Genomic DNA, 56,170 nt, shown 5'->3' on the forward strand with positions numbered 1-56,170 from the left:
CGTCGTCGTAGCGGCGGAAGCAGACGCCGACCAGCGGGGTGACGTCGAGGCAGCCCGCCGTGCCGAACCCCAGCCATCCGGACACGCCCTCGCCGGGGCGGCGGCGGGGGCCACGTTGTTGATGTTCGTGGATCCGAACAAGCCCGGGAACCTGTTGCCGAAGTGCCCGTTCAACTGGTTGACGGGGTTGAACTGCCCGGCGTGCGGGGTTACGCGGATGGTGCACGCGTTGCTGCACGGGGATGTGGTGGCGGCGTTCCACTTCAACGCGGTCATGTTGGTGCTTGGGGTGCCGTTGGCCGTGTGGCTGTTTTCGCGGTGGACGCGGGACAAGTGGACAGGCCAGCGGCGAACCGTGCCGAAGCCGGTCGGCGTCGCCGTCATCGCCGTTGCGGCTGTTTGGGGCGTGGCCCGCAATCTCGCCGGGATCTAGGCTCTGGCCATGCCCGGCCTGCAGCACACCGTCGTCATCGCGGCCCCGCCCGAACGCGTCTGGGAACTGATCGTCGACGTCGAGCGCTGGCCGGAGCGGATTCCGACGGTCGACTCCGTGGAACGGCTCGACGACGGACCGCTGGCACTCGGTTCGCGCACGAAGTTGTCGCAGCCGAAGCTGTCCCCGGCGGTGTGGACGGTGACCGAGCTGACCGGCGGAACTTCGTACACCTGGGAGTCGAAGACGGCCGGTGTCACCGTCGTCGCCTCGCACGACGTGGAACCGCACCCCGACGGGAGCCGGCTCACCCTCGCCCTGACCGTGTCCGGTGCGCTCGCCGGGATCGGCTGGCTGATGTCGAAGTCGCTGACCAGGCGGTACGTGGAGACGGAGGCCGCCTCGATCAAGGCGGCCGCCGAGTCACCTAGTCCCTGAGCTGGCGCCCTTCGGCGTCGGTGCCGCCGTTGACCAGGATCATGATCCCGTCGATCAACGCCCAGATCCCGCAACCACCGCAGGTCAGCAGCTGCGCGACCCCGATCCCGGTGTCTCCCATGTAGAAGCGGCCGACGCCGAAGTGGCCGAGGAACAGCTGCAGCACGCCCGCGGCGACCTTCGACTTGTCCGAGTACGGGATCCCGGTGACCGGGTGGTAGCCGTACGGCGCGGACGGGTTCGGGTAGCCCATGCCCGGCGGCATCATGCCGGGAGGCGGCGGGGGAACGGCGTACTGCTGGCCCGTGGGCGGCGGGTAGTACGCCTGCGTGGGCTGCGGCTGGGGCGGGGGCGGGAAGCCCGGAGGCGGCGGGGGCACGGCGGCGAACGGCGCGGACGGCGGCGCGAGGAACGGCGGGTGCGGCTGCGGCAGGTCGCGGAACAGTTCTGCCAGCTCGAAGTAGGACTGCGCGGCGGACGCGCGGTTCACCCGTGCCTGGTACTCGCCGATGTCGAGCCGCGCCAGCGCGAAGTGGTCGTTGAGCGCGGTGATCGCCTCTTCGCGCTGCTGGTTGCCGATGCGCTGCTGCTCTGGCCCGAATGCTTCTGACACGGCTGAGCACGTTATCCGATGCAGGAGATCGATATCGGGAATACGCTGCGACGATGCTGGTCGGTGTCCCAAAGGAGATCAAGAACCACGAGTACCGCGTCGCCATCACCCCTGCGGGCGTGGTCGAGCTGGTGCGCCGCGGGCACGAGGTCGTCATCGAGCACGACGCCGGTGCGGGCTCGTCTTTTCCGGACCACGAGTACATCTCCGCGGGCGCGCGCATCGCCGCCACCGCCGACGAGGTGTGGGGTCTCGCCGACCTGGTGCTGAAGGTCAAGGAGCCGATCGAGCCCGAGTACCACCGGATGCGCCGTGATCAGGTGCTCTTCACGTACCTGCACCTCGCGGCGAGCGCGGAGTGCACCAAGGCGATCGTCAACGCCGGTATCACCGCCATCGCCTACGAGACGGTGCAGCTGCCGGACGGGTCGCTGCCGTTGCTCGCGCCGATGAGCGAGATCGCCGGGCGGATGGCGGCTCAGGTCGGCGCGCACTGCCTGGAGCGGGCCCAAGGCGGGCGGGGTGTGCTGCTCGGCGGCGCTCCTGGCGTGGCGGCGGGCAAGGTCGCGGTGATCGGCGCGGGGGTGGCGGGGATGAACGCGGCGACGATGGCGGTCGGCATGCAGGCCGAGGTCATCGTGCTGGACAACAACGTCAACCGGTTGCGGCAGATCGACTTCACCTACCGCGGGCACCTGCAGACGATCGCGTCGAACGTCTACGAGGTCGAGAAGGCCTGCCGGTGGGCGGATCTGGTGGTCGGCGCGGTGCTGGTGCCGGGGGCGAAGGCGCCGAAGCTCGTCAGCAACGAGCTGGTGGCCAGGATGCGTCCCGGCAGCGTGCTCGTGGACATCGCGGTCGACCAGGGCGGCTGTTTCGAGGACACCAGGCCGACGACGCACGACGACCCGACCTATCGCGTGCACGACTCCGTGTTCTACTGCGTCGCGAACATGCCCGGCGCGGTGCCGAACACGTCGACGTACGCGCTGACGAACGTGACGCTGCCGTATGTGCTCGCGTTGGCGGACAAGGGTTTTGAACGAGCTGTGGCGGACGATCCGGCGCTGGCGAAGGGTGTCAACGCGCGCGATGGCGAGATAGTTCTGGAAGGGCTGGCGTGATCGTTGATCTGGTGGCGAGCTATCTCGACCACCTCGCCGTCGAACGCGGCACGGCACGCAACACGCTCGACTCCTACACACGCGATCTGCGCCGGTACACCGAGCACCTGGAAGGTCTAGGTGTCACGGATCTGGGCGCGGTGACCGAGATCCAGGTGAGCGAGTTCCTGGCGGCGTTGCGCGAGAGTGGCCTTGCGGCGTCGTCGGCGGCTCGCACGTTGGTTGCCGTGCGCGGGTTGCACCGCTTCGCGCACAGGGAAGGCGTTGTGCCGCATGACGCCGCACGGGCCGTGCACCCGCCGTCGCCTCCTAAGCGGCTGCCGAAAGCATTACCGGTCAACGATGTCCTTACGCTGCTCGACACCGTGGGGAACCTGCGGGACAAGGCGTTGCTGGAGTTGCTGTACTCGACGGGCGCGCGGATCTCCGAGGTCGTCGGGCTCGATGTGGACGACATCGACGCTTCCGAACGGACAGTGCTGCTGGACGGAAAAGGCGGGAAACAGCGGCTGGTTCCGGTGGGACGACCGGCACTGGCCGCAGTGGACGCCTATTTGGTGCGCGCTCGGCCGGCGTTGGCGGCGAAGGGTCGTGGGACGCCTGCGTTGTTCTTGAACGCACGCGGTGGACGGCTCTCGCGGCAGAGCGCGTGGACGGTGCTGAAGACCGCCGCGGAGGATGCCGGAATCACCGCCGCGGTGTCACCGCACACGTTGCGGCATTCGTTCGCCACCCATCTGTTGGAAGGGGGTGCGGACGTTCGGGTGGTGCAGGAACTTCTCGGGCATGCATCGGTTACGACCACTCAGGTGTACACACTGGTAACCGTTACGACTTTGAGGGAGGTCTACGCAACTGCACACCCTCGGGCCACTGGAACATGAGGCTTCCACGGGTACGGTGGACGAGTGCCGAACTTGGACGAGCCGTCCCCACAGGCCATCGATCTAGCCGCCGTGCTGCACGCGCTGAGCGACCCGACCCGGCTCGCGGTCGTGCGCCAGATCCAGTTGAGCGGGGAACGGCTGTGCGGGGCCTTCGAGGTTGACGTGGCGAAGTCGACCCTTTCCCAGCACTTGCGCGTGTTGCGCGAAGCTGGCATCACCCGAACACGTTGCCGCGGCAACCAGCGGTGGGTGTCGCTGCGCCGGGACGACCTGGATCTTCTCTTCCCGGGCCTGCTCGACGTGGTGCTTTCCGCGGCCGACAGGCGTACACGAGCGGATGTTCCGGCGTAACAAAGTCTTGACAAAGCTCGGCGAGGCGCGTTGCCGCTCGCACGGGTGCGGCCTAGGCTGCGCCCGGAGAGACGACTACGACCAGTGAGGGAACGCCAGCCATGTCGACACCGGAGCACGCTTTCGCGCCCCGTGCCGATCTGAACCTGGCTCCGCACGCCGCGCCGGTGGACGACGTCGCTCAGGAACAGCGCGATGGAATCGGCCCGACGGGCAGACCACGCCGCTACATCCCGGATCCGCCGCCGCTGCTGCACCACGGCCCGGCGAAGATCCTCGCGGTGTGCAACCAGAAGGGCGGCGTCGGCAAGACGACGTCGACCATCAACCTGGGCGCGGCCCTCGCTGAGTACGGCAGACGCGTGCTCCTGGTGGACTTCGACCCCCAGGGCGCGCTGTCGGTCGGTCTCGGCGTGCACCCGCACCAGCTGGAGACCACGATCTACAACGTGATCATGGAAGGTGACACCGCCGTCGGCGACGTCATCCGCAAGACCATGGTCGACGACATGGACCTGCTGCCGAGCAACATCGACCTCTCGGCGGCGGAGATCCAGCTCGTGTCCGAGGTGGGGCGTGAGCACACGCTGGTGCGCACGTTGCGCCCCGTCATCGACCACTACGACTACGTGCTGGTCGACTGCCAGCCCTCGCTCGGCCTGCTCACGGTGAACGCCCTCGCGGCCGCGGACGGAGTGCTGATCCCGCTGGAGTGCGAGTTCTTCTCGCTGCGCGGGGTGGCGCTGCTCATCGACACCATCGAGAAGGTCAAGGAACGGTTGAACCCCAAGCTCAACATCACCGGCATCCTCGCCACGATGTACGACCCGCGCACGCTGCACTCGCGCGAGGTCATGGCCCGCGTCGTGGAGGCGTTCGGCGACATCGTGTTCGACGCGGTCATCAACCGCACGGTCCGCTTCCCGGAGACGACCGTCGCGGGTGAGCCGATCACGCGGTGGGCCCCTCGTTCTTCCGGTGCCAACGCGTACCGCGCTTTGGCCCGCGAGGTGATCGCCCGGTGAGCCGTCGCCCTTCACTGCCGGGGGCGGCTGAGCTCTTCCGGCTGACCTCTTCTCCTGCGCCTTCCGATGTTTCTGACTCGGTTGAGCCGCCGCAGCAGCGTCGTGGCTCGGGACGCACGAAGCACACCACGAAGATCACGGTGTACGTGTCCGACGAGGAGCTGATGGCGCTGGAGCAGGCGCGGCTCTTGCTGCGCGGCTCGCACGGCCTGGGCGTCGATCGCGGGCGTGTCGTGCGCGAGGCGATCGCGATCGTGCTGGACGACCTCGAGACGCACGGTGACGCGTCGTTGCTGGTACGCAGGTTGCGCGAGCAGTGACAGAGGAAGTTCCTGACGCTCCGGTCGACGACGGCAAGTTCAAGGTTCGGCTCACGAACTTCGAGGGCCCGTTCGACCTGCTGCTGCAGCTGATCTCGCAGCACACCCTGGACGTCACCGAGGTGGCGCTGCACACGGTCACCGACGACTTCATCGCGCACATCCGCGCGATGGGCTCCGACTGGGACCTCGACGAGACCACCGAGTTCCTGGTGATCGCGGCGACGTTGCTGGACCTGAAGGCCGCCCGTCTGCTGCCTGCCGGTGATGTCGAGGACGAGGACGACCTCGCGTTGCTGGAGGCGCGTGACCTGCTGTTCGCGCGGTTGCTGCAGTACCGGGCGTACAAGCAGGTGGCGGCCCTTTTCGCCGAGCTGGAGCAGGGTGCTTTCCGGCGGTATCCGCGGTCGGTGTCGCTGGAGCCCCGGTTCGAGGGCCTGCTGCCCGAGGTGATGCTCGGGGTGACGCCGGACAAGTTCGCCCTGATCGCGGCGGCCGCGTTCCGGCCGAAGCAGAAGCGGACCCTGTCGGTCGATCACATCCACCAGCACCGGGTGTCGATCCGCGAGACCGCGGATGCTTTGCGTGCGTTGCTGATCGAGCGTGGCACGACGTCGTTCTCGGAGATCGTGGCGGACTGCACCGAGACGATGGAGGTCGTGGCGCGGTTCCTGGCGCTGCTGGAGCTGTACCGGGAGAAGTCGCTGGCCTTCGAGCAGGAGGACCCGCTCGGGCCGCTGCAGGTGACGTGGGTCGGTGGGACGTTGGAGGAAGCGCAGGCACAGGTGCACGCCGGCGACGAGGACGAGGACTACGGCTGATGAGCGAGCCACTGGTGGGACCGGACGCGGCAGAGGTCGAGAACCCCGGCCCGGCGTACGACCACGAAGGCGAAGGCGGCACCGCTGCTGCGCCGGAAGCGGGCGAGCCGGAAGCCGCCGCGTCCGAGGCGGAGGTCGAGCCTGAAGCTGTTGAGCCCGAGGAGCTTGCGCAGGCCGTCGGGGCCGAAGTTGCTGAGCACGAGGCTGCGGGGGTCCCCCCGGTTTCCAGTCTATCGGGCGGCACCGACGAAAACGCCACGTCAGAGGCCGAGCCTGTGGACAACTCGGACGCCGCCGAGCCCGCCGCCGCCGAGCCAGTCGAGGCAGAGCTGGAGCCCGTGGCCGACCCCGAGGACGCCGCCGAGGACGCCGCCGAGCCCGCCGAGGCAGAGCCGGAACCCGTGGCCGACCCCGAGGACGCCGCCGACGCCGCCGAGCTCGAAGCCCAGCTGCTCGCGGCCGCCCCCGAAGAAGCGATCGAGGACTCAGGCCTGCCGGACCTCGCCGACGACGCCGAGTTCGAGGCCGCGCTCGAGTCCGTGCTGCTCGTCGTGGACAGCCCGATCGCCGAAGACCAGCTCAGCAGTGCCCTTGAGCAGCCGGTTAAGCGAATCAAGGAGGCACTCCGTAGACTCTCCACCCGGTACACCGAGTCCGGCAGTGGCATCGACCTGCGCAGGGCGGGGGACGGCTGGCGGTTCTACACGCGAGACCGGTACGCCCCGTTCGTGGAGAAGCTGCTGCTCGACGGCCAGCGCGCGAAACTCACCCGCGCGGCCCTGGAGACGCTCGCGGTGATCGCCTACCGGCAGCCTGTTACGAGGGCGCGGATCGCGGCGGTTCGCGGCGTCAACGTGGACGGTGTGATCCGGACCCTGGTCGCGCGGGGGCTCATCGAGGAGACGGGCACGGACAGCGACACGGGTGGGATCCTGTACCGCACGACCGAACTGTTCCTGGAGCGGTTGGGGCTCTCGTCACTGCGAGACCTGCCTCCAATCGCGCCGCTGCTGCCCGAAGTGGATGCGATCGACGATGTCTGAGAACGAGGGCGTGCGCCTGCAGAAGGTGCTCGCACAGGCGGGGATCGCCTCGCGCCGCGCTTCTGAGGAGCTGATCGACCAGGGCCGCGTCCAGGTCGACGGCAAGGTCGTGCGCGAGCAGGGGCGCCGGATCGACCCCGAGACGGCGGTCGTGCACGTCGACGGCGTGCGGGTGCAGATCCGCGAGGACGTCGTGACGATCGCGCTGAACAAGCCGTTCGGCATGCTGTCGACGATGGAGGACGACCTGGGCCGCCCGTGCGTGGGCGACCTGGTCCGCAACCGCGCGGAGCGGCTGTTCCACGTCGGGCGGCTCGACGCCGAGACCGAGGGCCTGCTGCTGCTCACCAACGACGGCGAGCTCGCGCACCGGTTGATGCACCCGAGTTACAACGTCAAGAAGACCTACCTCGCCGAGGTGCCCGGCCCGGTCGAGAAGGGTCTCAACAAGAAGCTGAAGGCGGGCGTCGAGCTCGACGACGGCCCGGTCAAGGTCGACTCCTTCAAGCTCATCAGCGCCGTCCCCGGCAAGGCGCTCGTCGAGATCGTGCTGCACGAGGGTCGCAAGCACATCGTGCGCCGCCTGATGGAGCACGTCGGCTACCCGGTGCAGTCGCTGGTGCGCGTCGCGGTCGGTGACGTCTCCCTCGGCAACCAGCGCCCCGGCTCGATGCGCGTGCTGAACCGCCAGGAAGTCGGCGGCCTTTACAAGCTCGTCGGTCTCTGATCACACTCTGAGTCAATCCCCGTGCCCCTCCGGTCCCCCAAGAACCGGAGGGGCGCTTGCGATCCCCCGATCACCACCTGCAGCGAAAACGCTACGAGCGAACACGTTGTAAGGGGTCGGCCATGCGCTTTGAACAACAGGGTGTGGACAAGCGGTCACATGGGGAGACCGACATGCCACGCACCGAACGCCCGCTGGACAGCGAAGAGACCGAGCTCGGCAGCTTTGCCGCCGATCTCCGCAAGCTCCGCGACAAGGCGGGCAAACCGTCGTACCGAGCCCTCGCTGCACGCGCGCACTACTCGGTGGCGACGCTCTCCGACGCCGCCAGCGGCAAGAAGCTGCTGACGCTCGCCGCCACGCTGGCCCACGTCAGGGTCTGCGACGGCGACGACCAGGAGCGGGAACGACGCCGGCGTGCCATCGCCGCCCCGCCCGAGCCGACCGGCGACTGACGTGGACCGCACGATCCGCGACCTCTGCGACGGCGACCCGGAGCTGTCCGACGCGGCCTGGGCGAAGTACCTCTCGGACGTCGAGCGCGTGCCGGTGTGCTGAGATCAGGAGCCGGAAGGGAGACCGAGGTCCCGTGCGTGCATCTGCGTGGGCCTCGGGTCGTCCGGGAGCCGGCCGCGGTACCAGCCCTCGCCGACCCACTCCTCGACCATGAACTTCGTGCCGGCCGGGATGCGCTTGGGCGGTTCGCCCGGCCAGTTCAGCAGGACGCCGCGCACCATCTCGCAGACCATCCGGGCGGTTGTGGCCGGAGGATCAGTGACTGAGTCAACGGACATCGCGAGCGTCCCCTCGTCATCGGTACCACCGAATTTAGGGACGACCTCGTTGTCCGCGGTCGGTGTCCGGAGGTTGACAACAACTGCGGACATGGGTGCCGGCGGGAAGCTGAGCCGTGGGTGGCAGCAACGCGAGGCCACCCACGGCCACTCCGGCGCCGGTTCGGGGCGAAAGCACCGGGCTTTTCCCCAACCTCCGACGTTAGGGCGAACGGGTTGTTCACGGTCACGCGTTGGCCGCTGAACAAAGTTCTCTGAACAATGACGGGATGCCGAGACGGGAACGCCCTCTCGACCAGGGCGAGAGCGGTCTGCTGCAGTTCGCCGCGGATCTGCGCCGGCTGCGGGAGCGGGCGGGCAGCCCCACCTACCGGGAGCTGAGCCGGCGGGCGCACTACTCGGCGGCCGCGTTGTCCGAGGCGGCCGGCGGGCGGAAGCTGCCGAGCCTCGCGGTGACGAAGGCGTACGTCAAAGCGTGCGACGCCGACCCGGAGGAATGGGTGCGGCGGTGGCACGAGGTCGCCGAGTCGGCACCGCACGGGGCGAACGACAGCCCGTACGTCGGGCTGGCGATGTTCCAGCCGGGTGACGCGCCGAAGTTCTTCGGACGCGAGCGGCTGACGGCCGAGCTGCTCGCCACGAAGAACCGGTTCACCGGCGTGTTCGGGCCGTCGGGCGTGGGGAAGTCGTCGTTGCTGCGGGCCGGTCTCATCGCCCGCACCCGAGAACCGGTGCTGCTGTTCACGCCCGGTGCGAACCCGGTGGAGGAGTGCGCCATCGCGCTCGCGTTGCTCACCGGGGCGGACGCGGTGGAGCTGGCCGACGAGCTGAAAGATCCGGAGGTGCTGCCCCAGAAGCACGAGCACCTCGTCGTCGTGGACCAGTTCGAGGAGCTGTTCACGTTGTGCCGCAGCGAAGAGCTGCGCACGTGGCTCATCGCGGCGCTCACGAACTGCACGAAGGTCGTCATCGGCGTGCGCGCCGACTACTACGGGCATTGCGCGCACTATCCCGAGCTCGTCGAGGTGCTGAAGAGCAGCCAGGTCATGGTCGGCGCGATGACGCCCGACGAGCTGCGCCTCGCCATCACCGAACCCGCCGCCGTCGCGGGCGCCAAGATCGAGACCTCGTTGCTGGCCAGGCTGATGGCCGACGCGGTGGGGCAGGCAGCGGTGTTGCCGTTGCTGTCCCACGCACTCGCGGAGACCTGGCTGCACCGCCGCGGCATGACGCTCACGCTGTCCGCGTACGAGGAGGTCGGCGGCGTCGAGCACGCCGTCGCCCGCACCGCGCAGGAGGTCTTCGACAGCCTCACGCCCGCGCAACAGGAGCAGGCGAAACGAATCCTGCTCCGGCTCGTCACCGCCGAGGACACGAAACGTCGTGCTCACCAGGACGAGCTCGAAGCCGACGAGGACGTGGTCCTGGCGCTGGCCGCCGCCCGGCTCGTCGTCATCGACCGCGACGGCGTCGAACTGGCGCACGAGGCGTTGATCCGCAGCTGGCCCGCGCTGCACGGGTGGATCGAAGAAGACCGCGAGAACATCAAGGCACAGCGCGAACTCACGCACGCCACGCAGACCTGGGAGGCACTCGACCGCGACCCCGGCGCGTTGTTCCGCGGCCGCCGACTGACCAACGTCCCGCCCGGCCTCGCGTTGAACTCCAGGGAACGCGCGTTCCTGGCGGCCAGCCTCGCCGCCGAGGAAGAAGTCTCCACGAGCGCACGAAGACGCACCCGCCGCCAGCGCCAGCTGTTCGCCGTGTTGGCGACGTTGCTCGTGATCGCCGCCAGCTCGACCGTCTTCGCCTTGCAGGCCAGTGAGAACGCTGCCGAACAACGTGCCGCCGCCGTCGTCCTGAAAGCCGTGGGGGAGGCCGCCGCGTTGCGCTCCACCAACCCCGACCTGGCCCAGCAGGTGGCCCTCGCCGCGTATCAGCTCGTGCCGTTGTCCCAGGCGCGCAACGGTTTGCGCCAGGAGGACGTGCCCACCCAGGTCCTGTGGAACGCCCAGGCCGAAGTCACCGCACTGGTCGTCGGCCCGACCCAGCAACAGGTCGTCACCGGTCACCGCGACGGCACGGTGGAGCTGACGGACCTCGACGACCTGCCGTCCCCGCGCACGTCCCACGAAGCCACCAGGCATTCCGGAGCCGTGACCGCGCTCGCCATGGACCCGACCGGCGGCCTGGTCGCCTCCGCGGGCGACGACGGCGCGGTGCACGTCGTCGACGTCTCGCTCGGCAAACCCCGCGAGCTGGCCGCCCTCCCGGCCCGCGCCACCGCGATCGCCTGGCAGGGCACGACTCTCGTCACCACCGACCACGACGGCGCGCTGAGCTTCTGGACCGACCTGCGCAGCGAGCACCCCAAGCTGCTGCTCAGCACCCAGCTCGACCTGGGTCCGCTGGCGGGCATGGCTTTCCGCGAGGACGGCCACCTCCTCGCCGCCACCACCACAGGTCGTTCCGTCCACCTCGTCGACGTCTCGGACCCGCGCAGCCCCGAACTCGTGTCCCTGACCAAGGAGTTCGCCGGCTCGGCCCAGTTCGCCGGCCAGAACCTCCTCCTGACCACCGCCACCACCGCGGTCCACGTCTGGGACACCACCGACCCGCGCGATCCCGTGCTGCGCGCCGAGATCCCGTCCGGCGGCGGTGCGATCACCTCGGCCTGGCTCGGCACCGACAGCGTCGCGGTGGCCACGGACGACGGCCTGGTGCGCCTCTGGCGGCTCAAAGATCAGCACGACCCGGTGGAGCAGGCCCTGCTGCGCGCTCACGTCGGGCCGGTCGCCGCGGTCGGCCTCACGCCCAAGGGCGACGAGGTGGTGACGGGCGGCGCGGACAAGGCGGTGCGGCTGTGGAACGTCGACCTGCGCGATCCGGCGGTGCGGATCTGCGAGCAGGTGATCAAGAAGATGACCCGCGAGGAGTGGGAGCGGTACTTCGGCGACCTCGACTTCGCGCCGCCGTGCCGTGACTGAGATTGTCGAGCTGTCGCTGTACGCGCTCGGCGTACGGCGAGGGACCGGCACGTTCCGCAACCCGGACAACCCTCCGCAGCCCGCTCCCACGCCTGAACCGGGGGTTTTCCAGCTCCAGCTCGCGGGGTTGACCGATCCCAGGCGATCGTCCGGATGGTGACGGGTTAGCGGGGTGTTAGACGCCGGGCGAACCTCTGGTGGACAATCCGGCCGGGAGGCGGCATGCCACGAGGGGAACGACCGCTGGGTCCGGAGGACACCGCGCTGTTGAAGTTCGCCGGTGACCTGCGCAGACTGCGTGACCACGCCGGTAAACCGAGCTATCGCGAGCTGGCTCGGCGGGCCAACTACTCGCCCACGGCGTTGTCCGACGCGGCGGGCGGGCGCAAGCTGCCGTCGCTCGCGCTGACGCTGGCTTTCGTCCGGGCCTGCGAGGGCGATCCCGCGCCCTGGACCCGCAGGTGGCGTGAGCTCGCCGCCGAACACGCTCTGCCACTGCATCCCAACACACCGTATCCAGGGCGCGAGCCGTTCGGCGAGGACGACGCGAAGAGGTTCTTCGGGCGTGAGTGCCTCGTCGAGCAGATCGTCGAGTCGACCAGGACCAAGCCGCTCACCGTGCTCGTCGGAGCGTCGGGCGCGGGCCGGACCTCCCTTCTCGCCGCCGGCCTCAAACCCGCCCTCGACGACGCAGTGGTGATCACGCCCGGCGAGAACGCGCTCGAAGACCTGGCCGCCGCCCTCGCGGAGGTCTTCGAGAACACCACCGGTGAGCAGCTCGCCGACGAGTTCCGGCAGGACCCCGACCACGTCCGGCTGCGGATCCGCCAGCACCGGCCCGGCCTCACGCTGCTCGTCGACGACTTCGAGCAGGCGCTGGACCAGCAGGACTTCGTCACCGCCCTGACCCGCTGCCCGCACGTCGTCGTCGCGGTCCGCGCGGACCAGCGGGACCGGTGCGCGGACCTGGGCGGCCACGAGATCGTCATCGAGCCGATGAGCGCGGACCAGTTGCGCCGTGCGATCACCGAGCCCGCCGCGAAGATCGGCGCGACCGTCGAGACCGCGGTGATCGCCCGGCTGGTCGCGGACGCCGCGAACCAGCACGCGCTGCCGTTGGTGCAGCAGGTGCTCACCGAGACGTGGCGGCGCAAGCGCGGCATGACGTTGTCGCAGGCCGGGTTCGAGGAGGCCGGCGGCATCGAGCACGTCGTCGCGCGGGCGGCGACCGGTTTCTTCGAGGGCTTGGACGAGGACGACAGAAGAGCGGCGAAGAGAGTCTTCCTGCGGCTGGTTTCCCTGCAGCGCAACGGAATCGCCCAACGCAGAACCCGCAGGCTCGACCTCGACCCGCGGCTGCTCGGCCTGCTCGCCAAGGCCAGGCTGGTCACGCTGACCGAGGACGGCGCCGAGCTCGCCCACGACGCGGTGCTGCGCTGGCCCAGGCTCACCGAGTGGATCGACGAGGAACGCGAGAACCTCGGCACGCACCAGCAGCTCGTCACCGCGATCGAGCTGTGGGAGGCGAGCGAGCGCGACCCGCTGGCGCTCTACCGGGGCGCGCGGCTGCGCAAGGCCAAGGACCTCGGCGACTTCCTGACCGTGCAGGAACGCCGGTTCGTCGACATCAGCGCCAGACGCGAGACGCGGCGCTCCACGGCGTTGATCGCGGTGATGGCCGTGCTGCTCGCACTCGTGCCCGGCACCGTCGTCTACGCGCTGGCCAACGAGCGCAAGCTCACCGAGCTGCACGACCGGGAGCTCGGCGGCAAGGCGATCTCCGAGTCCGAGGCGCTGATGGAGCAGCGGCAGCCGTACGCGGACAAGTACGCGCTGGTCGGCTACACGGTCAACCCGTCGATCGAGGCCGAGAAGGTGCTGCGGCTGGCCAACGCGGTCACGCACGGCATCCCGTTCACCGGTACACCGGCGGACAACGCGAGCGTGCAGGTCGCGCCGCGTGGCGAGCTGGCCGCGGTGACCGACGAGGACGGCACCGACCGCATGTGGAGCCTCGACGAGGACCGCGCGCTGCCGGGCAAGCGGTTCTTCGACCGGCACACGGTCGTCAAGCTGGCCGAGCACCGCGCCGTCACGAAGGACGCCACCGGCCGTCAGCACCTGTGGGACGTCAAGAGCGCCAACGACATCACCTATCTCACCGCGCTCGACGACCGGTTCCGGGTCATGGACATCAGCGCGGACGGCTCGCGGGTCGCCGGCAAGATCGGCGGGGTCGACGAGTTCGGGCTGCCGACGCCGGACAGCACCGAACGCACCGCGTTGTACGACCTCGGCGACCCGAGGCACCCGCGCCCGCTGCCGTTGCCCGCCTCGGTGCGCGACGCCGGGACCATGGCGTTGAGCTACGACGGCCGCGAGCTCGCGACCGGGGTGTGGGACGCGACCAGGAGCACGACGACACTCGAGTTCTGGAACGTCGGCGGCACCTTCACCTCCGCCGCGCCGCCGTTGCCGCAGAACGTCTACGTCCGCAGCCTCACCTACAGCAGCGACGGCCGCTGGCTCGCCGTCGAGCACTCGCCGCAGGGCATCGTCCAGGTCTGGCAGCGCGTGCCCAGCGGAGCCCCGGTGCTGCGCGCGACGGTCGACAGCGTGACGAGGTCGAACGCGCACGTGACGTTCACCGACGACGGCCGCGTGGCCGTGGTGCGCGAGAACATCTTCGAGGTGCAGCAGTTGTACACGTCCGGACGCCCCGCGGACCGGCTCGCGTACGTGACCGGGCAGGGCCGGGGCGTGCAGCCGATGTACCGGCCGCAGTACGGCGACTTCCTCGTTCGCTCCGGTGCGGACAACCCCGAGCTGCTGCCGTACGTCCTCGACGCCGGCCGCATCATCAAGAAGATGTGTGAAAAAGACGAAGCGCGGCTCACGGACTCCGAATGGGTGAAGAGCTTCGGCGAAGTGGAGCGCGTCAAGGTGTGCGGAACGCGCTGAAGTGTGGGAAACAACCCGGAGTTGAGCAAGCACGCATTGTGAACGGGAGATCCACTCTCTAGGGTGACCGAGTGCGTGCGTTCACAAGGGGACTCCTCGGCATCGCCGGGTTTCTCGCGCTGTGGGAGCTCTTAGGACGCTCTCCGCTCCTCCCTGCGGACTCGCTGCCGCCACCGTCCGTCGTGTTCGGTGAACTGGTCACGCAACTGACCTCTCCTTCCTTTCTGAGTCATGTCGTGGCAACGGTGCTGGCAGTGCTGATCGCCATCGTGATCGCCGTCGCCATCGCGGTGCCGAGTGGACTCGTGCTCGGCAGCGTTCCGGCGGTCCGGCACGCGACGCGCGCGGTCATCGAGTTCCTGCGCCCGATCCCTTCTGTGGCACTGATTCCGCTCGCACTGGTGATGCTCGGCTTCGGCCCGGAAACGAAGATCACGCTGGCCGTGTACGCGGCACTGTGGCCGATCCTGTTCAACACCATTTACGCGCTCGACGAACTGGACCCGCTTCTCGTTGACACAGCAAGGGTTTTCGGAACGGGCCGGTTCGGCGTGCTGTTCCGGGTGGCTCTGCCCAGCGCGTTGCCGTTCGTCCTCACCGGAATCCGGCTCGCGGCGACGACCGCGCTGATCGTGATGGTGAGCGTGGAGCTGATGGCGGGCAGCCAGATCGGTCTGGGCTACTTCATCATGGAGGGCCGCAGCGGACCGGGCCGGATGGACCAGGTGCTGGTCGGCACCGTGGTCGCGGGCGCGATCGGCGTTCTGCTGAACAGCGGCCTGGAGCGCGTCCGCCGGCGTTGGGTGGCCTGGTGACCAGGTTCCTGCAGCGGTGGACTGTGTTCGCCGGTCTGGTCGCCGTGTGGCAGTTGCTCGGCTGGCTCGCCGACGACCCGTTCTTCCCGCCTCCCTCGGCAATTCTGGCCGCCGCGTGGGAGTGGTGGGTGCTCGAACCGGCGAACTTCTTCGACCACGTGGTGCCGTCCGTGGAGCGGCTGCTGGGCGGCTGGGCGCTGGCCTCGGTGATCGGCGTGTCGCTCGGGCTGCTGCTCGGCCGCTCGGACCGGGCGATGGAGTACGCGGGCCCGCTGCTGGTGTTCCTGCGCTCGATCCCGCCGCCCGCGCTGGTGCCGGTGTTCCTGCTGCTGTTCCGCGGCGGCACCTCGATGCAGCTCGCGACGATCGTCTTCGGCGTGATCTGGCCGGTGCTGCTGAACAGCGTGGACGGTGCCCGTTCGGTCGACGTGACCAAAGTGGACACTTCCGCGGTCTTCCAGATCCCGCGCTGGCAATGGGTTCTGGGTGTGGTGCTGCCCGCCGCCTCCCCGAAGATCTTCGCGGGCCTGCGGGTTTCCTTGTCCTTGTCGTTGGTGCTGATGGTGATCTCCGAGCTGGTGGGCACGGACAACGGCATCGGTTCGCAGCTCATGCAGGCACAGCGCGAGTTCGACTACACGCGCATGTGGGCCGGCATCGTCCTGTTGGGCGTGCTCGGCTACGGACTCAACACCGCGTTGCTCGCGGTGGAACGCAGGGTGTTGGCGTGGCAACCGAGGAGTCGGGATGAGCAACATGCTTGAGGTGGCCGACCTAGGCCACACCTACGGCGACCACGAGGCCATCGGCGGCCTCACGTTCACCGTGCGCGCCGGCGAGCTGGTGTGCGTGGTGGGCCCGTCGGGGTGCGGCAAGTCGACACTGCTGCGCACGATCTCCGGTCTCGTCGCGCCCTCTCGCGGCGACGTTTCCCTGAACGGCTCGCACCTCGCCGTGGTGTTCCAGGACTACTCGCGCTCGCTCTTCCCGTGGCTCTCGGTGCAGGGCAACGTGGAGTTCCCGCTGCGGGGCCTTCCTCGTGCTGAACGGCGTGCGCGTGCCGCCGAGGCCCTGGAGTGGGTGGGTCTTGGTGCGGCTGCTCGCAAGCGGCCGTGGCAGCTCTCCGGTGGCATGCAGCAGCGTGTGGCGATCGCGCGCGCTCTGGCTTTCCGGCCCGCGTTGTTGTTGATGGACGAGCCGTTCGCCTCGGTGGACGCGCAGACCCGGTTCGAGCTGGAGGACCTCCTGCTCCGCGTGCGCCGCGAGCACGACACGACCGTTCTCGTGGTCACGCACGACATCGACGAGTCGGTGTACCTGGGGGACCGGATCCTGGTTCTCTCCGGGTCTCCCGCGCGGCTGGTGGCCGATCTGGAGGTGCCGCTGCCCGCTGAGCGGGACCAGGTGACGACGCGGACCGACGAGGGGTTCGTGGCGCTGCGGTCGAAGGTGGCGCGGCTGCTGAACGTCGGCAAGCCTTCGCTGGACGTGGAGAAGTGGGCTGCGGCGGAGCGCGAGTCGCTGAGCGAAACCGTGTCTTCCTGACGGACACTTCGTCGCGTGACCGACTGGAACCGGTTCCTCGTCGTCGACGCGGAGCCCGTGGAGGTGTCCGGCGGGCGGGACCGGGTTGTGCTGCTGGGAGAACGGCGGCTGCTCGCCCTGCCGGACAACGGGTATCAGCTGTTGCTGGCGTGGGTCGCCGGACCGCGCCGGGTCGTGCGCACGCCCGCGCCGATGCACCCCGACCAGGACATCATCGACACGTTCGTGAACTCGTACCTCGTGGACGCCGGTGCGCCGCCAAGGCCGCGCGGGTTCGCGTGGTACGTGGATCTGCCCGACGGAGTCACGCCTGCCGAGGTGTGGCGCGCGGTTGACGACAGCGGAGGGCACGGGTCGCCGGTGGACCTGAGACGCGTACGAGAGGCGATGGAACGAGGACTGGCCGCGCTCTACAACCCGGCTTGAGAACGCAGATCAGCCCCGGACCCGCCGCGGTCCGGGGCTGATCTGCGTCGCACAGGTGTCAGGGCTGCGGGTCGGCCCGCCAGCCAACGAGAGAGCTGACACCGTGCGAGGTTCACACAGGAGGGCGTGCGAACAACCTTCAAGAACGGGGGAGCGGAGGGCACTCAGCGCTCGGGGGCAGAGCAGGAGAGCGCCCGCCGTCGGTTCCCCCGTGAACCGCCAGGAACGTTCAGAAGGCTCAGAAGTGGACGTCGACGTCGTTGTGGTTGCCGATGCCGTCGAGCACGTTGATGTCGCCCAGGTTGACGTCGCCGATGACCTGGCCGACGTTGTGGTGGATGTCGCCGACCTGCGCGACGTCCTGCACCACGTTGTGGCTGAGGTCGACGGTGTCGTGCACGTCCGCGACGTCCTTGACCAGCACGTCGGTGTGCTTCACGAGCACGTCGGTGTCGACGACGTTCTTCGTCAGGACGTCGGTGTCGAGGTCCTTCACGAGCACGTTGGACACGTCGTGCACGTCCGTGGTCACGTCGGAGACGCTGGCCACGTCGGTCACCTTGGTGACGATCGAGTTGTCGGTGGCGATGTCCGAGACGTTCGAGACGACGTCGGTGCCCTTCAGAACGGTGGCGTCGAGGGTGTTCGACACGTCGCCCAGGCCGGAGAAGTCCGAGACCAGCGCGGTGATGGCGGAGGGAGCGGCGATTCCGGTGAGGCCGGCCACGTCGCCCGCGCCGGCCAGGCCGGTCACGCCGCCGACGTTGCCCGCGATCTGCAGCAGGCTGTCGACGGCCGGGAGCTCGCCGCCGAGGACGTCCTGGACCGCGTCGACGTTCGGCACGGAGGCGGCGTCGAGGACCAGGGGCAGGATCTCGTGCACGTCGGTCGCGGTGATGTCGCTGAGGCCCGCGGCCTCCAGGCAGCCCAGCGGGTCCTGCTGGAACGCCTCGCGGGCGTCCAGGTCGGTCAGCAGGCCGAGGGTGAAGTCGTGCAGGGTGATCTGCTCGGTCTGCACCGTGGTGCCACCGGTCTCGACGGTGGTGTTGCCGGTCTCGACGGTCGTCGGGCCGGTCTGCACCGTGGTGGGCTCGGTGGGCGCGGTCTGCTGCATGGGACTCAAGCTCCTGTAGCTGAATCGGGGGATGTCGTGTTGAACCGTATGGATGAACGACATCCCCCGGCATCGGGAGTTGGCCCCAGATCGTGACGAAACGAGATCCCTAGGGGGACGGTGTCACCCGTTAGGGGACCCCGGGGACTCACCCCAGAGGGCGAGATTTGTGCCCTCAGGGGCCGACGTAGTTCTCCGCGAAGGTCGCGCGGTAGGCAGGCGACTCGGCCAGGTGCTCCAGCCGGGCCTGGGCCAGGCGTCCGAAGAACGGCGAGCTCACGTCGGTGTGGATCATGTTCACCATCCACTGGGAGAATTCCTGGGCCCGCCACACGCGGCGCAGGCAGTCCTCCGAGTAGGTCTTGAGACCGGTCTCCGAACCGGTCTCGTAGTAGGAGATCAGTGCACGTCCGAACGTTGCGGCGTCGTTCATCGCGAGGTTCATGCCCTTGGCGCCGACCGGGGTGATGATGTGGGCTGCGTCACCCAGCAGGTAGAGCCGGCCGTACGACATGGGCTCCACGACGTGGCTGCGCATGTCCAGCACGCGCTTCTCGATGATCTTTCCCTCGGTCAGCGACCAGGTGGAGTCGTGCAGCGCGAACCTCTTGTGCAGCGCTTCCCACACTTGTTCATCGGACCAGTCCGAAGCTTTAGTTCCGACCGGCACCTGCAAGTAGAACCGGGAAATGGAAGGCGATCGCAACATGTGCCCGGCGAAACCATCCTCGTGCAATGCATAAATGATGGCTTTAGTCGACGGCGGCGCCTCCGCGAGAATGGCGAGCCACTCGATTCCGTGCTGATGGGTGAATTCCTTCAGCACGCCTTCGGGAATGGACGGCCGGCTCACCCCGTGGAACCCGTCGCACCCGGCCACGAAGTCCGCGCTGACACACGTGCGTACCCCATCCGCGCTGGTCCAGTGCACGGACGGCGCAGAAGATGTCAGGTCTCGCAACTCCACGTCGCTGACCGAGAACCGGATGTCACCCCCAGCGTCCAGGAATGACCCGATCAGGTCTTTCACCACTTCCTGCTGGGGGTACACGTAGTGCTTCTGGTCCCCGTACAGATCGCTGTACGACACCTGGAACGCCTGGCCGCTCACGCGGAATTCACACGTTCCGTGACGGTCTGCTTCCATCAGCAAACGATCGGCGAGTCCCAGGGACTCAAGCATGGTTACGGAGCGGTGTTCGAGGACGCCCGCCCGTGGTCGGGTTTCCACATGAGCACGACTAGCTTTTTCGAGGACGACGCAGTCGATACCTGACTGCTGGATCAGGTTTGCCAAGGTCAGACCGGCCGGCCCGGCGCCGACGACCGCTACTGCGCGCTTCAACTGGGTTCTCCTCGCCCTAGACCTGCTGTGCTTAGATGCTCACCGCAGGTAGTGGACTGGAACCTGCGCGTGTCGGTCAACTGGGGTCTTTTGGAGCAGCATCACTACTCTGAGTGGTTGACCGTCGCGTTAACCCCGCAACGACGACACCGCTCCGACAGGAGAGTGCTCCCGATGACTCGAAGAGTCCGCCGTATGGCCGTCCGTGGCATCGCCCTTGCCACGCTGCTCGCCACCGTGGCGAGCTGTGGACTGCTCGGCGGCAAAGAGCAGACGCCCGCGGCCGACCCGAACGGCCAGGTCGAGAAGCCCAAGATCACCCTGGGGGTGCTTCCGATCCTCGACGTCGCGTCCGTGCACGTGGCGAAGAAGAAGGGCTACTTCGCGGCCGAGGGTCTCGAGGTCGAGCTCAAGACCATCCAGGGTGGCGCTCAGGCGATCCCCGGCCTGATCAACAAAGAGCTCGACATGACGTTCGGCAACTGGGTCTCGTTCTTCGCCGCCCAGTCGAAGGACGCGGCCAAGGCGGTCGACGGGCTCAAGCTCATCGCCGATGGCTACCAGGCCAAACCCGACATGTTCCTGATCTTGGCGGCCGGTGACTCCAACATCAAGTCGCCCCAGGACCTCGCGGGCAAGACCATCGCGATCAACACGTTCAAGAACATCGCGGAGCTGACCGCGAAGGCGACGCTGGAGGCGGCGAACGTCGACCCGAAGTCGGTCACGTTCAAGGAGATGCCGTTCCCGGACATGCAGGCGGCGGTCGCGAACAAGACCGTCGACGCGGCGTTCATGGTCGAGCCGTTCATCACCAAGGCCCAGCGCACCGCCGGTCAGGTCAAGATCCTCGACGCGGCTTCCGGCCCGACGGACAACATCCCGATCGCGGGCTTCGCGACCAGCGGTGAGTTCGCCAAGAAGAACCCCAAGACGGTGGCCGCGTTCCAGCGTGCGATCGCCAAGGGCCAGGCCGACGCCGTCGACCGTCCCACGGTCGAGCCGCTGCTCGTCGAGTACGCCAAGGTCGACAAGGAAACCGCAGCTCTTGTCCACTTCGGCGCCTTCCCGACCACGCTCGACGCGACCCGGCTGCAGCGCATCCCGCAGCTGATGCAGCGCTACGGGCTGCTCGACAAGGAGTTCGACGTCAAGCCGATGCTCATCCAGCCCTCCGGCAGTTGACGAACAGCGCGGGTGACTGTGATCGCGCCGAGATCATCGTCACCCGCGCTGTTGTTTCCACCGGATGAATTATCGGCAAGGGACCGTTTAGCGGCCCAGCTCAAAGTTGTTGATTCTCGAACCAGCTGTTTTGTCGTCCGAACGGCGGTATGAGAACGGCGCGTTTTACTCCAAGATCCACCAGGTTTGCAGCTATTAAACGGGGCGGGGAGTGTTGACGGTGCGCGGTCGTGAGGACCAGCGGGGCATCGACCGGTTTCGTCTACGCAACTGGCGGCTGCGGAGCAAGCTCGCGGTGGTGTTGCTGGTTCCGGCTCTGAGCACCGCGACGCTCGCGGGCCTGCGCCTGAACACCCAGCTCGACGACGTGGAGCTGTTCGGCACCGTCCAGCGCGAGCTCGCCGTGAGCCACCAGGCCGCGAAGGTGGAGAACGCGCTGCAGGTCGAGCGCGACTGGGCTGTGCAGTGCGTCGGCGCCGGCCGGCAGAACGCGTGCCCGGAGCACGCCGCCCGCACCGGCCTCACCGACACGGAGCTGGGCAAGTACCGGGACGCGGGCGCGACGACCACCGCGTTGAGCGCGCCCCTGAAGGAAGCGTTCGGGAAGTCGCTGCAGTCGCTGGACGGTCTGGCGAGCTTGCGCGTCACGATCCTGAGCACCAAGTACCCGGACATGGCCGTGATCGGGGCCTACAACCAGATCATCGCCGCGCTCGGCCAGGTGCACCGCGCCGCGATCTCGAGTCTCAGCGAACCGGCGATCGTTCCGCTGGTCGCCGCCGCGCAGGCGCTGTACCAGGCCCAGGAACAGGTCGGCCAGCAGAACGCGATCCTCACCGCGACCGCGCTGCGCAAGGGTTTCGCGCCCGGCGGCACGGACGAGCTGCGCGCCGCGCAGTCCCGGCTGGACGCGGCGCTGAACGAGTTCAACGACGTGGCCTCCGCCGCGAACCAGCAGAAGTTCCAGGACAAGGTCTCCGGCGCCTCGGTCGACGGCCGCAACCGCCTGGTGAAGCTGGCGCTCGCGCAGGACGCCGAGAACAAGCCGGTGTCGATCCCGGACACCGAGGTCCTCGGCGTCGGCGAGGACACCGCGAAGCTGCTGCGCGAGGTCGCCACGGACCTGGAGGGCCAGGCCGACGCCACGACCTCGAACCTCGCGAGCATCGCGCGCACCGACGCGTGGCGCGACGCCGGGCTCGTCGCCGCGTCGCTGCTCATCGCGTTCGGCCTGATGGCGATGGTCGCGCAGTCGATGCTGCGCCCGCTGCGCGTGCTGCGCCGCAGCGCCCTCGACGTCGCCCGCAACCAGCTGCCAGAGGCCATCCGCCGAATCCGTTCGCACCGCGACCCCGAACGCGCCGCGGAAGAGGCGATCGTGCCGGTGCCGCTCAACACGACCGAGGAAGTCGGTCAGGTCGCGCGGGCGTTCGACCTGGTGCAGCGCGAAGCCGTCCGCCTCGCCGTCGAGCAGGTGGCCCTGCGCGCGAACGTCAACGACATGTTCATCAACCTGTCGCGGCGCTCGCAGGCGTTGGTGGAACGCCAGATCAGTGTGATCGACCGGCTGGAGCAGGACGAGCAGGACCCGGACCACCTGGCGTCGCTGTTCGAGCTCGACCACCTCGCCACGCAGATGCGCCGCAACAGCGAGAACCTGCTGGTGCTCTCCGGCACGACGGTCAACCGCCGCGTCACCCGCCCGGTCGCGATCGCCGAGGTGCTCGGCGCCGCGGTGTCCGAGGTGGAGAAGTACGCGCGCGTCCAGATCGCGCCGACGCCGGACCTGATGGTGCAGGGCCGCGTGGTCAACGACCTCGCGCACCTCATCGCCGAGCTGCTCGACAACGCGACCGCGTTCTCCAAGCCCACCACCAAGGTCACCGTGCGCACGATCGAGACCCGCAAGGGCGAGGTCGCGATCCGCATCCACGACCGCGGCGTCGGCATGCAGGACGCCGACATCGCCGAGTCCAACGCGAAACTCGCCGAGCCGCCGGAGGTCGACGTCTCGGTGGCCCGCGAGATGGGCCTGTACGTGGTCGGCCAGCTCGCCAAGCGGCACGAGATCCGGGTGACGCTCGCGAACAACGACGACATCGAAGGCGGTGTCACCGCCCAGGTGATCCTGCCGATCTCGTTGCTGCACAAGGGACCCGCGCCCGCGCTGCCGTTGCCTCCCGCGGCCACCCCGGTCGAGACCACCAACGAGGGTCTCGCCGGCGTGCCGAAGTGGACGCCGGAGCACCCGGTCCTGCTGTCCTCCCCGGCGGAGTCCGACGAGCCCTCCGGACGTCACCGCATCGAGCAGACGTCCGCGGACGGCCTGTTCACCGCTCGCGTCGCGGCGTCCGAGGAGTCCGCTGAGGACGGTTACTCGTACGAGCCGCCGCTGGAGAAGCCCGCCGAGCCCGCCGACCCGGCCACCGAGATCTTCCCGGCCATCAGGGACGACGTCGAGGAGATCGACGCCGACAGCCTGTCCCGGTGGTTCCAGACCCCGGCCGCCACACCGCAGCGACCGGCCGTCACCGGAACCGCGGTTGCCGGGTCCGCGGTCGCCGAGGCCACGGTCGTCAACGCCACACCTGTGAGCTCCACAAAGGACGTTCCGGCAGCGGAGCCGGGACACGACGAGTCCGAACCCTCCACGGTGAACGGCCTGCCCAAGCGGCAGCGTTCGGTGGAACCTTCGAAGTCCGAGGCACCAACGGCGGTGCCGCGCGCGGTCGCCGACTTCGCCGAGTCCGACTGGGGATCGGCCGACGAGGGCTGGCGAGCCGCCGGTGCGCTGGAAAGCAGCGTGCCCGCACAGACGACGGAGAACGGCCTGCCCAAGCGCGTCCCGAAGGCGCGCCTGGTCCCGGGCTCCTCTCCCAAACCGTCGTCACCCGTTCCCCAGCTGGCCGCCGCCGGCACCGGAGGCCGTTCCGCGGAACGGCTCCGCCAGCGGTTCGCCACGTACCAGAAGGGTGTCCAGATGGGCCGCGAGTCGCTCTTCGACTCCGCCGTCGGTGGCATCCCCGTGATCGCAGAAAGGGAACACCAGTGACCACCGCGACTGAGGAACTGGACAACTTCAGCTGGCTGGTCGAGGACTTCGTCAGCAGGGTCGCCGGTGTCGCGCACGCGATCGTCGTCTCGGCGGACGGTCTGCTGCTCGCCTCGTCGGACCGGCTCCCGCACGACCGCGCCGAACAGCTGGCCGCTGTGTCGTCCGGCCTGGTTTCGCTGAACCTCGGCGCGGCGCGTTGCTTCGAGGCGGGTGAGGTGAAACAAACCGTCGTCGAGATGGAACGGGGCTATCTTTTCCTGATGTCCATCAGCGACGGGTCCTGCCTCGCCGTGCTCGCCGCGCCCAACTGCGACATCGGGCTCATCGGTTACGCGATGACCCGGCTGGTGGAGCGGGTGGGTCTCCAGCTGACGCCGGAGATCCGTGCCCAGCTGCACGTTTCCATGCGCGCCTGAGTAGAGAGAAGCTCCCCATGAGCAACGGTGCTCCGGGTCGTCCCGGGTCACCTGGGGTCGACCTGACCGCGACGTCGGCGAAGATCGTCGTCGCGGGAGGGTTCGGCGTCGGTAAAACGACGTTCGTCGGCTCGGTTTCCGAGATCACCCCGCTGACCACCGAGGCCGTCATGACGCAGGCCTCGGTCGGTGTCGACGACCTGTCCGCGGTGCCGGACAAGGTCACCACGACGGTGGCCATGGACTTCGGCCGCGTGTCGCTGGACAAGGACCTGATCCTCTACCTGTTCGGCACGCCCGGACAGCACCGGTTCTGGTTCATGTGGGACGACCTGGTCCGCGGTGCGATCGGCGCCGTGGTCATGGTCGACACCCGCAGGATCGACGAGGCGTTCGCGCCCATCGACTTCTTCGAGGACCGCGAACTCCCTTACGTGATCGCGGTGAACTGCTTCGACGGCCTGATGCACCACCGGGCCGAGGAGGTGCGGGACGCGCTGACGATCCCGTCCTCGGTGCCGATAATTCCTTGCGACGCACGGAACCGGCAGTCGACGAAGCAGATCCTGATCGCGCTGGTGGAGCACGCGCTGCGGCAGCCTTCGTTCGCCTGAACCGCCTCATCTCGGTGACGCCCTCTGGACCATCAGATCCAGGGGGCGTCAACAGTTATACCCCTCTTCCGGCGGCGGTCTGTTCGTGGCTCAGGAACACGAAACCGCAGCACCGAGGCGTTCTTCCTACCAACGCACTGGACCGTGCCAGTGCTGATTGACACTTGACTCTTCTTGTGCGCCAACGCTTCGGCGATACAGTCGGGGAGCAATTACCCTGCATTGCGAGGAGATTCCTGTGTTCCTGCGCAAAACAATTGCTGTGCTGGCAGCGGCGGCCGCCCTGTCAACGGTCTTCGCCGGCACCGCACAGGCTGTTCGTCGTCTCACCTACGACTCCACGGGTGCGGCTCAGTACGAGTCGGACATCACGGAGGCCGTGAAGGTCTGGAACTCCAGCGTGAAGAACGTCCAGATCGCGAAGGCTCAGCCCGGTACCCGCGCGAACTTCACCATCGTGTCGGACCCCGGCTGGCCGCGGGCCCAGCCGACCTCGCTGGGCAACGGCAAGATCTGGATGGGCAAGCAGGCGGTCGACCAGGGCTACAACAGGGTTCGGATCGCCGCCCACGAGATGGGTCACATCCTGGGCCTGCCGGACGTCAAGCCCGGGCCGTGCTCCAGCCTGATGTCGGGTTCGACCGGTGGCATCCAGTGCCCTAACACCAGCCCGAACGCGGCGGAGAAGAGGCGCGTCGAGCAGCTCTTCGCCGGCTCCGCCAAGGCTGACCTCGCCGAGGTCGTCGACGCGGCCTGACCGCGACGGTGGGCCTCCCGGGAACTCAGACCGGGAGGCCCACCGCCAGGTCCACGCCCAGCGCCTGCAGCTCGTCCCGGTCGCCCGGCCCGCCGATCACGTGCACGCCCGCCGATCGCAGCAACGGCACCATGAGCGCCAATCCCTGCCGCGCCAGCCGTTCCGAGGGCGCCGGCGCGAGCCGCACACCCCACACCGGGCTGCGATCCACAGTGGACAAACCGGCGAACCCGCCGCCGAACTCGTGCAGCAACACGTGGACACCCATGTCGTGCAGCACTTCGAGGTTCTCCTCGCCGTCCGGCATCGCCCGCACGTCCAGCGCCACGAACAACGACGAAGCCGGGAAAGCACACGCGCGCAGGTTCGACCGCACGTGCGCCGCCAGGTCCGGGTCCCGTGACTGGTCCCGGGACAGCCTGATCAACACCGGCTCGCCGCGCGAACACGCGTCGTGCAACACCATCTGCCCCAGGCGTGCAGCCAGGCCCAGCGCGTCGGCGTAGGCCACCACGTCGTCATGCCGCGAAACGCCCCATCGCACGGAAGCCTCGACGAAGGCCAGCGAGCCCGACACCCACGACACCGGCGCGTACTCCACGGAGATCTCGCCGTTCTCGAAGGCACCGGGCATGGCCGCGATCCGCGCGAACCGGGCACGATCGGCCACGTCCGCCTCGTGGTCGTAGAACGCCCACTGTCTCTTGCCGCCGGTCTCGGCACGCCGCAACGTCGAATGCGCCCGCCGCAGCACCACGTTCGGGTCGACGCCGGGCCCGGCCGCGTGCACGAACCCGATGGACGTCGACACCGCGACGCCCGCGCCCTCCAGGTACACCGGCTCGGAGAGTTCCTCGTCGATCATCGCGGCGAGTGCGGCCACGTCCGGCGATCCCTGGATCAGCACCACGAACTCGTCACCGCCGACCCGCGCCACGACGGCGTCCGGCAGCGCGACCCGCAGCCGTCGCGCGACCTCGACCAGAACCGCGTCGCCGGCGACGTAGCCGAGTCCGTCGTTCACGATCGTCAGACTGTCGACGTCCAGGTATCCCAGCGTGTACTGGGCACCGGACGCCAGCGCGGACTCCAGCTTGTCCGTGAACGACGAGCGGTTCGGCAGTCCGGTCAGCAGGTCCGTCAACGACTGGCGCCGCAGCCACTCCTGCAGCATCCGCTGCTCGGTCACGTCCTCGATCAGCGCGACGAAGAACTTCGGCAGCCCGTCCGACCCGCGCAGCACCGACAGCACGACGTTCGCCCACACCGTGTCGCCGTTGCCGCGAGTCAGCTCCCACTCGCGCCGATCAGTGTCCACAGAGGACGCGATCATGCGCGAGCACGCGGTCGCCAGCTCCAGCGCGTCGGCCTCGGTGAAGAGTTCCTTCGGCATCTCCTCGTACCCGAGCATCGAAGCCAGCGCGTCGTTCGCTTCGACGACGGTGCCGAGCAGGTCGAAGATCGCGATGCCCGCCGCGGTCGACGCGAAGACCTGGGCGAACCTGGCCTCGCTGTCGTGCAGGTCGCGCTGCGCGTCCTCGACGGCCTTCAGCAGCGCGTTCTTGACCTTCTCCTGCTCGGCGAACAACTGGTCGCGCGTCGCCCGCACGTACCCGGCCGCGAGCGCGCCGAGCACCTCGGGCGGGAACTCCGGCGCCAGCACCTCCAGCGTGCGCCGCAACGAGTCCGGCCCGGTGAAGCGCCTGCGCACCAGCCACTCGCCGATGGCGATCGCGGCCTGCCCAGCACGCAGCCGGGCGGCGTGTTCGTCGAGATGCTGCGTCAGCTTCCGCCGAGACATCGGCGAGTACGAGCTCTCGATCAGAACAGCCGCCCAGCGCTGTGCGAGGGGCGAGGGAGTCATCAGGGCTTGCGGCCCACCGCGGCGTAGAGGTTCGCCTTCGCCGGGTCGTCGCCGACGTCCTCGGGAGTCTCCGGCCGCCACTGCGGCGTGAACACGATGCCGGGCTCGATGATCTCGGTGCCCGCCAGCATGTCCGCCACCTGGGCCTTGGTGCGCGGGGTGATCGGCTCCGCGGTCTTCGCGAAGATCTCCCTACCGGCCGCCATGGCCGCCGGCATGCTGTCCGCGGTGAAGTGCGACAGCGCCAGGTACGAACCGGACGAGAGCGCTTCCACGTAACGCGACAACACGCCCCACGGGTCGTCGGAGTCCGGGATGAACTGCAGGACGCCCACGACCAGCAACCCGATCGGCTGGGAGAAGTCGAGGTGTTCGCGGGCCTGGGCGACGACCTTCTCCGGCTCGCGCAGATCGGCCAGCAACGCCGTCACGTTCGGCTCGTCGGCCAGCATCAGCTCGGCGTGCGTGATCGCGACCGGTTCGAAGTCGACGTACACGATCTTCGACTCGGGAGCGACCTCGTGCGCCACCTCGTGCACGTTGCCGACCGTAGGGATGCCCGAGCCGAGGTCCAGGAACTGCCGGATGCCGAGGTCCGCCAGCTCCAGCACGGCCCGGCGCAGGTAGGCGCGGTTGAGCCGCGCCATGCCGCGCACCGGCAGCACCTTGATCAGCGCCTCTGCCGTCTCGCGGTCCGCTTCGAAGTTGTGCCCGCCGCCGAGCAGGTAGTCGTAGATCCGGGCGGAACTCGGCACGTCGACGTTGACACCTTCCGGCACCCAGCTGACTCGATCGACCACAGCGGCACACCTCTCGCGACGCGAATTCGGAGCGTCGACAACCCTACTGGCCGCAGATGTAGGCCGAACGAATGAATTCCACTGTCACTCGAATGGTGTTCAGAGGATAAACCAATCGGTGCAACCGCTGGCGAACCGGAACTTCACCGGTCCGCGCGGTGCCATCCCCATCACGAACATCCCCAGTTCGTCGACGGCCGCCGTTTCGTGGTCACCGGAAGGCGTCACCAGCGTGACCGAACCGGTGGCCGGCATCAGCTGACCGGTGATCCCCGCCGCCGACACCTCGACCTGCAACGCCACGTCGTGCGCGTCGAACACCAGCTGCCTGGCCGTCGCGGTGGACCTGGCGCGAGCGAACAGCGTGTCGTCCAGCACCGAGTCGTACGACGTGATCAGCAGCAGTTCCTCGTCGATGTTCCGCCAGGTGAAGGCGGCCTTCGCGGCCTCCACGAACTCCGGCGGGACTTCCTCGGAAGGTGTGCTCAACGCGTCGCGCAAGGCGTCGAGCAGTACTTCGTCACTGTCCCAGTCGTGCCGCACCCAGCACACCTCCTCTCGTCGCCGGCCCTCCCAGGAACGCTGAGAGAGCAGGGGTCTTGCGCAGCTTCTCCAGGCAACGTATCCGCGTCGGGCCGATGCTGCCGACCGGCATCGCGAGCTCTTCGCTCACGACCTGGTAGCTCGGCGGCGGGTCCGTCATCAGCTTCGTCAGCAACCGCTTGCACTGGTCCGTGAGCTCGGCGAACCCGTCCCGCAAGGCCTGCCGCCGCTCCACCGCCAGCAGGTCGGACTCCACGTCCGCGTCCAGCTGCTCCGACTCCAGTGCATCGGACTCGGACAACGGGTCGTAGAGGTGCGTCCGCTGCTGCACGCGCAGCACGCGCAGACACTCGTTGCGGGTGGTCGTCATGATCCAGCCGGGCAGCGCCTCCGGCTCCCGGAGCCGGCCGATCTGCTCCACGAGCCGAAGCCACAGCGTCTGGTTCACGTCGGCCGCGTCCGCCGGGCGAAGCCGGTGCTTGTAGATCACCGACACCACCAGCGGCGTGTACCGGTCGACGATCTCGTTCCACGCCGACTGGTCGCCCTCGGCCGCCGCGCTCACGAGCGCGGCGATCGGGGATCCTGCGGTCACGTCGACTCCTTGCGGTCACAACTGGCGGAGGCCGAGGTTGCTCCCCAGATACAACTATTTGACGAAAACTCCGTAGCCGGGGGCGAACTCCGGCTCACTCAACAGTTTGTCACGTGCCTGAGCTGCGGTGATGCCGTCCGAGGCCATCGTGGCGGCGATCCGGCCGGTCACCAGGGGCGCGGCGAACGACGTGCCGTACCAGTAAGCCCACAGCGCGAACGGCGTAGAGGACTCGCCCGGCAGCTTCCACTCGCCCTTGAGGTAGGTCGACGCGCGGTTGCCGATCGCGCAGGCATCGACCCAGTGGCCCCAGTTCGAGTACCAGGCAGGGATGATCGCGCCGTCCTCGGTCTGCTCCGCGGCGGCGACCGCGGTGACCCCGCACAGGGCGGCGGGCCAGCTCGGCCGCTGCGTGCCGGAGTTGCCCGCGGAGGCGACCACGACGATGTCGTCCGGCAGGGCGTCGATCGTGCGGCGAAGGGGTTCGGACGCCACGTCGTCCTCGGTGAAGCAGCCCAGCGAGAGGTTGAGGACGTTGATCTTCTTGCGGCCCAGCTCGGTGATCTTGCGGCAGAGCCGTTCCTCGTCGCCGAAGCCGTTGGCGTCGAGCGCGATCTCGGGGTCGAACGTGACGCCGGGCGCGGCGCCCTGGATCACGCCCGCGACGAACGTGCCGTGCCCGCCCTGCAACGCGAAGACGTCCCCGTTGCTGAAGGCGGGGTCGACGTCGTCGGCCTCCTTGGCGTAGCGCTCGGCGAACCACTCGGAGTGGTCGCTGTCGGCGCCCTGGGAGATGCCCGTGTCGATGATGCCGACGCGGACGTCCCTGAGGCGCTCGTCCATCTTGGGCGCGCTGATCGGGTCGGTCGGGTAGGGCCGGTCGCCGGGGTTGCCCATCACCAGACCGCCGTGGCCGACGATCACGTGGTGCGGCTGCACGAGTGGCACCCGCTGATTAGGCCAGTTTCGTTGATCTCGCAACAATCGAACGATGCGGGGAATCTCCTCCGCGTTGTTCGGCAACGTCAGCCGGGCCATTCCGGCGAATCCTTCGCCGGGGCGCGCGACGATGTTGTTTTCCCGCAGCTTTTCGATCACGCGTTGCTGATCCTCGGCGCTGACCAGCAGCTGGCCGGGCCGGTAAAGGAATTCACGCCCGCGTTCGGCGTGGAAGCTGATGTTCTTGTCCTCGGCGATGAGCTGCAGAAAAGCTTTTTGGTAAAGCTCCGCGCTTTCTGGCGTTTTTGACACCACGGCCTCACTAAAGCAGCGTTGACGGGCACCCCGACCGAGCTTGATCAAGCTACCACAGCGGATAAAGTGACGCCGTGACCGACTTTTGTGCGGCGGACGCGCTGGAGGCCAGGCAGCGCAACCCGCGTGCGGCCGTCGAGATGGCCCGCGCGGTCCTCCGCACGACGGAAGATCGCGCGGAATGGTCGATCGCCGAGCGGGCGATCGGTCTCGCACTGCGCGAGATGCACGACTTCGCCGGCGCGGCACGGCACCTGCGCCGGTCCATCAAGATCGCCGTTGATGCCTCGCTGCCGCGTTTGTCCGCTCTGGCGCAGATGTCGCTGGCGTGGGTGCTCGCGTACACCGGTAAGCATCAGCAGGCGTTGAAGATGCTGGACCTCGCGATGCCGGAGCTTTCCGGTGCGGACGCGGTGGCCGCGTTGATGCAGCGCGGTGTCGTCTTCCACTACCTGACCCGGTACGACGACGCGCAGCGCGACTACACGGCCGCGATCGCCGGGGCACGCCGGGTCGGCGACAAGCTCGTCGAGGCCCGCGCGCACAACAACCGCGGCCTGGTGCGCGCGTATGTCGGTGACATGCGCGAGGCCTCCGCCGACTTCGAGATCGCGGCTGCGTTGCTGGGGGAGCTGGGGCAGGAGCTCGGCGTCGCGGACGTGCACTGGAACGCCGGGATCATGGCGACCCGGTCCGGTGACGTGCCGGCCGCGCTGACCCTGTTCGACAAGGCGGAGGAGGTGCACCGGCGGCTCGACGTGATGCGTCCCGTGCTGCTGGTGAACCGGCTGGAGCTGCTGGTGTCGGTGCCGCTGCTGGACGAGGCGCGCGTGGCGGCCGATCGGGCGATCACCGAGCTGAAGGCGTTGAAGAACCCGCTGGGCGTGTCGGAGGCGCTGTACTTCCGCGCGCGGATCGCCTTGCTGGACGACGATCCGGACGCGGCTAATGCTTTTGCCGCTGAGGCACGCCGCCGCTTCCGGCGTGAGCAGAGGCTGTTGTGGGCTGCCGGAGCGCGGTACCTGGAGCTGCACGCCGCCGTGCTGCGCGGTGACCGGACGCGGCCGTTGCGGCTGGCGTTGTCCCGCGTGGCCGCCGAGCTGGACGCGATGGACTGGCGGTTGCCCGCTCTGGAGGCCCGGATCGACGCCGGGCTGGTGGCGGCTGATCTCGGCCATCGTGCGCGGGCGGTGGCGGAGCTGTCCGTCGCGGCTGCTTCGCGGTTGCGCGGTCCAGCGGGGCTGCGGGTGCGTGGCTGGTACGCGGAAGCGTTGCGGCGCAAGCTTTCCGGGGATGTCCGGGGGACGTCGGCCGCGCTGCGCCGGGGGATCGGGTTGCTGGACGAGTACCGGGTCTCGCTGGGTGCGGCCGAGCTGCGGGCGTCGACCGGGGTGCAGGGGCAGGCGCTGGCGCTGGAGGGGCTGGGGCTGGCCGTGGCCTCCGGGAACGCGGCCAGAGTCCTGTCGTGGACGGAGAGCTGGCGGGCCGGGGCGTTGCGGATGAAGGCCGTGTCGCCGCCGGATGATCCACGTCTTGAGGACGCTTTGGCGTCGTTGCGCGCGGTGTCGGCGGACATCGAGTCCGCTCTGCTGGCCGGGAAGCCCGCGGGTGCGTTGCGGGTGAAGCTGGTGCGGGCCGAGCAACGGGTGCGCGACCTGACTCGGCAGATGTCCGGTGAGGTGGCGGTGTTCAAGCCGCCGTCCGTCGCCGCGCTGGGTGGTGCCTTGGGCACTGCCGCGCTGATCGAGTTCGTGGAGTACGGCGGCGAGCTGATGGCGGTGGTGCTGGCCGGCGGCCGGGCCACGCTGCACTCGCTCGGGCCGGCGGAAGGTGCGGTCCGCGAGATCCGGTTGCTGCGCTTCGCGTTGCACCGGCTGGTGACCTTGCCGCCGCAGCTGCCGAACCTGGCGGTGGCGCGGTCTTCGGCTGCTCACGCTGCTTCGTTGCTGGCTCAGCGGTTGATGGCGCCGCTGGCCGCGCGGATCGACGGGCGGCCGTTGGTCGTGGTGCCGACCGGCGCGTTGAACGGGCTGCCGTGGGCCGTGTTGGAGCGTCAGGTGACCGTCGCGCCGTCCGCCTCGGTGTGGTTGCGCGCTTGTTCCGTGGCTGACGCGTCCGGCGAGGCGGTGCTGGCCGCCGGGCCTCGGATGGCCGCCGCGCCCGCGGAGATCAAGGCGATCAGTGCGCACGTGCCCGGCCGGGTTCTGGTCGACGCCGAGGCGACGGTGAGCGCGGTCGCGTCCGCAATGGACGGTGCTGCTCTGGCGCACATCGCGGCGCACGGGTCGTTCCGCGTCGACAACCCGTTGTTCTCGGCGCTGGAGCTGGCTGATGGGCCGTTGACCGTCTACGACATCGAGCGCTTGCACCAGCCGCCGACCCGCGTGGTGCTGTCGGCTTGTGACACCGGGCAGTCGGCGGTTCGGCCTGGCGATGAGTTGATGGGGTTCACGGCGGCACTGCTGAGCCTGGGCACTCGGACGTTGATCGCGCCCGTGGTGCCGGTGCCGACCGACGGGACGGCGCCGGTGATGGTGGAGCTGCACCAGAAGCTGGCTGCCGGGATGGCGCCCGCCGAGGCTTTGGCGGCGGTGCAACGGGCTGCGGTCGACGACGCTGCTTACGCTGCGGCCGTTGGCTTCGTGTGCTTCGGGGCGGGCTAGGTCACTTCAGCGGGCGCTTGGAGAGCAGTGCGCCTTCGGCGGTGCAGGTCTTGGTGACCTCCGGTATGTCAGAGGGGGTCTGAACCTCGACTGTGACGGTGCCGTCCGCGAGGCGGGTGCCTTCGAGGCACTGGCCTTTCGTGCCGTCGGCGGTGATACCGATGCCGCCGTTGTCGACGAACGCGTCCAGGGTCGGTTCGCGCCAGGGCTGCCCGTGCTCGTCGATCGGCAACTGTGGCAGCTTCGCGCGCACCGCACCGAGCACCTCGTCGCGGTTGGGGGCGGATGGGAGCGCGGATAAAGCCGCCTTGAAGGCATCCTTGTAGTTGTCGGGCACGCCGCCGTGCTTGATGCCCGGCGGGAGCAGCGCCGGCGCGCCGGGTGGGCACTTGACCCGGGAGGGGCCGCTGTCGAGGCCGTAGTAGTCGAACTCCACGCGGTAGCAGGCGGTGATGGCGTCCTGGTGGGACCACAGGGCGGTGTGCTCGTCGTGGTGGATGCGGATGACCAGGCGCGAGCTGGGCTGGTCGGTGTCGGTGAGGCGGTTGCCGATGTCGGTGTACTCGATGACGTCCCAGCCGCCGCACTGGCTGTACGGCTCCAGCTCGCGGCGTGCGAACGACGCCGCGCTGTCCGGCACCGGGTATCTGGCGAGGCACTCCGCCGAGCGGTCGGCATCGTCGTCGGTCGCCCCGTCGCCTTCTGGTCTCAACGCGATGTAGGCGAGCGTGGCCAGCACAGCCGCGATCAAAGCCACGATCCCCCAGGGCTTCATGGACGCGACGCTAGTGCTTTCCGGTTCCAGGTATTCCAGAACTGCGACGTTTCGCTTATGGTTGCTCGGCATGACAACGAGGTCGTGGTGGGGCTGGGGCAACGTCGAGGACGCCGTCACCCCGCAGGAGCGTGACGCGCTGGTCGCTCGGGTGCGGGCGGTGCTGCCGGACGCGGACCTGACGTTCCACGCCGCGCCGGATCCCTCGTCTTTGGACGTGCCACCGCCTCGGGTCTCTCCACCTGGTGATCTCTACTCGACCGACGTGCTCGACCGGCTTTCGCACGCCCGCGGTCAGGCCTACCGCGACGTCACGCGGAACCTCTCCGGTGACGTCGGGCCGTTGCCGGATGCCGTTGCGCGGCCACGTACCGAACAGGACGTCGTCGACGTGCTGGACTGGTGTTCCTCGGCCGGTGTCGCGGTGATTCCCTTTGGTGGCGGCACTTCCGTGGTCGGCGGGGTGGAGCCGCGAGAGCTGGACCGGGTGGTGACGCTGGATCTCTCGTTGCTGGACCGGGTGCTGGAGGTCGATCCGGTGTCCCGTGCCGCGCGCGTCCAGGCGGGTGTGTTCGGGCCGTCGCTGGAGGCGCAGCTGAAGGCTTCCGGGCTGACGTTGCGGCACTTCCCGCAGTCGTTCGAGTTCTCCACACTCGGCGGCTGGCTCGCGACCCGCGCCGGTGGCCACTACGCGACGCTCTACACGCACATCGACGACCTGACCGAGTCGCTCCGAGTCGTCACTCCCGCCGGCGTTTCCGAGTCGCGGCGGTTGCCGGGTTCAGGGGCCGGTCCGTCGCCCGACCGGCTGTTCCTCGGTTCCGAGGGGACGTTGGGCGTGATCACCGAGGCGTGGATGCGGTTGCAGTCGCCGCCGGTGTTCCGCGCCGGGGCTTCGGTTCGGTTCGAGTCGTGGGAGCGCGCGGTCGAGGCGACGCGGTCGATCGCGCAGTCCGGGCTGCATCCCGCCAACTGCCGGCTGCTGGATCCGGCTGAAGCTTTTCTGAACGCCGGTGCGGCTTCTTCGGTGCTGGTGCTGGCATTCGAGTCGGCCGACCACCCGGTGGACGCGTTGCTGGCGCGGGCTGTGGAGCTGTGCGGCGACGGCGAGGTCATCGAGGGAGCGGCGTCGCAGTGGCGGAAGTCGTTCCTGCGCATGCCTTATCAGCGCGACGCGATGGCCCAGCACGGGATGATCACCGAGACGTTCGAGACAGCGTGCACCTGGGATCGGTTCGCCTCGTTGCACGCGGCGGTCGTTGAGGCGGCGACCTCCGCTTTGCGAGCGGTGTGCGGCGTCGGCATCGTGACGTGCCGCTTCACTCACGTCTACCCGGACGGCCCGGCGCCCTACTACGGCATCTACGCGCCGGGGCGGTGGGGGAGCCTGACCTCGCAGTGGGACGAGATCAAGGCCGCGGTGTCCGAGGCGTTGATCTCGGCGGGCGGCACCATCACGCACCACCACGCCGTGGGCCGTGATCACCTGCCCTGGTACACCCGCCAGCGGCCGGACGCGTTCGGTCTGGCGTTGTCCGGTGCCAAGGCCGCACTGGACCCCGCGGGCGTGCTGAACCCTGGCGTCCTCATGCCACGATCGACCTGAGGATCAACGCGGCGATGAACACGACCGTGAACGCCAGGTCCAGCCCGAACCCGCCGAACCGCAGCGGCGGCAACACCTTGCGCACCGGCGCCAACACGGGCTCGGTCACCGCGTGCGTCACCCGGCGCACCTTCCACACCCAGTCGCCGCGGGCCTCGAGCGTGATGGCCCAGTCGACGATCATCCGGCCGATCATCACCAGGATGAACAGCGTCAGCAGCCAAAAGAGCACGAAGCCGACCAAGCCGAACAAGATGGCCTCCTAATGTCCTGTATGTCCATGAAGCCACACGAAACTGAGAGGCGCCTGGCAACTCGCTGAGACAGTATTCAGCCCATGGCTTACGACGAGGGCCTCGCCCACCGCCTGGGTGACGTGCTGGGACCGCTGCCGGGCGTGGTGGCCAAGAAGATGTTCGGCGGCGTGGTGTTCATGTGGAACGGAAACATGCTGGTAGGCGTGATGGGCACGGACCTGATCGCCCGCGTGGGCCCCGAAGCGCACGCCGACGCGCTGACCGAGCCCGGCGCGCGGGTGTTCGACTTCACCGGCCGGCCGATGAAGGGCTGGGTCGTGGTGGACGGCGCGGCTGTGTCGGAGGACTCAGCGCTGGACGACTGGATCGGGCGGTGCCGCGACTTCGTGGAGGCCCTGCCGCCGAAGTGAGCCTCCTGGAGCGTGTCCGCGCGCACAGGCTGTCCGGCCCACGTCGATGAAGGGAACCTTGCCGCCTGCGGGCTGTCCGGTTAGTCCCGACTTTCGGACGTGTTGAGCCGCAGATCAGCTACGTAGCGTGCCCTCCGGATCCGAGAGGGGACGAACAACGTGCGAAGACTATTGGCGGGAGCAGCGGCGCTCACGCTGCTCACGACCGGCCTGGTGACACCGGCCGTCGCGGTGCCGGCGCAGCAGCCAGAGCCGCAGGTGCGGCAGCAGTCCGACGAGCAGCCCCACGAGCTGGAGCTCAAGCGCCGCGCGTTGAAGCAGCAGGCGCTGGCCGAGGTGCTGACTGGTGAGGCCAAGACCGAGAAGCGCGGCACCAGCACCGTCGCGAAGGTCGGCAAGAAGCAGAACAAGGACCAGTACGTCGAGCTCAAGCGCGAGAAGACCGACAAGATCTTCGTGATCCTGGCGGAGTTCGGCAACGAGCGGCACCCGGACTACCCGGACCGCGACACGAACCCCGCCACGCCGGGGCCGCAGCGGTTCGACGGGCCGGCGCACAACCAGATCCCCGAGCCGAACCGGGCCGTGGACAACACCACGATCTGGCACCCGGACTTCAGCCAGAAGTACTTCCAGGACCTGTACTTCAGCCGCAAGAAGGACGCCAACTCGGTCGCGAACTTCTACGACAAGCAGTCGAGCGGCCGGTACACGGTCAACGGTCTCGTCACGGACTGGGTCAAGGTCAAGTACAACGAGGCGCGCTACGGCCGCAGCAACGGTTACCCGTGCAACGAGAACATCTGCAACAACTCGCGTGAGCTGATCAAGGACGCCGTCACGCAGTGGGTCGCGGACCAGCAGGCCGCGGGCAAGACCACCGCTCAGATCAAGGCGGCGCTGGCCGAGTACGACCAGTGGGACCGCTACGACTACGACTCCGACGGCGACTTCAACGAGCCCGACGGGTACATCGACCACTTCCAGATCGTGCACGCGGGTGGTGACCAGGCCGACGGCGACCCGTTGCAGGGTGAGGACGCGCTGTGGAGCCATCGCGGGTACGCGTTCAAGAACTACTCGACCGGCCCCGGCACCAACAAGCTCGGCGGCGCGCAGATCGGTGACACCGGCATCTGGGTCGGCGACTACACCGTGCAGCCCGAGAACGGCGGCGTCAGCGTCTTCGCGCACGAGTTCGGCCACGACCTCGGCCTGCCGGACCACTACGACACCGCGGGCGGCTCGAACGGCGTCAACTGGTGGTCGATCATGGCGCAGAACCGGGTGAACGCGCCCGGCGAGGCTCCCGGTGAGCGAGCCAACGAGTTCTCCGCGTGGGACAAGCTGCAGCTCGGCTGGCTCGACTACGAGGTCGCGGTCGCGGGGCAGGAGAAGGTGTTCGAGCTCGGTCCGCACGAGTACAACACCGCCAAGGCCCAGGGTCTCGTCGTGGTGCTGCCGGACATCTCGAAGTCGTTCGACTACGGCGCGCCGTTCGCGGGCACCAAGATGTGGTGGAGCGACAAGGGCAACGACCTCGACAACTCCATGACCGTGCCGCTGGACCTGCGCGGCAAGACGTCGGCGTCGCTGAGCATGAAGGCCCGCTACGACATCGAGGTGGACTACGACTACCTCTACGTCGAAGCGTCCAATGAGGACGGCAGCTGGACGCAGCTCGACGGCGTGGCGAACGGGCAGCCGTTCCAGCGCGACTCGGCGAACGCGCCTGCGCTGAGCGCGTCGTCCGGCGGGCAGTGGGTCGACCTGAGCGTCAACCTGAACGCCTACGCGGGCAAGAACACCAAGCTGCGCCTGGCCTACCGCACCGACGGCGCCCTGGCGCTGCAGGGCTTCTTCGCCGACGACATCACCGTGACCGCCGACGGCGCCCCGGTGCTGACGGACGGCGCGGAGGCGGCTTCCCCGTGGACCACGCGTGGGTTCCGCACGACGGTGGGCAAGGAGACGAAGGCGTTCGACCAGTTCTACATCGCGTCGAACCGCACCTACGAGTCGTACGGCCAGTACAACAAGACCGGCCCCTACCGCTACAGCTTCCCGGACAAGCCCGACTTCGTGGAGCACTTCGCGTACCAGGACGGTCTGCTGGTGTCGCTGTGGAACACCTCGTTCCTCGACAACAACGTGAGCGAGCACCCCGGTGAGGGCCTGATCCTGCCGATCGACGCCAACCCGGCGCCGCTCTACAACCTCGAGGGCGCCAAGTGGTCCGTGAGCGTCAGCGGCTACGACGCGCCGTTCGGCCTGCAGAAGTCCGACTCCTTCACGCTGCACGTCAACGGCAAGGCGTCCTACATCCGCGGCGCGGCGGCCCAGCCGACGTTCGACGACACCAAGCAGTTCTGGTTCGCCGAGCAGCCGAACGCGGGCGTGAAGCTGCCCGCCGTCGGTGTCGGCCTGAAGGTTCTCCGTCAGTCCGGCACGTCGATGACGGTGAAGTTGTTCAAGACGAAGTAGTTTCAGCTGCATGACTGCTGCTGAGGACATGCTGGCCGTCGCCGTCGAAGAGGCGCGGATGGGACTCGCCGAGGGCGGGATCCCCATCGGCGCGGCACTCTTCGACGGCGACGGCCGTTTGCTGGGCCGGGGTCACAACCGCCGCGTGCAGGACGGCGACGCCTCCATGCACGCGGAGACCTCGGCCTTCCGCAACGCGGGCCGCCAGCGCAGCTATCGCGGCACCACCATGGTCACGACCCTCTCGCCGTGCTGGTACTGCAGCGGCCTGGTGCGCCAGTTCGGCATCTCCCACGTGCTGATCGGCGAGGCCACGACGTTCCACGGCGGCCACGACTGGCTGGCCGAGCACGGCGTCGGCATCACGGTCGTCGACGATCCTTCGCTGATCGAGCTGATGACCACGTTCATCGCCGAGCGCCCCGAGCTCTGGTACGAGGACATCGGCCAGGACTGAATCTCTTTGCCGTGGAGTGCGCTCCAGGTCTTAGGTTGCAGGTATGTCTTCCGTCCTGATCACCGGCGCCAACAAGGGCCTCGGCCTCGAAACCGCTCGACAGCTCGTCCAGGCAGGCCACGATGTGTGGCTGGGCAGCCGCTCCGCCGAACGTGGCGAAGAGGCGGCCGCCGCCGTCGGCGCCCGGTTCGTGCAGATCGACGTCACCTCGGACTCCTCTGTCGCCGCGGCGGCGAAAACCGTGGGAGAACTGGACGTGCTGGTCAACAACGCCGGCATCGCTCCGGAGTGGACGGAGTCGGGCGTGGTCGGGGCCGGGGAGCTCACGGCCGAGCTGATGAAGGAAACGTTCGAGGTCAACCTGTTCGGCATCGTCCGCGTCCTGCACGCCTTCCTGCCGCTGCTGGAACGCTCCGCCGCGCCGGTCGTGGTGAACGTGAGCAGCCGCCTCGCCTCGCTGGCCACGGCCGCCGAGGGCAGCGGGTATCCCGGTGTCGCCTATCCGGTGTCGAAGGCCGCGGTCAACATGGTGACCGTGCAGTACGCGAAGGCGTTCCCGCGGATGCGGATCAACGCGGTCGAGCCGGGGTTCACCGCCACCGACCTGAACCGGGGTAGCGGCCGGCAGACCGTCGAGCAGGGTGCCGAGATCATCGTGCGGATGGCGCAGATCGGCCCGGACGGCCCGACCGGTGGCTACTTCGACGCCAACGGCACCCTTCCCTGGTAGCGCCGCGGGTGTTTCGCGCGACCCTGTAGGGCATGACGACCAAGAAGCCCATGTCGCCCTGGACGATGCCGGTGGTCGCGGTCGCGATCCTGCTGCTGACGACCGCGGTGCTGGTGACGCTGTGGACGTGGGTGAACGGGCAGGCGTGGACCGATCCGGAGAAGCGCACGCTGGCGCAGCTCGACGTGGTGAAGGTGGCGTCCGGCATCGCGCTGGGGGGCGGTGGCCTGTTCACCCTGTACCTGGCCGCACGACGGCAACGCCACCAGGAACAGGCTCAGGCCGACACCAACGCGGACGCGGAAGCCCGCCGGATCACCGAGCTGTACACGAAGGCCGTGCAGCAGCTGGGCGAGCCGCAGGCGCCGGTCCGGCTGGGCGGGCTGTACGCGCTGGAACGGCTGGGCCAGCAGCACTCCGACATGCAGCAGACCATCGTCGACGTGCTGTGCGCCTACCTGCGCATGCCTTACACACCGCCTGAAGATCCGAGCGTGCAGGTCGAGGCGCAGCAGGAACGGGAGGTGCGCCTCACCGCGCAGCGCATCCTGGCCACGCACCTGCGTCCGAACAACATGGGGATCTACTGGGGGCAACGGCGGATCGACCTGACCGGGGCGGTGCTCATCAACTTCACCCTGAACAGGTGCCGGCCGTGGGCCGCAACGTTCGACGGGGCGCGGTTTCTCGGCGAGACCGACTTCAGAGACGCGGAGTTCAGGTGGACCACCTCGTTCGCCGGTGCGTCGTTCGAGGGGCGCACCCACTTCCAAGAGGCGGCGTTCGGCTACAGGACCGAGTTCGAGCGTGCCTCTTTCGGCCAGTTCGTGTCGTTTCAGCAGGCGTCGTTCTTCGAGGTGTCGTTCAACGAGGCCGTCTTCTCCGGAAGCGCTGACTTCGGCGAGGCGTCGTTCGAGGGCCCGGCAACGTTCCGCCGAGCCGCGTTCAGCAGCGCTGTCTGGTTTACCGGGGCATCGTTCGCTCAGGTCCCCGGCTTCGACGACAAGTCGTTCTCGGACCTGCCGATGTTCGAAGGAGCGTCGTTCAGCGACGTCAGGACGGGTAGCGCTCCGCCGCCTCGTCCACCGACCCCAGAATCGTGAACACCGAACCCAGCCCGGTCGCCTCGATCGGCCGCAGCGCCGCCCGCGACGACGCCACCACGACGAAGTCCACGTCGGCCATGGCCGCTCTCTGCTGCCCCAGCACCAAGGCCTCCAGCCCGGCCGAGCCCAGGAACTTGACGCCCCCGAGGTCCACCACGATCGCACGGGTTCCGGACACCACGTGGGTGTTCAGCGGTGTCGTCAGCTCGCTGCTGGAGGTCGTGTCGAGCTCGCCGGACACGTGCAGCACCACGACATCGGGTGCGATCCGGTCGACGACGACGGAGGCCAGAGCGGTGGGGTCGGGCACGGTTCTCCCTTCGGAACAAGCTTTGCTAACAGCCCACGTTAACCCTGCCCTGCGAGACCAGCCAACGCCCCCTCAGCGAGGTGCGGCCCGCCTCCAGACTCGCGTGGACGTGCTGGGTCAGGCGGGCGTGCAGCTCGTGGCACGCGGTGAAGCCGAGGCGGACGTCCTCCGGCGGGCACTGGACGGGCAGGAGCTGGGCGAACGGGTCGCCGCCGATCGTGTCGACCGCGGTCAGGAAGCCGACCAGACAACCCACGAGGCGCTGGTGGAGGCCGAACAACGACAGCGCGTTCACCAACGAGAGCGTCAACGCGGGCATCTCGTCGACGGCCACCGGGTCGATGTCGCGCAGCGTCACGGTGAAGAGCACCGAATGTGTGCGCTCGGACCGCCTGCCGTAGGCGTCGCCCTGGATGTCGCGCAGCACCGAGCGCATCTCGCGGCGCGGCTGCCAGAACGCGTGGTGCTTGCGCAGCTCGGCCGCACCGTCGGACGACAGCGGCGCCGGCTGCGTGGTCTCGGACAACGAACGCAGCGACGACTCCCACCGCGATTCCAGCGCCGCGTGGAACTGGGCGAGAGAGGAGTTCTCCTCCCAGCCGGGGGCGACGTCGTCGAAACCGCGCATCCGCAGCTCGTAGCAGATCCACAACGACAGCTGCAGGTCGTCGTCGAGGAAGCTCTCCCTGGTGCCGCCGCTGACGAGCAACGCCGGGCGCGGGGCCGGTGGCCGGCGAAGTGCGGCGACCAGAGCGGAGCTCATGTGGCCGCGGGGTGCGGGCAGGCGCATCAGGTGTCCTCACGCGTTCGGGCGATCAGCATGTCCACAAGGGACTCGGGGTCCGGGCAGCGTCGTTGCCGAGCGGCACCGCTGCCGTTGTGGCGCAACCAGTCCAACTGCTGCTCCACAGTAGACAGAGTGCCGCGATCGCGCAGCGCGACCGCAACGTGCTCAACGAGCTCTGCTGCCCGGTCGAACGCGGGGGAGAGTTTTCCGGTGTGTGGATCGGCGGCCAGTCCGTCGACCCCGTCGCGCGACGCCCGCCAATATGCCGCTCGCAGCACGGGATCGTCCACCCTCTGTTCGGAGGGTTCCGTCACGACGAGGGCCCGGATCAGCTCCGCGAGGACGGCTACTTCCGTTGCCAGCTGCGGAATGTCCGCAACGCGCACTTCAACCGTCGGATGATCCTGCGACGGCCGCACGTCCCAGTACACCATCGCCCGGTCCAGCAACGCCTGCGTCGAGATGATCGCCTCGACGGTGCGGTCGTAGTGCTCGGGGCCGTCCCACGACGGCGGCGGTCCGCTGACCGGCCAGCGCGACCACACCATCGACCGCCAGCTCGCGTACCCGGTGTCCTCTCCCTCGTAGACAGGGGAGTTCGCACTCAGCGCGAGCAGCGTCGGCAGCCACGCCCGCAACTTGTTGGACGCCGCCAGCGCTTCTGCCTTGTTCTCCACACCCACGTGCACGTGCAGCCCGCATGCACCCTGCCCGATCACGAGTCTTCGGTGGGAGTACTCGATCTGGTGATACCTGGGGTCATCCGTTCCGGGCGGCGGACCGGCTTTCCCGATCGGCGGCATGCCCGTCGCGACGAGCCGGCACCCGGCGGCGTCGGCCGCGTCGACCAGCACCCGCCGGGCACGCCGGACCTGGTCGGAGAGCTCTTCGAAGGAGCTGGTGACCCCGGTCGCGATCTCGATCTGGAACGGCGTCAGCTCGCCCTGGACGTCCAGGTCACCAGGCGCGCGAGAGATTTCCCGGACTCGGGGCGCCAGTGCTACCGGCCGCCGCGACTCGGGATCAACAAGAAGGAACTCTTGTTCCACACCGACCGTGTAGTCATTCATCGGCGAGCGGGTACCCGCCTTTCGTGCTGATCAACCACGAGGTGGCCACATGAGACTTCGCCGCAGCGTCCCGTCCGGCCCCGGCTGGACGCGCGTGAAGCACGGCAAGGGCTTCCGGTACCTGGACGCCCACGGCCGGCCTCTCACAGCGGACGACGTCGCCAGGGTGAAAGCCCTGGTCATCCCGCCTGCCTGGCGGGAGGTCTGGATCTCCCCGCACCCCAACGGCCACATCCAGGCCATCGGCTACGACGACGCGGGCCGCCGCCAGTACCTCTACCACGACAAGTGGCGCATCGACCGCGACGCCGAGAAGTTCGACCGCGTGCTCAAGCTCGCCCCACGCCTGCGGGGCTTCCGCGAGCAGATCGAGCAAGACATGAGGACGCGCGGCCGCAAGCGGTTGCTGGCCATCGCCCTGCGCATGCTCGATCTCGGCGTCTTCCGCGTCGGCCACGAGCAGTACGCCGAGGACAACGGCACCCACGGCGTCGCCACCCTGCTGTGCGAGCACCTCAGCGTGCGCGGCGACCGGGTCAGGTTCCGGTTCCCCGCCAAGCACGGTGTCGAGATCGACGAGGAGATCACCGATCCGAAGCTCGCGCGGGCCGCCCGCTCGCTGCTCAAGGACCAGACCCCGGACTGCCGCGTCTTCGACCTCACCGCCGACGACATCAACGAACGCTTCCGCGAGCTGGTCGGCGACGAGTTCAGCGTGAAGGACCTCCGCACCTGGCACGCGACGGTCCGCGCGGCCGAGGCGTTCGCACACGCGTTGAAGGAACGCGGCAAGCCGTCGAAGCGCGCGATCAGTTCGGTGATGAAGGAAGTGGCGGAACACCTGGGCAACACGCCGGCGGTGGCGCGAAAGTCCTACGTGGACCCTCGCCTGGTCGAGGCGTTCGAGAGCGGCCAGGTCATCGGCAACGGTGATCCGGAACGGGCGGTGCGCAAGCTCCTCAGGCAGCTTTGACAGCCGCGGCCCGGTCGCACTGCCGGCACCACGCCGCGCCCTGGGCCGCCGCCAGCGCGGCGAACCCGGCGAACAGGTGCAGCGCGTTGCTGCCGGGATTGACGTTCAGGAAGTTCACGACCTGGTCGTCGTACCGGGCCAGTCCCAACCCGAAGATCACCAGGAACAGCATCGCGGTCAGCAGCCCGACCCCGCTCAACGCCTTCAGCCGAGGCGCGGCCAGCAGCAGCGCGGCACCGAACACGACGTGCAGGGTGTTCTGCAGCGGATTGACGCGCAGCAGCAGAATCGAGGTGTCGGACTCTCCGGCGAAGGACGAGAAACCGGTCACGAAGAACCCGGCCACTCCCCAGGCCACGAGCAGGGCGCCAGTGCTGATCGCCAGCTTCTGGGGCCACCGCAACCGGTTCATGCCACCAGTATCGCGAAAACCGGACATTCCCGCTCGTCCATTAATCACTCCTCCGCCAGCAGATCGTGACGCAGCTGTTCCAGGGACTTGGTGAGCAGGCGCGAGACGTGCATCTGGGAGATCCCGACGCGGCGCGCGATCTCCGTCTGGGTCAACCGGCCGAAGAACCGCAGCACCACGATGGTCCGCTCACGCCGAGGGAGGCCCCGCAGCATCGGCTGCAGGGCCTCGTGGATCTCGACGCCTTCCAGAGCGGGGTCGTCGACGGTCGAGGACTCCAGCGAGTCCAGTGGCGCGAAGGAGACGTTCTTCTCCACGCGCAGACCCTCGTAGACGTCCGACAGCGGCACCGCCAGGTGCCGGGCGATCTCGGAGGGAGTAGGAGATCGCCCGGTCTTGTGCGACAGCTCGGCGGTCGCGCCGTCGATGGAGTCGCACAGCTCTTTCAACCTGCGCGGCACGCGCACCGCCCAGCACTGGTCCCGGAAGTGGCGGCGCACCTCGCCGGTGATCGTGGGGACGGCATAGGACAGGAAGTCCGTCTGCCGGCCCACGTCGTACCGGTCGATGGCGTTGATCAACCCGACCGCGGCCACCTGTGCGAGGTCTTCCATGGGCTCGCCGCGTTCGCTGAAGCGGCGGGCGATGTGCCGGGCGAGCGGGAGGTACTCGCGCACCAGCCGGTCTCGCAACGTGTAGTAACGCGGCGAGTCACGACCGGTCCGCGCGAGTTCCTCGAACGCCGCGTGCTGATCTGGCGTCAACGTGCAGCACCGCGATCAGACCTGCGGCGGCGGCGTGACGTCGCCTCGCCAGGCGCCGGTCTCGACACCTCGGTTTTCGATGAACTCCTTGAACCGCTTCAGGTCGCCCTCGATCCGGTGGCCCACCACGCCGAGCGCGGTACCTGCCTTCTCGGTGAAGGTCTCGGGGTCGTACTCCATCTGGAGGTGCACCCGAGTCGTGTCGTTGTCGAGACGGTGGAACGTCACCACGCCACCCTGCGGCGGTCCGTCGACCGTGGTCCACGCGACGCGCTCGTCGGCGTGCTGCTCGGTGATCTCGGCGTCGAACTCGCGCACGACACCGCCGATCTTCGTGGTCCAGTGGGTCCTGGTCGGCGTCACCTGGTCGATCTTCTCGACGCCGTCCATGAACGCCGGGAAGGATTCGAACTGGGTCCACTGGTTGTAAGCCGTGCTCACCGGCACGTGGACGTCCACCGACTTCTCAATGGTGGTCACGAAACCTCCTCCTCATGAAGTTGCTTGCACCAGGTGAGTACCCATGCGACGCGTTGTTACACATCGTGTTCGGTCCATTCTGGACAGACACGGAGAGTGGTGGACCAATAGCGATCTGCGCATCACGAAATCGCTCACAGTGGTCAAACTGACTGTGATCCACGTCATACTGATCGGCAATCCACGCCCTAGGAGGCGCCGGTGCTGGAGGCGAGCAACCTCGAGGTTGTCTACGACGACGTGATGCTGGTGCTCCGCGGCGTGAGCCTCAGGGTGCCGAAAGGCCAGGTAGTCGCCCTGCTCGGTGCCAACGGGGCGGGCAAGACGACGTTGATGAGGGCCTTCAGCGGCCTGCTCGACGTGCACGACGGCAAGGTCACCAAAGGCTCGATCACGCTCGACGGTGAACCGATTCACAAGCTCTCACCAGCTCGAATCGCGGATCGAGGCATCAAACAGGCTCTCGAAGGCCGCAGGATCCTCGCCGAGCTGACCGTCGAGGAGAACCTCAAGGTCGGCGGGCACGCGCGGCCCAAGCGCCTCAAGCAGAACCTCGACCGCTGCTACGAGCTCTTCCCGCGGCTTCTCGAACGGCGAAGACAGAGCGCGGGCTATCTGTCCGGCGGAGAGCAGCAGATGCTGTCGATCGGCCGGGCGTTGATGTCGGAACCCGAATACCTGCTGCTCGACGAACCCAGCCTCGGCCTCGCGCCGTTGCTCGTCCAGCAGATCCGCGACCTGGTCGTGAAGATCAACGAACAGGGCACCACCGTCCTGCTGGTCGAGCAGAACGCCAGCATGGCGCTCTCCATCGCCGACCACGGCTACGTCCTGGAGACCGGCAAGGTCGTGATGGACAAACCCGCTCAAGCGCTGCTGGCCGACGACGACATCCGCGAGTTCTACCTCGGTCTCGGCACCTCGTCGTTCCGCGCGGTCAAGCACTACAAGCGGAGGAAGCGATGGCTGTCCTGAGCGTCGACGGGATCCGCCTGGCGTTCGACGGCGTGGTGGCCGTCGACGGGGTGTCGTTCGAGGTCGGGGAGAGCGAGCTCTTCGCGATCATCGGCCCGAACGGGGCCGGCAAGACGTCCATCTTCAACGTGCTGAGCGGCGTCTACCGGCCGCAACAGGGTTCTGTCGAGTTCAACGGCGAGAACCTGCTGGGGCTGCGGCCACACCGGATCGCGGCTCGCGGGATGGCCCGCACGTTCCAGAACATCGAGCTGTTCTCGCACCTCACCGTCGTCGAGAACCTCATGCTCGGCCGCCACAACCACATGAGGTACGGCGCGCTGTCAGCGTTCTTGTGGCTCGGGAAAGCGCGACGAGAAGAGCTGAAGAACCGGAGCGCGGTCGAGGACGTCATCGACTTCCTGGAGCTGGAGCAGTGGCGCCGGTACCCGGTCGGCCTGCTGCCCTACGGCGTGCAGAAGCGCGTCGAACTGGGCCGTGCGCTCGCGATGGAACCCAAGTTGCTGCTGCTCGACGAGCCGGTCGCCGGCATGAACGTCGAGGAGACCGAGGACATGGCCCGGTACATCCTCGACGTCCGCGAGGAGCTGGCCGTCCCCATGATCATGGTCGAGCACGACATGGGCCTCGTGATGGACCTCGCCGACCGGGTGATGGTGATGGACTTCGGCCGTCCGATCCGCACCGGCACGCCGGCCGAGGTGCAGGCCGATCCGGACGTCATCCGGGCTTACCTGGGTGAGCAGCACAAGAGCGTGACGACATGACCGCTGCCACAATGATCACCACCGTCGTGACCCGCGTGAAGAACCGGGCGGCCAACACTCCCGATCAGATCGCGTTGCGCGCCAAGGACTTCGGCATCTGGCAGGAAGTCACGTGGGCGCAGTACTGGGCCAACGTGGAGCTGGTCGGCGATGCGCTGCTGTCGCTGGGTCTGCAGCCCGGCGACCGGGTCGCGATCCACTCCGAGAATCGTCGCGAGTGGCTCTACGCGGATCTGGGTGTTGTCGCGGCGCGCGGCATCACGGTCGGGCTGTACCCGACGAACCCGCCGTCCGAAGTCGCTTATCTGCTGTCGCACTCGGGCGCGCGGATCCTCATCGCCGAGGACCAGGAACAGGTCGACAAGGCGTTGCTGGTCCTGGAGGACACACCCGATCTGGAGTGGATCGTCTACCTCGAACCGCGCGGCATCAAGGGGCGCTACGACAACCCGAAGCTGTTGTGGTGGGACGACTTCCTCGCGATGGGTGCGCGGTACCGGGACATGCACGGCGACGAGCTCGCCGCACGCATGACTGATACGCAGCCCGACGACGTGATGACGTTGATTTACACGTCCGGAACCACGGGGCCGCCCAAGGGCGCGATGCTCACCGTGTCGAACGTCGAGTTCGCGGTCCAAGTGCTGGTGGAGGGCGGCGGTTTCACTTCGCCACCGCCGTCCTCCACCGATGTCACGCTGTCGTACCTGCCGTTGTGCCACGTCGCCGAACGCATCTTCACCACGTGGTTCAGCGCGGCTTCCGGGGTGCAGGTGCACTTCGCCGAGTCGATCGAGACCGTGCAGGCGAACCTGCGCGAGGTGCAGCCGACGATCCTGTTCGGTGTGCCGCGCATCTGGGAGAAGGTGCTGGCGGGTGTCACGATCGGCGTGTCGTCGGCGTCCTGGCTCAAGCGCACCGTCACCCGGTTCTGGTTGCGTCGCGCGGAAAGCATTGGCACGACACTGGTTCGGACCGGCGGCGAGCACACCGGATCGAGCCGAGTCCTTTACGCACTCGGCTGGCTGTTCTGCTTCCGTGCGCTGAAAGCCCGGATCGGCATGCGGTACGTCAGATATGCCTCGTCCGGTGCCGCGCCGATCGCGCCGGACGTGCTGAAGTTCTTCATGGGCATCGGGGTGCCGATGCACGAGGTCTACGGCATGACCGAGAACACCGCCGTGGCAACGGGAAACCGGCCTGGTCGAGTCAAGGTCGGCACGGTGGGCGAGCCGCAGCCGGGGATCGAGCTGCGGATCGACGAGGAGACCGGCGAGATCCTCACTCGGCACGGCGGGACGTTCGCCGGCTACTGGCGTGATCCCGAGGCCACTGCGCGGGTGGTCACCGATGGCTGGCTGCACACCGGTGACGTCGGAGAGTGGGTCGACGGCACGCACGTGAAGATCACCGACCGGATGAAGGACATCATCATCACCGCGGGTGGCAAGAACATCGCGCCGTCCGAGCTGGAGAACGCGCTGAAGACCTCGCCGTACATCAAGGAAGCCGTGGTGATCGGCGATCAGCGGGCGTACCTGGTGGCGTTGATCGGCATCGAGCTGGACACGGTCGGGCACTGGGCGCAGCAGCGCAAGATCCCTTACACCACCTACCGGGACCTGTCGGAGAAGCCGGAGGTCCTGGAGCTGGTGCAGACGATCGTGACGGACGTGAACTCGCGGTTCGCGAACGTCGAGCAGATCAAGAAGTTCCGGATGTTCCCCAAGGAGCTCGACCACGAGGACGGCGAGCTGACCGCGACGCAGAAGGTGAAGAGATCCGCGCTGGGCAAGATGTTCGACGACCTCGTGGAGTCCATGTACGGAGGAGCACAGCATGGATGAGTTCCTCCAGTCGTTGGTCCGCGGCCTCGGCACCGGGTCGATCTACTCCTTGCTCGCGCTCGGCTTCGTGATCATCTACAAGTCGACGCAGGTGATCAGCTTCGCTCAGCCCGCGTTCATGCTGGCGGGCGCGGTGCTGGTCTCGTACCTGTCGCCTGCCGTGTCGTTCTTCGGGGCGGTCGTCGTTGCCGCGCTGGTGATCGCGGTGCTGGCGTTGGGTGTGGAGCGCACGGTGTTGCGGCCGATGGTCGGCAAACCGGTGTTCGTGGTCGCGATCATCACGATCGGCGTGGACGTCGTGGTCAGGGTGGTGACGAACGCGTTCATCGGGCTGGAGGTGCGGCAGGTCGGCGATCCGTGGGGCTTGACGACCGTGAGCTTCCTGGGTGCCGAGGTTCAGCAGCGGTACCTGGTCATGATCGGGACGACGGCAGTCGTGACGGCAGCGTTGTTCCTGTTCTTCCGGTACTCGCGGATCGGGCTCGCGATGCGCGCGGTCGCGTACGACCAGGAAGTCGCGCTGGCCCAGGGGATCTCGGTCGGGTCGGTGTTCGCGCTGTCGTGGGCGCTGGCCGGCGGCCTCGCCGCGCTGGCCGGTGTGTTCGTGGCAACGGGCGCGGGCGTGGATCAGCAGCTGTGGATCGTGGCGCTCAAGGCGTTGCCCGCGATCATCCTGGGCGGCCTGGAGTCGTTGGGCGGTGCGGTGGTCGGCGGGCTCGCGGTCGGCGTCGTCGAGTCGCTTTTCGGGACCTACCAAGGTGACTTCGCGCCCTGGCTGGGACCGAACTTCGGGCTGGTCGCGCCGTACGCGTTGATGCTGCTGGTGTTGCTGGTCAGACCGTACGGACTGTTCGGCAAGCGGGAGGTGGAACGGCTGTGAAGGGTCGTCCTGAGCTGTACACCTCCTACGCGCAAGACATGGCGTTCCTCAACACGCGCCCGAAGCGTGCGTGGACCGGTGGGCTGGTCGTCCTTGCGCTGGTACTGCCGTTCGCCATCACGGATGACCTGCTGCAGCTGCTCGCGACCGGGTTCGTCGCCGCGATCGGGGCGATCGGGCTGAACATCGTGACGGGCTACGCGGGCCAGGTCTCGTTGGGGCACGCGTTCTTCCTCGCGATCGGTGCGTACACGGGTGCGGCTTTGAGCGGGCCCGAGACAGGGCGGGTGATCGGGTTCGGCATCACGTCGCTGCCGGTCTGGTTGCTGGCCTCGGGTCTGGTGGCCGCGCTCTTCGGCGTGCTGGTCGCGCCGGTGGCGGTGCGGTTGCGAGGCCTCTACCTCGCGATCGTCACGTTGGGACTGGTCTTCCTGGGAGAGCACGTGTTCCGGGAGTGGACGTCGCTGACCGGTGGACCGGGAGTCGGGCGGCCCGCTGCCGTGCCCGAGCTGTTCGGGGTGCGGCTGGACCAGAACAACGCGGTGTTCACGGCGGCACAGCAGTTGTATCTCGTGATGTTCGTGCTGCTGGTGATCTTCGGTGTGCTGGCCCGGAATCTGGTCCGCTCGCGAGTCGGGCGGGCGTTCGCGGCGGTGCGGGACCGGGACCTGGCCGCGTCGGTGATCGGCGTGGACCTGACGAAGTACAAGGTTCTGGCGTTCGCGGTGTCGTCGTTCTACGCGGGCGTCGCGGGCGCGTTGTTGTTCGTGATGAACGGGTTCTTCGATCCCGGCTCGTTCAGTCTCCTGTTGTCAGTGCAGTACATCGCGATGGTGCTCATCGGCGGCGCGGGCACCATCTCCGGCGCGATCATGGGCGCGCTGTTCATCACGCTGCTGCCACGCATCACCAGGGAACTGCCCGCGGTGCTGCCGTTCATCAGTGGTGACGCCACCGGTGCGGTCACGGTCTTCCAGGTGGAGGCGGTGCTCTACGGCGTGCTCATCATCGTGTTCCTGATCGTCGAGCCACGCGGGTTGTTCGGCATCTGGGTGCGCGTCCGCAACTACTGGCGCACCTGGCCGTTCTCGTACTGAGGAGAATCCCCATGTCTGGTAAGCGATTGAGCATTCTGTTCGTCGGGATACTGGTGCTGGCCGCGTGCCGGGGCGGGGACGGCGCCGCGCCCCAGGAGGGCGCGGGTGGCATCAAGGTCGATTTCGGCGTCACCAAGGAGGCGTGCCCGCAGGCCGTCGACAAGGCCAGGGGCTGCATCTACCTGGGCACGATCTCGGATCTCACCGAGGGCCCCTTCAAGACGCTGGCCGTGCCGATCACGGATGCGCAGAAGGCGTTCTGGAAGCGGGTGAACGACCGGGGCGGCATCGGCGGCTACGAGGTCGACGTGACGACGTACGTGAAGGACAACAAGTACAACCCGCAGATCCACAACCAGGTCTACCAGGAGATCAAGGGCAAGGTCCTGGCGTTGACGCAGACTTTGGGCTCTCCCACGACCGTGGCGATCCTGAAGGACCTGGAGAACGCCCAGATGGTGTCGGTGCCGGCGTCGTGGACGTCGTTGTGGGGCTTCGAGGAGGTCATCCTGGAGTCCGGCACGAACTACTGCGTCGAGTCGATGAACACCGTCGACTACGCCGTCGAGAAGATGGGCGTGAAGTCCGTGATGGCCGTGCACCTCGCCGGTGACTACGGTGACGACGCGGCGGCCGGGGCGAAGATCGCCGCGGAGAAGCGCGGGCTGTCGTTCGAGAACGTGACCACCCAGAGCGGCCAGGACAACCAGGGTGGCGCGATCGACGCCATCGTGAACAAGAAGCCGGATCTGGTGATCCTGACTACCGGCCCGACGGACGCGGCCGTGATCGTCGGGCAGGCCGCGGCCCGTCAGTACAAGGGCAAGTTCATCGGCACCTCGCCGACGTGGAACCCCGGTCTGCTGAAGTCGCCGGCCGCTCCCGCGATCAAGGCCTTGTACATGCAGTCGGCGCCGTGGAAGGCGTGGGCGACCGAGTCCGTCGGCCACACCGCGATGCGGGCCGCGCTGCCCGGCGTGACGCCGAACGACGGTTACACGGCCGGTTGGGTGTGGGCGTACCCGTTGAAGGCGGCTCTGGAGAAGGCGGCCGCGAACAAGGACCTGACGCGGGCCGGGCTGCTCAGCGCGGTGCGCCAACTCACCTCTGTGGACTACGAGGGCATGCTTCCTTCGGGTGCAGGCAATTTTTCCGCTTCTGCGCAGGATGCACTGTTCCGTCAGTCACTCATCTACCGCCCGGACGACTCCGCTCCGACCGGAGTGACGCTGGTAGAGGACTTCTTCACCGGCCCGACTGCAAAAGATTTCAAGTTCGAGAAGCCCTGCTACCAATGAACCGAACGGGTGACACCTGCCTCTGATGGTTTGGTTTTCTGGCTAGTCTCGCTGGTGAGGCAGTTGTAGGAGGTTTTGCTGTGTTGACGTGCGTCGAGGTTCGCCGAGCCGCAGGAGGCCTCCGGTTGTTCGTCCGTCCCCCGGCCGCGCTGCGCTGGAGCGCGCGGCTGGGGTACGAACGGGTGTCGGAGTTGCTGGCCGCGATTCGTCAGGCGGAGTCGTGCACGGTGCCCGATGTGGCCCAGGACGTGTCACTTCGGTACGTGCCCGATCAACGCACCGGTGAGGCCGTTCTGGCGTGCCCCACCGGGACGGTCGTCTTGGACGCGGACGACGTGACTTCGCTGCACGACGCGTTACGCGCGCACATGCCTGACCGGATGCGGCCCCTGCCTGTTTGAGTTGCAGCCAGTCTGAGCACCGCTGCCCGTTGGGGCAGCCGATCGTGTCCGCCGGGACGTCAGCGCGCTGGTCGTGGTGCTGTTGTTCGCGCGCGATCGTTGAGGCGTGATTCACGAGGTCGATGAGGCTTTGCGCCGCCTGGTCCGCGACGAGGCGCTGCGCGGTTCCGATCTGGACGTCGCGTTCGACGCGCCGACCAAGGACTGGGCGGCGCGGCGGAACGCGCCCACGGTCAACATCTACCTCTACGACATCCGCGAGGACATGCGACGGCGGCAGCGCGGCCTGTTGAACGAGTACGACGCGCAGGGCAAGGTGGCGTCCCGTCATCTGCCGCCGCGGCACATGAAGCTGTCCTACCTGGTCACGGCGTGGACGCAGCGGCCAGAGGACGAGCACCGGCTGCTGTCGGACCTGCTGATCGGGTTCCTTCGCCATGACGCGGTGCCACCGGGGTTGCTCGCCGGGTCGCTGGAGGAGCTGGCGTTGCCGGTGCCGATGACCGTCGCGCTGCCGCCGCCGGAGGACCGGGCGTTCGCGGACGTGTGGAGTGCGCTGGGCGGCGAGCTGAAGCCGTCGCTGGACGTCGTGGTGTCGGCGCCGGTGTCGTCCGGGCGCAAGTTCGCCGCCGGGCCGCCCGCGCGCGAGGGCGTGGAGCTGCACACGGGCGAGGAACGGGTCCGGCACGACGTTTCCGCGGACGGCGTGGGGATGCGCAAGGTGGCGCGATGATCTTCGAGCGGATGGCGGTGCTGGAGCGGCGGATCCGGGCGGCGGTGGCGGCGCGGCGGGCCACGGACCCGAACCCGGACGATCCGTTTCGCGGGCTCTACCTGTCGGACGAGGTCATCGAGGCGTTGCTGGACAGCGGCAGGGAGCCGTTCTCGCCGTTCGTCTCGTCCGCCGCCGACGGGAGGCTGGGGCGGTTGGCGCGCAAGGCCGATCTGTCCGAAGTGGACGTCGAGCTGCTGCTGGTCGCCCTGGCACCGGACGTCGACAGCCGGTTCGAGCAGTTCTACGGGTATCTCAACGACGACGTGACGCGGCGCCGGGCGACGGTCGGGCTGGCGTTGCGGTTGTGCGGGCTGGCGGAGGCGTCGTCGCAGGGCCGTTCGCGGCTTGATCGCGGTAGTCCGCTCGTCAGGTCGGGGCTGGTCACTTTGGAGGACGCGGAAAGGCCGTTGCTGAGCCGGTCGCTGCGGGTGCCGGACCGGGTCGGCGCACACCTGCTCGGTGACGACCGGCCGGACCCGTTGCTGGCGGATTTCGTGACCCTGTCCGGAGATCCCGTGCCGATGCCGGGGGCGGAGAGGCTGGCGCGCGGTGTCGAACGCGGCGTGCGGCTCGTCTACCTGCGCGAGCACCCCGGTGGTGGCGCGGCCGAGCTGGCGGTGTCCGCGCTGGCCCGGGCTGGGTTTCCGGCGTTGCTGGTGGACGCGGCACGCATGACGGACGCGCTGGCGGTCACCCGAGAGGCGTTGCTGAGGGGTGCGGGGATCATCGTCGGGCCGGTGGACTCGAACTTCACGCTGGATCCGTTGCTGCACGACGAGATCCCGGTCGTCGCCTACGGTCCGGGGGCGTGGGAGCCGCGCTGGACGCGGATGCCGCCGTTGCAGCACGACGCGGTGCAGGTGCCGTTCGACGTGCGGGTGTCGTTGTGGCGCACCGAACTCTCCGGCAAGCTGGCGCACGGGATCGACCCGGCCGAGGTCACCGCGCACTTCGTGCTGGGGCCGACGCAGATCAGCCGGGCCGCGCACGCCGCCACCGTGTCCGCGCTGGCCGACGACGGGCTGGTCGACGCAGGCCACTTGCGGTCCGGTGCGCGCAGCCAGAACGCGGGTGGGCTGCAACGGCTGGCCCGTCGCATCGAGCCCGCCGTCTCGTGGCCGGACCTGGTGTTGCCCGGCGCCGTCACCTCCTTGCTGCGCGAGCTGGCCGCTCGCGCGAAGCACCGCGACCGCGTGATCGACGAGTGGCGCATGCGCCCCGGCGGTGGTCGTGGCCGGGGCGTGACGGCCTTGTTCGCGGGCGACTCCGGCACCGGCAAGACGATGTCCGCCGAAGTGATCGCGGCGTCGTTGGGCCTGGATCTCTACACCGTGAACCTCGCGACCGTCGTGGACAAGTACGTCGGCGAGACCGAGAAGAACCTGGAACGGATCTTCGTCGAGGCGGCCGGCGTCAACGGCGTGCTGCTGTTCGACGAGGCCGACGCGATCTTCGGCAAGCGCTCGGAAGTACGTGACGCGCACGACCGCTACGCCAACATCGAGAGCGCGTACCTGTTGCAGCGCATGGAGTCCTTCGACGGCATCGCGGTGCTCGCGACCAACCTGCGCGCGAACCTCGACGACGCCTTCACCCGCCGCATCGACGTGATCGTGGATTTTCCGTTGCCCGACGCGGAGCTGAGGCGCGGCCTGTGGGACCGCTGCCTCGGCGGCTCGGTGCCACGTTCGTCCGATGTGGACCTTGATTTCCTGGCGGCGTCGTTCGAGCTGGCGGGCGGCCACATCCGCTCGGCGGCCGTGACAGCGGCCTACCTCGCCGCCGCCGCGGGCCACGTGATCGGCATGGTCGAGCTGATCGGCGCCGTGGCCCGCGAGTACCGCAAGCTCGGCCGGCTGGTGGGAGAACGCGAGTTCGGCCGGTACATCGAACTGGCCACTGAACGTCTGGTGGGTTAGGGACCTAGGAGCGGAAGAGATGCACGGACACGAACACGAATCGGAGACTTCCTTCCGCCCCAAGGGCGACAGGAT

58 protein-coding genes (1 of these 58 cut by a window edge) are annotated in these 56,170 nt (G+C 68.3%); 41 read left to right on the top strand and 17 right to left on the bottom strand.

Translation table 11 applies throughout. From position 1 onward, the window contains the following. Nucleotides 1-433, top strand: a 433-nt coding sequence (locus tag ABZX92_RS02770) for a DUF2752 domain-containing protein (protein WP_355552990.1), incomplete at its 5' end; no start/stop codon positions are given. Nucleotides 434-442: 9 nt separating this feature from the next. Continuing rightward, nucleotides 443-871: an SRPBCC family protein gene (locus ABZX92_RS02775; RefSeq protein WP_355552993.1), complete on the top strand. Its 429-nt coding sequence runs from the start codon at nucleotides 443-445 to the stop codon at nucleotides 869-871. On the opposite strand, the gene ABZX92_RS02780 is transcribed toward ABZX92_RS02775, so the two are convergent. Beyond that, nucleotides 861-1,484, bottom strand: a complete 624-nt coding sequence (locus ABZX92_RS02780; RefSeq protein ID WP_355552996.1) for an NINE protein — start codon at nucleotides 1,482-1,484, stop codon at nucleotides 861-863. The genes ABZX92_RS02775 and ABZX92_RS02780 overlap by 11 nt on opposite strands. 53 nt (nucleotides 1,485-1,537) lie before the next feature. Here ABZX92_RS02780 and ald point away from each other — a divergent pair, with 53 nt between their 5' ends. The 9 genes from ald to ABZX92_RS02825 all read left to right on the top strand — a co-directional run bounded on the left by ald (nucleotide 1,538) and on the right by ABZX92_RS02825 (nucleotide 8,237). Further along, complete coding sequence (ald, locus tag ABZX92_RS02785) at nucleotides 1,538-2,608, top strand: alanine dehydrogenase (protein ID WP_355552999.1); 1,071 nt, start codon at nucleotides 1,538-1,540, stop codon at nucleotides 2,606-2,608. An 8-nt stretch (nucleotides 2,609-2,616) separates the two neighbouring features. Then, nucleotides 2,617-3,492, top strand: a complete 876-nt coding sequence (gene xerD / locus ABZX92_RS02790) for a site-specific tyrosine recombinase XerD (protein WP_355553308.1) — start codon at nucleotides 2,617-2,619, stop codon at nucleotides 3,490-3,492. A 24-nt stretch (nucleotides 3,493-3,516) separates the two neighbouring features. Beyond that, a complete protein-coding gene (locus ABZX92_RS02795) occupies nucleotides 3,517-3,846 on the top strand; it encodes a helix-turn-helix domain-containing protein (RefSeq protein ID WP_086668375.1) in 330 nt (109 codons plus the stop codon). Between the two features lie 101 nt (nucleotides 3,847-3,947). After that, nucleotides 3,948-4,871 carry an AAA family ATPase gene (locus ABZX92_RS02800; protein ID WP_355553001.1) on the top strand — a complete coding sequence of 308 codons (924 nt, stop codon included), beginning with the start codon at nucleotides 3,948-3,950 and terminating at the stop codon, nucleotides 4,869-4,871. Next, a complete protein-coding gene (locus ABZX92_RS02805) occupies nucleotides 4,868-5,191 on the top strand; it encodes a hypothetical protein (protein WP_355553004.1) in 324 nt (107 codons plus the stop codon). Before ABZX92_RS02800 ends, ABZX92_RS02805 begins: the two co-directional genes overlap by 4 nt. Further along, on the top strand, nucleotides 5,188-6,012 hold the full coding sequence (locus ABZX92_RS02810; protein WP_355553006.1) for a segregation/condensation protein A: 825 nt from the start codon (nucleotides 5,188-5,190) through the stop codon (nucleotides 6,010-6,012). Before ABZX92_RS02805 ends, ABZX92_RS02810 begins: the two co-directional genes overlap by 4 nt. Further along, on the top strand, nucleotides 6,012-7,055 hold the full coding sequence (gene scpB, locus ABZX92_RS02815; RefSeq protein ID WP_355553008.1) for an SMC-Scp complex subunit ScpB: 1,044 nt from the start codon (nucleotides 6,012-6,014) through the stop codon (nucleotides 7,053-7,055). Before ABZX92_RS02810 ends, scpB begins: the two co-directional genes overlap by 1 nt. Next, nucleotides 7,048-7,782: a pseudouridine synthase gene (locus tag ABZX92_RS02820; RefSeq protein WP_355553011.1), complete on the top strand. Its 735-nt coding sequence runs from the start codon at nucleotides 7,048-7,050 to the stop codon at nucleotides 7,780-7,782. The genes scpB and ABZX92_RS02820 overlap by 8 nt, the downstream gene beginning before the upstream one ends. A 173-nt stretch (nucleotides 7,783-7,955) precedes the next feature. Continuing rightward, the gene (locus ABZX92_RS02825; protein WP_355553014.1) at nucleotides 7,956-8,237 is read left to right on the top strand and encodes a helix-turn-helix domain-containing protein; all 282 of its coding nucleotides are present in this window, start codon (nucleotides 7,956-7,958) and stop codon (nucleotides 8,235-8,237) included. A 105-nt stretch (nucleotides 8,238-8,342) separates the two neighbouring features. Here ABZX92_RS02825 and ABZX92_RS02830 read toward each other — a convergent pair whose 3' ends face one another. Next, a complete protein-coding gene (locus ABZX92_RS02830) occupies nucleotides 8,343-8,576 on the bottom strand; it encodes a hypothetical protein (RefSeq protein ID WP_355553017.1) in 234 nt (77 codons plus the stop codon). A 269-nt stretch (nucleotides 8,577-8,845) separates the two neighbouring features. Between ABZX92_RS02830 and ABZX92_RS02835 the strand changes: the two genes are divergently transcribed. The 6 genes from ABZX92_RS02835 to ABZX92_RS02860 all read left to right on the top strand — a co-directional run bounded on the left by ABZX92_RS02835 (nucleotide 8,846) and on the right by ABZX92_RS02860 (nucleotide 17,310). Next, nucleotides 8,846-11,563, top strand: a complete 2,718-nt coding sequence (locus tag ABZX92_RS02835) for a helix-turn-helix domain-containing protein (protein ID WP_355553020.1) — start codon at nucleotides 8,846-8,848, stop codon at nucleotides 11,561-11,563. 222 nt (nucleotides 11,564-11,785) lie between these two features. After that, entirely contained in the window at nucleotides 11,786-14,524 is a 2,739-nt protein-coding gene (locus ABZX92_RS02840) for a helix-turn-helix transcriptional regulator (RefSeq protein ID WP_355553023.1), read from the top strand. A gap of 71 nt (nucleotides 14,525-14,595) precedes the next feature. Beyond that, complete coding sequence (locus ABZX92_RS02845) at nucleotides 14,596-15,339, top strand: ABC transporter permease (protein WP_355553026.1); 744 nt, start codon at nucleotides 14,596-14,598, stop codon at nucleotides 15,337-15,339. Then, the gene (locus ABZX92_RS02850) at nucleotides 15,336-16,103 is read left to right on the top strand and encodes an ABC transporter permease (protein WP_355553029.1); all 768 of its coding nucleotides are present in this window, start codon (nucleotides 15,336-15,338) and stop codon (nucleotides 16,101-16,103) included. Before ABZX92_RS02845 ends, ABZX92_RS02850 begins: the two co-directional genes overlap by 4 nt. After that, nucleotides 16,087-16,884 (top strand): ABC transporter ATP-binding protein, encoded by a 798-nt coding sequence (locus ABZX92_RS02855; protein WP_355553032.1) that lies wholly within the window; start codon nucleotides 16,087-16,089, stop codon nucleotides 16,882-16,884. Before ABZX92_RS02850 ends, ABZX92_RS02855 begins: the two co-directional genes overlap by 17 nt. A 15-nt stretch (nucleotides 16,885-16,899) precedes the next feature. Continuing rightward, a complete protein-coding gene (locus ABZX92_RS02860) occupies nucleotides 16,900-17,310 on the top strand; it encodes a DUF5956 family protein (RefSeq protein ID WP_355553035.1) in 411 nt (136 codons plus the stop codon). A 238-nt stretch (nucleotides 17,311-17,548) separates the two neighbouring features. Here ABZX92_RS02860 and ABZX92_RS02865 read toward each other — a convergent pair whose 3' ends face one another. Together ABZX92_RS02865 and ABZX92_RS02870 are read right to left on the bottom strand one after the other, a co-directional pair. Then, nucleotides 17,549-18,424 (bottom strand): IniB N-terminal domain-containing protein, encoded by an 876-nt coding sequence (locus ABZX92_RS02865; protein WP_355553038.1) that lies wholly within the window; start codon nucleotides 18,422-18,424, stop codon nucleotides 17,549-17,551. Nucleotides 18,425-18,599: 175 nt separating this feature from the next. Continuing rightward, nucleotides 18,600-19,769 (bottom strand): 4-hydroxybenzoate 3-monooxygenase, encoded by a 1,170-nt coding sequence (locus tag ABZX92_RS02870; protein ID WP_355553041.1) that lies wholly within the window; start codon nucleotides 19,767-19,769, stop codon nucleotides 18,600-18,602. A 195-nt stretch (nucleotides 19,770-19,964) separates the two neighbouring features. On the opposite strand from ABZX92_RS02870, the gene ABZX92_RS02875 reads away from it, so the two are divergent. The 5 genes from ABZX92_RS02875 (at nucleotide 19,965) to ABZX92_RS02895 (ending at nucleotide 25,796) form a co-directional block, all read left to right on the top strand. Next, entirely contained in the window at nucleotides 19,965-20,954 is a 990-nt protein-coding gene (locus ABZX92_RS02875) for an ABC transporter substrate-binding protein (RefSeq protein ID WP_355553044.1), read from the top strand. 220 nt (nucleotides 20,955-21,174) lie between these two features. Beyond that, the gene (locus ABZX92_RS02880; protein ID WP_355553047.1) at nucleotides 21,175-24,006 is read left to right on the top strand and encodes a nitrate- and nitrite sensing domain-containing protein; all 2,832 of its coding nucleotides are present in this window, start codon (nucleotides 21,175-21,177) and stop codon (nucleotides 24,004-24,006) included. Next, complete coding sequence (locus ABZX92_RS02885) at nucleotides 24,003-24,425, top strand: roadblock/LC7 domain-containing protein (RefSeq protein ID WP_030468876.1); 423 nt, start codon at nucleotides 24,003-24,005, stop codon at nucleotides 24,423-24,425. The genes ABZX92_RS02880 and ABZX92_RS02885 overlap by 4 nt, the downstream gene beginning before the upstream one ends. 17 nt (nucleotides 24,426-24,442) lie before the next feature. Then, entirely contained in the window at nucleotides 24,443-25,039 is a 597-nt protein-coding gene (locus ABZX92_RS02890; protein ID WP_355553050.1) for an ATP/GTP-binding protein, read from the top strand. A 238-nt stretch (nucleotides 25,040-25,277) separates the two neighbouring features. Then, complete coding sequence (locus ABZX92_RS02895) at nucleotides 25,278-25,796, top strand: snapalysin family zinc-dependent metalloprotease (protein ID WP_355553053.1); 519 nt, start codon at nucleotides 25,278-25,280, stop codon at nucleotides 25,794-25,796. Nucleotides 25,797-25,821: 25 nt separating this feature from the next. Here ABZX92_RS02895 and ABZX92_RS02900 read toward each other — a convergent pair whose 3' ends face one another. From ABZX92_RS02900 to ABZX92_RS02920, 5 genes are all read right to left on the bottom strand, one after another. Beyond that, nucleotides 25,822-27,660, bottom strand: coding sequence for a diguanylate cyclase (locus ABZX92_RS02900; RefSeq protein ID WP_355553055.1), 1,839 nt, complete (start codon nucleotides 27,658-27,660; stop codon nucleotides 25,822-25,824). Continuing rightward, nucleotides 27,660-28,460 carry an SAM-dependent methyltransferase gene (locus ABZX92_RS02905; protein ID WP_355553058.1) on the bottom strand — a complete coding sequence of 267 codons (801 nt, stop codon included), beginning with the start codon at nucleotides 28,458-28,460 and terminating at the stop codon, nucleotides 27,660-27,662. The genes ABZX92_RS02900 and ABZX92_RS02905 overlap by 1 nt, the downstream gene beginning before the upstream one ends. Nucleotides 28,461-28,559: 99 nt before the next feature. Further along, entirely contained in the window at nucleotides 28,560-29,003 is a 444-nt protein-coding gene (locus ABZX92_RS02910) for a hypothetical protein (RefSeq protein ID WP_355553061.1), read from the bottom strand. After that, nucleotides 28,981-29,598, bottom strand: a complete 618-nt coding sequence (locus ABZX92_RS02915) for a sigma-70 family RNA polymerase sigma factor (RefSeq protein ID WP_355553064.1) — start codon at nucleotides 29,596-29,598, stop codon at nucleotides 28,981-28,983. Before ABZX92_RS02915 ends, ABZX92_RS02910 begins: the two co-directional genes overlap by 23 nt. 54 nt (nucleotides 29,599-29,652) lie before the next feature. Next, on the bottom strand, nucleotides 29,653-30,537 hold the full coding sequence (locus ABZX92_RS02920) for a S8 family serine peptidase (protein WP_355553067.1): 885 nt from the start codon (nucleotides 30,535-30,537) through the stop codon (nucleotides 29,653-29,655). Between ABZX92_RS02920 and ABZX92_RS02925 the strand changes: the two genes are divergently transcribed. Together ABZX92_RS02925 and ABZX92_RS02930 are read left to right on the top strand one after the other, a co-directional pair. Beyond that, nucleotides 30,526-30,846, top strand: a complete 321-nt coding sequence (locus ABZX92_RS02925; RefSeq protein ID WP_355553070.1) for a hypothetical protein — start codon at nucleotides 30,526-30,528, stop codon at nucleotides 30,844-30,846. The genes ABZX92_RS02920 and ABZX92_RS02925 overlap by 12 nt on opposite strands. Before the next feature lie 80 nt (nucleotides 30,847-30,926). Beyond that, nucleotides 30,927-33,515, top strand: a complete 2,589-nt coding sequence (locus ABZX92_RS02930; protein ID WP_355553073.1) for a CHAT domain-containing protein — start codon at nucleotides 30,927-30,929, stop codon at nucleotides 33,513-33,515. Nucleotide 33,516: 1 nt separating this feature from the next. Here the strand turns inward: ABZX92_RS02930 and ABZX92_RS02935 are convergent, their stop codons facing one another. Further along, on the bottom strand, nucleotides 33,517-34,290 hold the full coding sequence (locus ABZX92_RS02935) for a hypothetical protein (protein WP_355553076.1): 774 nt from the start codon (nucleotides 34,288-34,290) through the stop codon (nucleotides 33,517-33,519). 70 nt (nucleotides 34,291-34,360) lie between these two features. Here ABZX92_RS02935 and ABZX92_RS02940 point away from each other — a divergent pair, with 70 nt between their 5' ends. After that, nucleotides 34,361-35,896 carry an FAD-binding oxidoreductase gene (locus ABZX92_RS02940; protein ID WP_355553079.1) on the top strand — a complete coding sequence of 512 codons (1,536 nt, stop codon included), beginning with the start codon at nucleotides 34,361-34,363 and terminating at the stop codon, nucleotides 35,894-35,896. Here the strand turns inward: ABZX92_RS02940 and ABZX92_RS02945 are convergent. Further along, nucleotides 35,877-36,149 carry a YggT family protein gene (locus ABZX92_RS02945; protein ID WP_355553082.1) on the bottom strand — a complete coding sequence of 91 codons (273 nt, stop codon included), beginning with the start codon at nucleotides 36,147-36,149 and terminating at the stop codon, nucleotides 35,877-35,879. The genes ABZX92_RS02940 and ABZX92_RS02945 overlap by 20 nt on opposite strands. Before the next feature lie 84 nt (nucleotides 36,150-36,233). Between ABZX92_RS02945 and ABZX92_RS02950 the strand changes: the two genes are divergently transcribed. The 5 genes from ABZX92_RS02950 to ABZX92_RS02970 all read left to right on the top strand — a co-directional run bounded on the left by ABZX92_RS02950 (nucleotide 36,234) and on the right by ABZX92_RS02970 (nucleotide 41,337). Next, on the top strand, nucleotides 36,234-36,563 hold the full coding sequence (locus ABZX92_RS02950) for a TfoX/Sxy family protein (protein WP_355553085.1): 330 nt from the start codon (nucleotides 36,234-36,236) through the stop codon (nucleotides 36,561-36,563). Nucleotides 36,564-36,722: 159 nt separating this feature from the next. Beyond that, nucleotides 36,723-39,047 carry an immune inhibitor A domain-containing protein gene (locus ABZX92_RS02955; RefSeq protein WP_355553088.1) on the top strand — a complete coding sequence of 775 codons (2,325 nt, stop codon included), beginning with the start codon at nucleotides 36,723-36,725 and terminating at the stop codon, nucleotides 39,045-39,047. Nucleotides 39,048-39,057: 10 nt separating this feature from the next. Beyond that, a complete protein-coding gene (locus ABZX92_RS02960; RefSeq protein ID WP_355553091.1) occupies nucleotides 39,058-39,504 on the top strand; it encodes a nucleoside deaminase in 447 nt (148 codons plus the stop codon). A 43-nt stretch (nucleotides 39,505-39,547) separates the two neighbouring features. Continuing rightward, nucleotides 39,548-40,234, top strand: a complete 687-nt coding sequence (locus tag ABZX92_RS02965; protein WP_355553094.1) for an SDR family NAD(P)-dependent oxidoreductase — start codon at nucleotides 39,548-39,550, stop codon at nucleotides 40,232-40,234. A gap of 32 nt (nucleotides 40,235-40,266) precedes the next feature. Then, nucleotides 40,267-41,337 (top strand): pentapeptide repeat-containing protein, encoded by a 1,071-nt coding sequence (locus tag ABZX92_RS02970; protein ID WP_355553097.1) that lies wholly within the window; start codon nucleotides 40,267-40,269, stop codon nucleotides 41,335-41,337. Here the strand turns inward: ABZX92_RS02970 and ABZX92_RS02975 are convergent. From ABZX92_RS02975 to ABZX92_RS02985, 3 genes are read right to left on the bottom strand one after another with little or no spacing between them, the layout of a single operon-like run. Further along, complete coding sequence (locus tag ABZX92_RS02975) at nucleotides 41,288-41,650, bottom strand: STAS domain-containing protein (protein ID WP_355553100.1); 363 nt, start codon at nucleotides 41,648-41,650, stop codon at nucleotides 41,288-41,290. The two genes, ABZX92_RS02970 and ABZX92_RS02975, sit on opposite strands and share 50 nt — an antisense overlap. Nucleotides 41,651-41,675: 25 nt before the next feature. Beyond that, entirely contained in the window at nucleotides 41,676-42,440 is a 765-nt protein-coding gene (locus ABZX92_RS02980) for an iron-containing redox enzyme family protein (protein WP_355553103.1), read from the bottom strand. Continuing rightward, a complete protein-coding gene (locus ABZX92_RS02985; protein WP_355553106.1) occupies nucleotides 42,440-43,507 on the bottom strand; it encodes a glutamate--cysteine ligase in 1,068 nt (355 codons plus the stop codon). The genes ABZX92_RS02980 and ABZX92_RS02985 overlap by 1 nt, the downstream gene beginning before the upstream one ends. Before the next feature lie 49 nt (nucleotides 43,508-43,556). On the opposite strand from ABZX92_RS02985, the gene ABZX92_RS02990 reads away from it, so the two are divergent. After that, complete coding sequence (locus ABZX92_RS02990; RefSeq protein ID WP_355553109.1) at nucleotides 43,557-44,480, top strand: DNA topoisomerase IB; 924 nt, start codon at nucleotides 43,557-43,559, stop codon at nucleotides 44,478-44,480. Here ABZX92_RS02990 and ABZX92_RS02995 read toward each other — a convergent pair. From ABZX92_RS02995 to ABZX92_RS03005, 3 genes are read right to left on the bottom strand one after another with little or no spacing between them, the layout of a single operon-like run. After that, nucleotides 44,467-44,892: a DUF4383 domain-containing protein gene (locus ABZX92_RS02995; RefSeq protein WP_355553112.1), complete on the bottom strand. Its 426-nt coding sequence runs from the start codon at nucleotides 44,890-44,892 to the stop codon at nucleotides 44,467-44,469. The two genes, ABZX92_RS02990 and ABZX92_RS02995, sit on opposite strands and share 14 nt — an antisense overlap. A gap of 44 nt (nucleotides 44,893-44,936) precedes the next feature. Continuing rightward, nucleotides 44,937-45,656 carry a SigB/SigF/SigG family RNA polymerase sigma factor gene (locus ABZX92_RS03000; protein WP_355553115.1) on the bottom strand — a complete coding sequence of 240 codons (720 nt, stop codon included), beginning with the start codon at nucleotides 45,654-45,656 and terminating at the stop codon, nucleotides 44,937-44,939. Nucleotides 45,657-45,671: 15 nt separating this feature from the next. Further along, on the bottom strand, nucleotides 45,672-46,136 hold the full coding sequence (locus tag ABZX92_RS03005; protein WP_355553118.1) for an SRPBCC family protein: 465 nt from the start codon (nucleotides 46,134-46,136) through the stop codon (nucleotides 45,672-45,674). 201 nt (nucleotides 46,137-46,337) lie between these two features. Between ABZX92_RS03005 and ABZX92_RS03010 the strand changes: the two genes are divergently transcribed. The 10 genes from ABZX92_RS03010 to ABZX92_RS03055 form a co-directional block, all read left to right on the top strand. After that, nucleotides 46,338-47,111 (top strand): ABC transporter ATP-binding protein, encoded by a 774-nt coding sequence (locus tag ABZX92_RS03010; RefSeq protein WP_355553121.1) that lies wholly within the window; start codon nucleotides 46,338-46,340, stop codon nucleotides 47,109-47,111. Continuing rightward, nucleotides 47,099-47,878, top strand: a complete 780-nt coding sequence (locus ABZX92_RS03015; RefSeq protein ID WP_355553124.1) for an ABC transporter ATP-binding protein — start codon at nucleotides 47,099-47,101, stop codon at nucleotides 47,876-47,878. The genes ABZX92_RS03010 and ABZX92_RS03015 overlap by 13 nt, the downstream gene beginning before the upstream one ends. After that, the gene (locus tag ABZX92_RS03020; RefSeq protein ID WP_355553127.1) at nucleotides 47,875-49,725 is read left to right on the top strand and encodes a long-chain fatty acid--CoA ligase; all 1,851 of its coding nucleotides are present in this window, start codon (nucleotides 47,875-47,877) and stop codon (nucleotides 49,723-49,725) included. The genes ABZX92_RS03015 and ABZX92_RS03020 overlap by 4 nt, the downstream gene beginning before the upstream one ends. Then, nucleotides 49,718-50,605: a branched-chain amino acid ABC transporter permease gene (locus tag ABZX92_RS03025; protein WP_355553130.1), complete on the top strand. Its 888-nt coding sequence runs from the start codon at nucleotides 49,718-49,720 to the stop codon at nucleotides 50,603-50,605. Before ABZX92_RS03020 ends, ABZX92_RS03025 begins: the two co-directional genes overlap by 8 nt. Beyond that, nucleotides 50,602-51,702 (top strand): branched-chain amino acid ABC transporter permease, encoded by a 1,101-nt coding sequence (locus tag ABZX92_RS03030; protein ID WP_355553133.1) that lies wholly within the window; start codon nucleotides 50,602-50,604, stop codon nucleotides 51,700-51,702. Before ABZX92_RS03025 ends, ABZX92_RS03030 begins: the two co-directional genes overlap by 4 nt. An 11-nt stretch (nucleotides 51,703-51,713) precedes the next feature. Then, nucleotides 51,714-53,000: an ABC transporter substrate-binding protein gene (locus tag ABZX92_RS03035; RefSeq protein WP_355553135.1), complete on the top strand. Its 1,287-nt coding sequence runs from the start codon at nucleotides 51,714-51,716 to the stop codon at nucleotides 52,998-53,000. Nucleotides 53,001-53,125: 125 nt separating this feature from the next. Next, on the top strand, nucleotides 53,126-53,401 hold the full coding sequence (locus ABZX92_RS03040) for a hypothetical protein (RefSeq protein ID WP_355553138.1): 276 nt from the start codon (nucleotides 53,126-53,128) through the stop codon (nucleotides 53,399-53,401). A 106-nt stretch (nucleotides 53,402-53,507) separates the two neighbouring features. After that, entirely contained in the window at nucleotides 53,508-54,134 is a 627-nt protein-coding gene (locus tag ABZX92_RS03045; RefSeq protein ID WP_355553141.1) for a DUF4255 domain-containing protein, read from the top strand. Continuing rightward, nucleotides 54,131-56,095 (top strand): ATP-binding protein, encoded by a 1,965-nt coding sequence (locus ABZX92_RS03050; protein ID WP_355553144.1) that lies wholly within the window; start codon nucleotides 54,131-54,133, stop codon nucleotides 56,093-56,095. Before ABZX92_RS03045 ends, ABZX92_RS03050 begins: the two co-directional genes overlap by 4 nt. A gap of 19 nt (nucleotides 56,096-56,114) precedes the next feature. Beyond that, nucleotides 56,115-56,170: the start of a DUF4157 domain-containing protein gene (locus tag ABZX92_RS03055; protein ID WP_355553147.1), read on the top strand. It continues 640 nt past the right edge of the window; the window shows 56 of its 696 coding nt (coding positions 1-56); the start codon lies at nucleotides 56,115-56,117; its stop codon lies off the right edge, out of view.

The sequence above is a fragment of the Lentzea sp. NPDC006480 genome, from assembly GCF_040611995.1.
Classification (GTDB): Bacteria; Actinomycetota; Actinomycetes; order Mycobacteriales; family Pseudonocardiaceae; genus Lentzea.

Excerpts from the sequence above, each read along its gene's own strand:
- ABZX92_RS02775 (WP_355552993.1), top strand. The coding sequence starts at position 443 with ATGCCCGGCCTGCAGCACACCGTCGTCATCGCGGCCCCGCCCGAACGC.
- ald (WP_355552999.1), top strand. The coding sequence starts at position 1,538 with ATGCTGGTCGGTGTCCCAAAGGAGATCAAGAACCACGAGTACCGCGTC.
- ABZX92_RS02800 (WP_355553001.1), top strand. The coding sequence starts at position 3,948 with ATGTCGACACCGGAGCACGCTTTCGCGCCCCGTGCCGATCTGAACCTG.
- scpB (WP_355553008.1), top strand. The coding sequence starts at position 6,012 with ATGAGCGAGCCACTGGTGGGACCGGACGCGGCAGAGGTCGAGAACCCC.
- ABZX92_RS02820 (WP_355553011.1), top strand. The coding sequence starts at position 7,048 with ATGTCTGAGAACGAGGGCGTGCGCCTGCAGAAGGTGCTCGCACAGGCG.
- ABZX92_RS02825 (WP_355553014.1), top strand. The coding sequence starts at position 7,956 with ATGCCACGCACCGAACGCCCGCTGGACAGCGAAGAGACCGAGCTCGGC.
- ABZX92_RS02830 (WP_355553017.1), bottom strand. The coding sequence starts at position 8,576 with ATGTCCGTTGACTCAGTCACTGATCCTCCGGCCACAACCGCCCGGATG.
- ABZX92_RS02835 (WP_355553020.1), top strand. The coding sequence starts at position 8,846 with ATGCCGAGACGGGAACGCCCTCTCGACCAGGGCGAGAGCGGTCTGCTG.
- ABZX92_RS02840 (WP_355553023.1), top strand. The coding sequence starts at position 11,786 with ATGCCACGAGGGGAACGACCGCTGGGTCCGGAGGACACCGCGCTGTTG.
- ABZX92_RS02855 (WP_355553032.1), top strand. The coding sequence starts at position 16,087 with ATGAGCAACATGCTTGAGGTGGCCGACCTAGGCCACACCTACGGCGAC.
- ABZX92_RS02865 (WP_355553038.1), bottom strand. The coding sequence starts at position 18,424 with ATGCAGCAGACCGCGCCCACCGAGCCCACCACGGTGCAGACCGGCCCG.
- ABZX92_RS02875 (WP_355553044.1), top strand. The coding sequence starts at position 19,965 with ATGGCCGTCCGTGGCATCGCCCTTGCCACGCTGCTCGCCACCGTGGCG.
- ABZX92_RS02890 (WP_355553050.1), top strand. The coding sequence starts at position 24,443 with ATGAGCAACGGTGCTCCGGGTCGTCCCGGGTCACCTGGGGTCGACCTG.
- ABZX92_RS02900 (WP_355553055.1), bottom strand. The coding sequence starts at position 27,660 with ATGACTCCCTCGCCCCTCGCACAGCGCTGGGCGGCTGTTCTGATCGAG.
- ABZX92_RS02935 (WP_355553076.1), bottom strand. The coding sequence starts at position 34,290 with ATGAAGCCCTGGGGGATCGTGGCTTTGATCGCGGCTGTGCTGGCCACG.
- ABZX92_RS02940 (WP_355553079.1), top strand. The coding sequence starts at position 34,361 with ATGACAACGAGGTCGTGGTGGGGCTGGGGCAACGTCGAGGACGCCGTC.
- ABZX92_RS02950 (WP_355553085.1), top strand. The coding sequence starts at position 36,234 with ATGGCTTACGACGAGGGCCTCGCCCACCGCCTGGGTGACGTGCTGGGA.
- ABZX92_RS02960 (WP_355553091.1), top strand. The coding sequence starts at position 39,058 with ATGACTGCTGCTGAGGACATGCTGGCCGTCGCCGTCGAAGAGGCGCGG.
- ABZX92_RS02965 (WP_355553094.1), top strand. The coding sequence starts at position 39,548 with ATGTCTTCCGTCCTGATCACCGGCGCCAACAAGGGCCTCGGCCTCGAA.
- ABZX92_RS02970 (WP_355553097.1), top strand. The coding sequence starts at position 40,267 with ATGACGACCAAGAAGCCCATGTCGCCCTGGACGATGCCGGTGGTCGCG.
- ABZX92_RS02980 (WP_355553103.1), bottom strand. The coding sequence starts at position 42,440 with ATGCGCCTGCCCGCACCCCGCGGCCACATGAGCTCCGCTCTGGTCGCC.
- ABZX92_RS02985 (WP_355553106.1), bottom strand. The coding sequence starts at position 43,507 with ATGAATGACTACACGGTCGGTGTGGAACAAGAGTTCCTTCTTGTTGAT.
- ABZX92_RS02990 (WP_355553109.1), top strand. The coding sequence starts at position 43,557 with ATGAGACTTCGCCGCAGCGTCCCGTCCGGCCCCGGCTGGACGCGCGTG.
- ABZX92_RS02995 (WP_355553112.1), bottom strand. The coding sequence starts at position 44,892 with ATGAACCGGTTGCGGTGGCCCCAGAAGCTGGCGATCAGCACTGGCGCC.
- ABZX92_RS03015 (WP_355553124.1), top strand. The coding sequence starts at position 47,099 with ATGGCTGTCCTGAGCGTCGACGGGATCCGCCTGGCGTTCGACGGCGTG.
- ABZX92_RS03020 (WP_355553127.1), top strand. The coding sequence starts at position 47,875 with ATGACCGCTGCCACAATGATCACCACCGTCGTGACCCGCGTGAAGAAC.
- ABZX92_RS03025 (WP_355553130.1), top strand. The coding sequence starts at position 49,718 with ATGGATGAGTTCCTCCAGTCGTTGGTCCGCGGCCTCGGCACCGGGTCG.
- ABZX92_RS03035 (WP_355553135.1), top strand. The coding sequence starts at position 51,714 with ATGTCTGGTAAGCGATTGAGCATTCTGTTCGTCGGGATACTGGTGCTG.
- ABZX92_RS03050 (WP_355553144.1), top strand. The coding sequence starts at position 54,131 with ATGATCTTCGAGCGGATGGCGGTGCTGGAGCGGCGGATCCGGGCGGCG.